56 protein-coding genes and 1 pseudogene (1 of these 57 running past the window's edge) are annotated in these 57,671 nt (G+C 41.4%); 43 read left to right on the forward strand and 14 right to left on the reverse strand.

The genetic code is table 11. The features are described 5' to 3' along the window. Window positions 1–98 precede the first annotated feature (98 nt). Window positions 99–803, reverse strand: a complete 705-nt coding sequence (locus QMA12_RS13045; protein ID WP_290209376.1) for a 2OG-Fe(II) oxygenase — start codon at window positions 801–803, stop codon at window positions 99–101. Window positions 804–826: 23 nt separating this feature from the next. On the opposite strand from QMA12_RS13045, the gene QMA12_RS13050 reads away from it, so the two are divergent. Continuing rightward, the gene (locus QMA12_RS13050; protein WP_087532740.1) at window positions 827–1,228 is read left to right on the forward strand and encodes a thioesterase family protein; all 402 of its coding nucleotides are present in this window, start codon (window positions 827–829) and stop codon (window positions 1,226–1,228) included. A gap of 82 nt (window positions 1,229–1,310) precedes the next feature. Here the strand turns inward: QMA12_RS13050 and QMA12_RS13055 are convergent, their stop codons facing one another. Then, window positions 1,311–1,559, reverse strand: a complete 249-nt coding sequence (locus QMA12_RS13055; RefSeq protein ID WP_087532739.1) for a YdcH family protein — start codon at window positions 1,557–1,559, stop codon at window positions 1,311–1,313. A gap of 429 nt (window positions 1,560–1,988) precedes the next feature. On the opposite strand from QMA12_RS13055, the gene QMA12_RS13060 reads away from it, so the two are divergent. From QMA12_RS13060 to speD, 8 genes are all read left to right on the forward strand, one after another. After that, complete coding sequence (locus QMA12_RS13060; protein ID WP_290209377.1) at window positions 1,989–2,570, forward strand: aminodeoxychorismate/anthranilate synthase component II; 582 nt, start codon at window positions 1,989–1,991, stop codon at window positions 2,568–2,570. Window positions 2,571–2,616: 46 nt separating this feature from the next. Then, complete coding sequence (locus QMA12_RS13065; protein WP_290209378.1) at window positions 2,617–3,777, forward strand: HDOD domain-containing protein; 1,161 nt, start codon at window positions 2,617–2,619, stop codon at window positions 3,775–3,777. Between the two features lie 380 nt (window positions 3,778–4,157). Continuing rightward, window positions 4,158–5,363, forward strand: a complete 1,206-nt coding sequence (locus QMA12_RS13070) for an aspartate aminotransferase family protein (RefSeq protein WP_290209379.1) — start codon at window positions 4,158–4,160, stop codon at window positions 5,361–5,363. Between the two features lie 88 nt (window positions 5,364–5,451). Then, window positions 5,452–6,468, forward strand: a complete 1,017-nt coding sequence (gene astA, locus QMA12_RS13075; protein ID WP_290209381.1) for an arginine N-succinyltransferase — start codon at window positions 5,452–5,454, stop codon at window positions 6,466–6,468. A 15-nt stretch (window positions 6,469–6,483) separates the two neighbouring features. After that, a complete protein-coding gene (gene astD / locus QMA12_RS13080) occupies window positions 6,484–7,953 on the forward strand; it encodes a succinylglutamate-semialdehyde dehydrogenase (RefSeq protein WP_087532734.1) in 1,470 nt (489 codons plus the stop codon). 145 nt (window positions 7,954–8,098) lie between these two features. Next, window positions 8,099–8,446 carry a DUF3802 family protein gene (locus tag QMA12_RS13085; protein WP_087532733.1) on the forward strand — a complete coding sequence of 116 codons (348 nt, stop codon included), beginning with the start codon at window positions 8,099–8,101 and terminating at the stop codon, window positions 8,444–8,446. Between the two features lie 78 nt (window positions 8,447–8,524). Beyond that, window positions 8,525–8,938, forward strand: coding sequence for an OsmC family protein (locus tag QMA12_RS13090; RefSeq protein WP_087532732.1), 414 nt, complete (start codon window positions 8,525–8,527; stop codon window positions 8,936–8,938). A gap of 88 nt (window positions 8,939–9,026) precedes the next feature. Then, a complete protein-coding gene (speD, locus tag QMA12_RS13095) occupies window positions 9,027–9,839 on the forward strand; it encodes an adenosylmethionine decarboxylase (protein WP_087532731.1) in 813 nt (270 codons plus the stop codon). Here speD and QMA12_RS22220 read toward each other — a convergent pair. Genes QMA12_RS22220 through QMA12_RS13105 form a run of 3 tightly spaced genes read right to left on the reverse strand, consistent with a single transcriptional unit; the run spans window position 9,822 to window position 10,772 of the window. Beyond that, window positions 9,822–10,028 (reverse strand): pentapeptide repeat-containing protein, encoded by a 207-nt coding sequence (locus tag QMA12_RS22220; protein WP_356948023.1) that lies wholly within the window; start codon window positions 10,026–10,028, stop codon window positions 9,822–9,824. The genes speD and QMA12_RS22220 overlap by 18 nt on opposite strands. 9 nt (window positions 10,029–10,037) lie before the next feature. Next, on the reverse strand, window positions 10,038–10,478 hold the full coding sequence (locus QMA12_RS13100; RefSeq protein WP_087532730.1) for a hypothetical protein: 441 nt from the start codon (window positions 10,476–10,478) through the stop codon (window positions 10,038–10,040). An 18-nt stretch (window positions 10,479–10,496) separates the two neighbouring features. Continuing rightward, entirely contained in the window at window positions 10,497–10,772 is a 276-nt protein-coding gene (locus QMA12_RS13105; protein ID WP_290209383.1) for a hypothetical protein, read from the reverse strand. Window positions 10,773–10,945: 173 nt separating this feature from the next. On the opposite strand from QMA12_RS13105, the gene QMA12_RS13110 reads away from it, so the two are divergent. After that, window positions 10,946–12,427: an NAD(P)H-hydrate dehydratase gene (locus QMA12_RS13110; protein ID WP_290209384.1), complete on the forward strand. Its 1,482-nt coding sequence runs from the start codon at window positions 10,946–10,948 to the stop codon at window positions 12,425–12,427. Window positions 12,428–13,413: 986 nt separating this feature from the next. Here QMA12_RS13110 and QMA12_RS13115 read toward each other — a convergent pair. From QMA12_RS13115 to QMA12_RS13140, 6 genes are all read right to left on the reverse strand, one after another. Next, window positions 13,414–13,611: a type II toxin-antitoxin system RelE/ParE family toxin gene (locus QMA12_RS13115; protein WP_290209385.1), complete on the reverse strand. Its 198-nt coding sequence runs from the start codon at window positions 13,609–13,611 to the stop codon at window positions 13,414–13,416. Then, complete coding sequence (locus QMA12_RS13120) at window positions 13,598–13,885, reverse strand: type II toxin-antitoxin system ParD family antitoxin (protein WP_290209386.1); 288 nt, start codon at window positions 13,883–13,885, stop codon at window positions 13,598–13,600. Before QMA12_RS13120 ends, QMA12_RS13115 begins: the two co-directional genes overlap by 14 nt. A gap of 349 nt (window positions 13,886–14,234) precedes the next feature. Next, window positions 14,235–14,648, reverse strand: coding sequence for a nucleoside diphosphate kinase regulator (gene rnk, locus QMA12_RS13125; protein WP_290209387.1), 414 nt, complete (start codon window positions 14,646–14,648; stop codon window positions 14,235–14,237). Window positions 14,649–14,821: 173 nt separating this feature from the next. Next, window positions 14,822–16,471: a chaperonin GroEL gene (groL, locus tag QMA12_RS13130; RefSeq protein ID WP_290209388.1), complete on the reverse strand. Its 1,650-nt coding sequence runs from the start codon at window positions 16,469–16,471 to the stop codon at window positions 14,822–14,824. A 47-nt stretch (window positions 16,472–16,518) separates the two neighbouring features. Continuing rightward, window positions 16,519–16,806 carry a co-chaperone GroES gene (locus tag QMA12_RS13135; RefSeq protein ID WP_087532715.1) on the reverse strand — a complete coding sequence of 96 codons (288 nt, stop codon included), beginning with the start codon at window positions 16,804–16,806 and terminating at the stop codon, window positions 16,519–16,521. A 150-nt stretch (window positions 16,807–16,956) separates the two neighbouring features. After that, window positions 16,957–17,433, reverse strand: coding sequence for an FxsA family protein (locus QMA12_RS13140; protein WP_087532794.1), 477 nt, complete (start codon window positions 17,431–17,433; stop codon window positions 16,957–16,959). 160 nt (window positions 17,434–17,593) lie between these two features. Between QMA12_RS13140 and cutA the strand changes: the two genes are divergently transcribed. From cutA to QMA12_RS13255, 23 genes are all read left to right on the forward strand, one after another. Continuing rightward, window positions 17,594–17,914 (forward strand): divalent-cation tolerance protein CutA, encoded by a 321-nt coding sequence (gene cutA, locus QMA12_RS13145; protein ID WP_087532714.1) that lies wholly within the window; start codon window positions 17,594–17,596, stop codon window positions 17,912–17,914. After that, complete coding sequence (locus QMA12_RS13150) at window positions 17,914–19,734, forward strand: protein-disulfide reductase DsbD (protein ID WP_290209389.1); 1,821 nt, start codon at window positions 17,914–17,916, stop codon at window positions 19,732–19,734. Before cutA ends, QMA12_RS13150 begins: the two co-directional genes overlap by 1 nt. A 278-nt stretch (window positions 19,735–20,012) precedes the next feature. Then, entirely contained in the window at window positions 20,013–20,465 is a 453-nt protein-coding gene (gene aroQ, locus QMA12_RS13155) for a type II 3-dehydroquinate dehydratase (protein ID WP_087532712.1), read from the forward strand. 33 nt (window positions 20,466–20,498) lie between these two features. Then, window positions 20,499–20,963, forward strand: a complete 465-nt coding sequence (gene accB / locus QMA12_RS13160; protein ID WP_087532711.1) for an acetyl-CoA carboxylase biotin carboxyl carrier protein — start codon at window positions 20,499–20,501, stop codon at window positions 20,961–20,963. A gap of 26 nt (window positions 20,964–20,989) precedes the next feature. Next, entirely contained in the window at window positions 20,990–22,330 is a 1,341-nt protein-coding gene (gene accC / locus QMA12_RS13165; RefSeq protein ID WP_087532710.1) for an acetyl-CoA carboxylase biotin carboxylase subunit, read from the forward strand. Between the two features lie 144 nt (window positions 22,331–22,474). After that, the gene (gene tsaE / locus QMA12_RS13170; RefSeq protein WP_087532709.1) at window positions 22,475–22,942 is read left to right on the forward strand and encodes a tRNA (adenosine(37)-N6)-threonylcarbamoyltransferase complex ATPase subunit type 1 TsaE; all 468 of its coding nucleotides are present in this window, start codon (window positions 22,475–22,477) and stop codon (window positions 22,940–22,942) included. Window positions 22,943–22,971: 29 nt separating this feature from the next. Next, the gene (locus QMA12_RS13175; protein ID WP_087532708.1) at window positions 22,972–24,315 is read left to right on the forward strand and encodes an N-acetylmuramoyl-L-alanine amidase; all 1,344 of its coding nucleotides are present in this window, start codon (window positions 22,972–22,974) and stop codon (window positions 24,313–24,315) included. Window positions 24,316–24,331: 16 nt separating this feature from the next. Then, window positions 24,332–26,170, forward strand: coding sequence for a DNA mismatch repair endonuclease MutL (gene mutL / locus QMA12_RS13180; RefSeq protein WP_290209390.1), 1,839 nt, complete (start codon window positions 24,332–24,334; stop codon window positions 26,168–26,170). Window positions 26,171–26,180: 10 nt separating this feature from the next. Next, window positions 26,181–27,098 carry a tRNA (adenosine(37)-N6)-dimethylallyltransferase MiaA gene (miaA, locus tag QMA12_RS13185; protein ID WP_087532706.1) on the forward strand — a complete coding sequence of 306 codons (918 nt, stop codon included), beginning with the start codon at window positions 26,181–26,183 and terminating at the stop codon, window positions 27,096–27,098. Between the two features lie 80 nt (window positions 27,099–27,178). After that, complete coding sequence (gene hfq, locus QMA12_RS13190) at window positions 27,179–27,445, forward strand: RNA chaperone Hfq (RefSeq protein ID WP_087532705.1); 267 nt, start codon at window positions 27,179–27,181, stop codon at window positions 27,443–27,445. A 16-nt stretch (window positions 27,446–27,461) separates the two neighbouring features. Beyond that, window positions 27,462–28,745, forward strand: a complete 1,284-nt coding sequence (gene hflX, locus QMA12_RS13195) for a ribosome rescue GTPase HflX (protein WP_290209391.1) — start codon at window positions 27,462–27,464, stop codon at window positions 28,743–28,745. A gap of 106 nt (window positions 28,746–28,851) precedes the next feature. Beyond that, on the forward strand, window positions 28,852–30,018 hold the full coding sequence (gene hflK / locus QMA12_RS13200; RefSeq protein WP_087532703.1) for an FtsH protease activity modulator HflK: 1,167 nt from the start codon (window positions 28,852–28,854) through the stop codon (window positions 30,016–30,018). Window positions 30,019–30,023: 5 nt separating this feature from the next. Beyond that, window positions 30,024–30,902: a protease modulator HflC gene (gene hflC / locus QMA12_RS13205; protein ID WP_087532702.1), complete on the forward strand. Its 879-nt coding sequence runs from the start codon at window positions 30,024–30,026 to the stop codon at window positions 30,900–30,902. Window positions 30,903–31,118: 216 nt separating this feature from the next. Then, on the forward strand, window positions 31,119–32,432 hold the full coding sequence (locus QMA12_RS13210) for an adenylosuccinate synthase (RefSeq protein WP_087532701.1): 1,314 nt from the start codon (window positions 31,119–31,121) through the stop codon (window positions 32,430–32,432). A 115-nt stretch (window positions 32,433–32,547) separates the two neighbouring features. Next, window positions 32,548–33,171, forward strand: a complete 624-nt coding sequence (locus QMA12_RS13215; RefSeq protein ID WP_087532700.1) for a tetratricopeptide repeat protein — start codon at window positions 32,548–32,550, stop codon at window positions 33,169–33,171. 243 nt (window positions 33,172–33,414) lie between these two features. Then, window positions 33,415–35,004, forward strand: a complete 1,590-nt coding sequence (locus tag QMA12_RS13220) for an alkaline phosphatase (RefSeq protein WP_087532699.1) — start codon at window positions 33,415–33,417, stop codon at window positions 35,002–35,004. Window positions 35,005–35,015: 11 nt separating this feature from the next. Next, window positions 35,016–36,812 (forward strand): alkaline phosphatase, encoded by a 1,797-nt coding sequence (locus tag QMA12_RS13225; RefSeq protein WP_290209392.1) that lies wholly within the window; start codon window positions 35,016–35,018, stop codon window positions 36,810–36,812. 111 nt (window positions 36,813–36,923) lie between these two features. Beyond that, on the forward strand, window positions 36,924–37,643 hold the full coding sequence (locus tag QMA12_RS13230) for a hypothetical protein (RefSeq protein ID WP_087532698.1): 720 nt from the start codon (window positions 36,924–36,926) through the stop codon (window positions 37,641–37,643). Between the two features lie 85 nt (window positions 37,644–37,728). Continuing rightward, complete coding sequence (locus QMA12_RS13235) at window positions 37,729–38,535, forward strand: VOC family protein (RefSeq protein ID WP_290209393.1); 807 nt, start codon at window positions 37,729–37,731, stop codon at window positions 38,533–38,535. A 105-nt stretch (window positions 38,536–38,640) separates the two neighbouring features. Further along, window positions 38,641–39,306, forward strand: a complete 666-nt coding sequence (locus QMA12_RS13240; RefSeq protein ID WP_087532696.1) for an SDR family oxidoreductase — start codon at window positions 38,641–38,643, stop codon at window positions 39,304–39,306. Window positions 39,307–39,441: 135 nt separating this feature from the next. Beyond that, complete coding sequence (locus QMA12_RS13245; protein WP_087532695.1) at window positions 39,442–39,807, forward strand: hypothetical protein; 366 nt, start codon at window positions 39,442–39,444, stop codon at window positions 39,805–39,807. A gap of 1 nt (window position 39,808) precedes the next feature. Then, a complete protein-coding gene (locus QMA12_RS13250) occupies window positions 39,809–42,139 on the forward strand; it encodes a fatty acid cis/trans isomerase (protein WP_290209394.1) in 2,331 nt (776 codons plus the stop codon). 113 nt (window positions 42,140–42,252) lie between these two features. Continuing rightward, window positions 42,253–43,974 carry a response regulator gene (locus QMA12_RS13255; protein ID WP_087532693.1) on the forward strand — a complete coding sequence of 574 codons (1,722 nt, stop codon included), beginning with the start codon at window positions 42,253–42,255 and terminating at the stop codon, window positions 43,972–43,974. Between the two features lie 23 nt (window positions 43,975–43,997). Here QMA12_RS13255 and QMA12_RS13260 read toward each other — a convergent pair whose 3' ends face one another. Continuing rightward, window positions 43,998–44,615 (reverse strand): hypothetical protein, encoded by a 618-nt coding sequence (locus QMA12_RS13260; RefSeq protein ID WP_290209395.1) that lies wholly within the window; start codon window positions 44,613–44,615, stop codon window positions 43,998–44,000. Between the two features lie 155 nt (window positions 44,616–44,770). Here QMA12_RS13260 and modF point away from each other — a divergent pair, with 155 nt between their 5' ends. The 3 genes and pseudogenes from modF (at window position 44,771) to QMA12_RS13275 (ending at window position 47,370) form a co-directional block, all read left to right on the forward strand. Continuing rightward, window positions 44,771–46,216: a molybdate ABC transporter ATP-binding protein ModF gene (gene modF, locus QMA12_RS13265; RefSeq protein WP_290209396.1), complete on the forward strand. Its 1,446-nt coding sequence runs from the start codon at window positions 44,771–44,773 to the stop codon at window positions 46,214–46,216. Window positions 46,217–46,503: 287 nt separating this feature from the next. Further along, a pseudogene (locus QMA12_RS13270) lies at window positions 46,504–46,599 on the forward strand (type II toxin-antitoxin system RelE/ParE family toxin); the annotation flags it as partial. A gap of 510 nt (window positions 46,600–47,109) precedes the next feature. After that, on the forward strand, window positions 47,110–47,370 hold the full coding sequence (locus tag QMA12_RS13275; protein WP_290209397.1) for a hypothetical protein: 261 nt from the start codon (window positions 47,110–47,112) through the stop codon (window positions 47,368–47,370). 260 nt (window positions 47,371–47,630) lie between these two features. Here QMA12_RS13275 and QMA12_RS13280 read toward each other — a convergent pair whose 3' ends face one another. Continuing rightward, the gene (locus QMA12_RS13280; protein WP_290209398.1) at window positions 47,631–48,509 is read right to left on the reverse strand and encodes a TraB/GumN family protein; all 879 of its coding nucleotides are present in this window, start codon (window positions 48,507–48,509) and stop codon (window positions 47,631–47,633) included. A gap of 594 nt (window positions 48,510–49,103) precedes the next feature. Between QMA12_RS13280 and ilvG the strand changes: the two genes are divergently transcribed. The 7 genes from ilvG to can all read left to right on the forward strand — a co-directional run bounded on the left by ilvG (window position 49,104) and on the right by can (window position 57,524). Then, entirely contained in the window at window positions 49,104–50,753 is a 1,650-nt protein-coding gene (gene ilvG, locus QMA12_RS13285) for an acetolactate synthase 2 catalytic subunit (RefSeq protein WP_290209400.1), read from the forward strand. Beyond that, window positions 50,750–50,995: an acetolactate synthase 2 small subunit gene (gene ilvM / locus QMA12_RS13290; RefSeq protein ID WP_087532686.1), complete on the forward strand. Its 246-nt coding sequence runs from the start codon at window positions 50,750–50,752 to the stop codon at window positions 50,993–50,995. Before ilvG ends, ilvM begins: the two co-directional genes overlap by 4 nt. A gap of 103 nt (window positions 50,996–51,098) precedes the next feature. Beyond that, a complete protein-coding gene (ilvD, locus tag QMA12_RS13295; protein ID WP_290209401.1) occupies window positions 51,099–52,955 on the forward strand; it encodes a dihydroxy-acid dehydratase in 1,857 nt (618 codons plus the stop codon). 2 nt (window positions 52,956–52,957) lie between these two features. Beyond that, window positions 52,958–54,508 (forward strand): threonine ammonia-lyase, biosynthetic, encoded by a 1,551-nt coding sequence (gene ilvA, locus QMA12_RS13300; protein ID WP_290209402.1) that lies wholly within the window; start codon window positions 52,958–52,960, stop codon window positions 54,506–54,508. Window positions 54,509–54,596: 88 nt separating this feature from the next. Further along, window positions 54,597–55,640 (forward strand): ABC transporter substrate-binding protein, encoded by a 1,044-nt coding sequence (locus QMA12_RS13305; RefSeq protein ID WP_290209403.1) that lies wholly within the window; start codon window positions 54,597–54,599, stop codon window positions 55,638–55,640. Window positions 55,641–55,672: 32 nt separating this feature from the next. Beyond that, window positions 55,673–56,851, forward strand: a complete 1,179-nt coding sequence (locus QMA12_RS13310) for a methyltransferase (protein WP_290209404.1) — start codon at window positions 55,673–55,675, stop codon at window positions 56,849–56,851. Window positions 56,852–56,867: 16 nt separating this feature from the next. Then, window positions 56,868–57,524, forward strand: a complete 657-nt coding sequence (can, locus tag QMA12_RS13315; protein ID WP_087532682.1) for a carbonate dehydratase — start codon at window positions 56,868–56,870, stop codon at window positions 57,522–57,524. Window positions 57,525–57,543: 19 nt separating this feature from the next. On the opposite strand, the gene map is transcribed toward can, so the two are convergent. Further along, window positions 57,544–57,671, reverse strand: the 3' portion of a protein-coding gene (gene map, locus QMA12_RS13320) for a type I methionyl aminopeptidase (RefSeq protein ID WP_290209405.1). The gene runs 646 nt beyond the window's last position; the window shows 128 of its 774 coding nt (coding positions 647–774); the start codon falls outside the window, past its right edge; the stop codon is at window positions 57,544–57,546.

The following is a 57,671-nucleotide window of genomic DNA, read 5'->3' on the forward strand; positions in this document are numbered from 1 at the left end:
TGACCGCTGACCGCTGACCGCTGACCGCTGACCGCTGACCGCTGACCGCTGACCGCTGACCGCTGACCGCTGACCGCTGACCGCTGACCGCTGACCGCTTAGGATTGAGGCTGTCCATATATTTGTTCTGCGCGGTTAAACATGATCCAGGACGTTAAGATATATTTATCATTTGAAACAGGCTTATTGCCGCGATGGGTGTGGGTGAAGTAACCAGGGGCTACAACCATTGTGCCTTTTTTGGGAGATATTTTACGTTGTTGGTAGTAAAACTCAGTCTCGCCACCTTCTTCAACATCATTTAAGTAAAACATAAAGAGTAGCACGCGGTGCAGGGCTTCGTTATGGCCAGCTTGTGGGTAAACTTCGCTATGCCAATAAGGGTAGCCACCTTTATTGGTTTGATATTTCTGCGCTTGAATATTCCCCAGCCTAAAGATTTGCTGCACTAATAAAGGGAGTTGTGGCTTACCTATTTCATCAAAGTTAGCTTGTGTTAGGTCCGTTGGCACCCCCGTTTTTGGATGATACACTTTTAGCCCAAACGCGCCTATCATCATAAAAATATGCTCTTCCAGATATTTAAATATATAACCAGCGGTGGTTTGTTGGATATGTTTTAGTTGCTCAGTGTATTCTGGGTGGTTATTTAAATAAAGATCATGGCTGTCTTTTTTAGCCAAATCAACGCCGCCCGATGTCATACCTTGTTTTAGATGCGGGCTATGTTCAAAGAGCGTGATAAAGTTATCGCAAAATTCATTGCTTAGGGCGTTATCGTAAACGCGGATAAAGTCCGTCATGAGCTGCCTTTATTGGAATTATTATGTTTATAGAAAAAATTACACCGCGCTTTAGCGAAACCGATGTACTAGGACACATTAACAATACCGTACTCCCTGTGTGGTTTGAAGCGGCCAGAGCACCTATTTTTAGATTTTTTACCCCTGACTTAAATCCACATGAGTGGAAGTTGATCATCGCCAAAGTAGAAGTAAACTTTGTGGGTGAGCTTTTTTATGGTCATGATGTTGAAGTGAAAACTGTGGTAGAACATATTGGTTCTAGCTCTTTTGTTATCCGCCAAGAGGCTTATCAGCAAGATAATCTTTGTGCACTAGGTAAAACAGTATTAGTACGTTATGACTTTAAAGCGAAAACAAAGAAGGCGTTATCTAGTGAGGAAAAATCAGCACTGAATGAGCACCTAGTTACTGATCAAAAGTAGCAACTATAAGTTTTTATTTTGGCATTTGAAAAAACAACGTCATAAAAATAGTTTAGAGCCCACATTGGTGGGCTAGAATGGGTTAAGAAGCGTGAGCGTTCATTAACTCTTGATGTAGCCAATCTTTCAATTCAGCACGTTCGACTTTCATTTGGTGCATTGATTGGTCATCAATCGGTGCATCTTGAAGTTCTAATACACGCACTTCCTTATCAATGGCATCATATTGCTTAGCTTTTATTGCAAACTCGGAACTTTCTTTACTTAATGCAGTGATGGTATTTAGATATTCAGGAAACTCTTTAGTTAATGAATGGTCTTCGCCTAACATAGGTTGCTCCTTTAGGTTGAATACAGGTAATGTAGAGAGTATTAACCCTACATAATAGAGCTTGGGTTATTTAATAATAAATCAACAGTGAGCAACTTTTTTCTCTTATCATAGAGCTTAATGTCGGTACCAATATTACATTGCTCAAAATCATTTTCAGAGCTCAGTATGATATCTGTTTGTGTTTAAGCCATTGGTTTATCGTCGGCACCTGCTCGTTTTATAAAGTAAGTATCAACAACCTCCACCAATTGAGTGCTGTTTTGGCAGCGATGGATGGGATAAGGTTTTAAAGGTGGGTTTTAATCTGGTTTTTTGGTTTTTAATGGAGCTTGATTTGATATTTCACCGATTGTTGGTTGTGTTGAGGTGGTTTGGGTATAAAATGCGACCCCATTATTCTGATTAAGCTTTTGGGTTCTGTATTTCATGCTGCTAATGATCGACAACTATGACTCGTTTACCTACAACTTGGTGCAATATTTTCAGCGCCTAGATCAAGAGGTGTTAGTAAAGCGCAACGATGAGTTAACCATTGCACAAATTAAGCAGCTTAACCCTCAGCATATTGTTTTATCGCCAGGGCCTTGTTCGCCTAATGAGGCGGGAGTGTCATTGCAAGTGGTTGAGCAATTAAAAGGAATATACCCTATTTTAGGGATATGCTTAGGACATCAAACTATCGCCCAAGCACTTGGAGGTAATGTAATACATGCCAAACAGGTTATGCATGGAAAAACATCGCCGATTTATCATAATAATAAAGGTGTGTTTAAAGGTTTGGCGAATCCGCTAACGGTTTGTCGTTATCATTCATTGGTTGCGCAGCGACAAAGTTTGCCCAGCGAGCTAGAAGTTACTGCTTGGACGCAAACAGTTGACGGTGAGTTTGACGAAATTATGGGGCTATTACATAAAACCTTAGCATTAGAAGGGGTACAGTTTCACCCCGAAGCAATTTTAACCGAACAAGGGCTTGAATTACTTGCCAACTTTTTAACTCGGTTCTAGGCTTAGAACTTACTCTTTAAATAACACTTATAAAAGATACTAATTAATGACAGACAAACGGCGCCAACAAGTTACTGCTAAAGCACTCGCTCAACGCGCACATGATCTGTTGCTGGGGCATAGCTTTGCTCAGCGCCAAATAGGCTATATTCACACCCTAGAAATCGATTATGGTGAGCCAATAAAACAACGCACCTTACTTGAAGTTGAAGTGGCAGCACACACTAAACGTCAAAAATCCAGTACAGCCCATCATAAGTATCGTGCGCAAGCGAGTGAACAACTTCATCAAGTGATAGAGCATGCAATGCAAAAGCAGCTAGCTGATATTGATACTGTTATTCATGACACAATTGGCATCGAAGATAATATACCTGCAATTTTAGATATTCTGTCAGTTAAATCTGCATCCGTAGGTCGTTTAGAGCCATTAGTTAACGACTTGAGTTGGCTAGGCCGTGAGCTTGTGACCTTTGTGAATCTGCCTTATTACCGAACTCAGCGTAATAAACATACTTCTGTTAAAGTCGATAATCCGTCTTTAGCGCTGCGTTATATCGGTCTTGATAACTTAAAATTTGTAGTGCCAACCTTTGCGGTACGCCATTGGATGCCTCATAGCACTGAGCCATTCCCGCTATTAAAACGTCGCTTGCGCGATAACTCAATGGCTTGTGCTATTGCTGCACAAGAGTTAGCTAAATTAAATGGTGTAAACGAAATTCATGCATTTACCCTAGGTATGCTATTGGATGTAGGTAAGATTGCTTTGGTACGACTTTACTTACGTACCTTTGAGTTGGTATGGCAACGCAAAGTAAGTTTAGCGCGGGATGAACAGCAAAAAGATTTACACACGGCTTTATTAGAGCTCAAGCCTGATCCCCTTTTTTTAAGCACTTTGTTAAGTGAGCACTCTTTAAAGGTAACGCAAAAGGTGATTGATAAAATGGCCTTTCGTTATTTACCTTTTAAGTTTGCCATGCAGCAACTCACAACGCCGTTAGGCAAAGGCGATACATTATTACCTTTAACAGAGGTGATACAAAAGGCTCGCTGTTATTCTCAGCACCTCACCCTGGTTGAGCATCAAATGGTAGAAAGTGATGAAACAGCACGATGGTTTGAGTTTTTCAATTTCACTAAATCGGAACTAAACCAGCTAGAAAAAACCAATTTCCAGCACTTCCATATAAAAATTGACTAATTTCATAAATTTTTTGTTAATTTTTTTTGCGACTATTCATTCATTAGTCAGTTTAAAACTCTGCTTTAGTTTATGAGCTAAAGGTGTGCTCAGTGAGTAACTAGGCAGAGTTATGCAAGAAAGTCTTGGTTATAAAACAGTGTAAATAGTTATTCACTATCTATGAAATAATATCTCAAAGCCTTGAGTAACAAGGCCTGCATGAAAGTTTTCTAAGAGACAACAGCACAAAACTCTGAAATAATGACCTTCTGAAAATTGAACCAGAGAGTATTTTTTGGCAATTTAAGCTATGCTCATTTACGCCAAAAGGAATGGTGCACCAGTCCATCATTCAATTATTCACACTCTCTGTGATATCACAATTAAGAGGATACAAAATGACAGTTAATCGCGAATTATTTGATCAAGTAATGGTACCAAACTACGCACCTTCAAGCGTTATTCCAGTTCGTGGCGAAGGCTCACGTGTATGGGATCAGCAAGACCGCGAATACATCGATTTTGCTGGTGGTATAGCTGTTAACTGTCTAGGCCATTGTCATCCTGCATTAGTTAATGCATTAAAAGAGCAAGGCGAGAAGATTTGGCATTTATCAAATGTAATGACCAATGAACCTGCGCTTCGCCTAGCTAAAAAGCTAGTTGATGCTACATTTGCTGAAAAAGTTTATTTTGCCAACTCAGGTGCAGAAGCAAATGAAGCAGCGCTTAAATTAGCGCGCCGTTTAGCGCTTGAAGAATTTGGTGCAGAAAAGTCACAAATTATTGCATTTAATAAAGGTTTCCACGGCCGTACATTCTTTACTGTAACAGTAGGTGGTCAAGCTGCTTACTCTGACGGTTTTGGCCCTAAGCCAGGTGACATCGTACATTGTGATTACAACGATTTAGCTGCTTTTGAAAAGCTAATTTCAGACAAAACATGTGCTGTAATGATGGAGCCTCTACAAGGTGAGGGCGGTATTGTTTCGCCAACTGACGAATTTGCTAAAGGCGTTCGTGAGCTGTGTACTAAACATAACGCACTACTTATTTTTGATGAAGTACAAACAGGTGTAGGCCGTACAGGTGAACTATACGCTTATCAAGGTTTAGGTGTTACTCCTGATATTTTAACGTCTGCTAAAGCATTAGGCGGTGGTTTTCCAATTGGCGCAATGCTAACGACGACTGAAATTGCTAAGCACTTAAAAGTAGGTACTCATGGTTCTACTTATGGTGGTAACCCATTGGCTTGTGCCGTAGGTGAAGCTGCATTTGATACAGTTAACATGCCAGAGGTACTTGCTGGCGTTAAAGCAAAAGAAGCATTATTCCGTGAATTACTAACGGCTGTTAATGATAAATATAAAGTATTTTCAGAAATCCGTGGTCAAGGTTTATTAATCGGCGCTGTTGTAACTGAGCAATACAAAGGACGTGCAAAAGAGTTTTTAGTTGCAGGTATTAACGAAGGTGTTATGTCGTTAGTAGCTGGCGCTGATGTTGTGCGTTTTACACCGTCTTTAGTTATTCCTGAAGCTGATATTCGTGAAGGTATGGCACGCTTTGAAAAAGCCGTTGCTACAGTCGTGAACGGTTAATCAACCCGTCTCATCTGATCAAGGGCAAGTAGCAAGCTTGCCCTAGTATTCTAATTTTACCGTTATTTATAAGGGAGCAAGCGGACTCATGATGATCCTTCGCCCAATCCAGCAATGTGATTACCCAGCTTTATTGAAGATTGCCCACGAATCGGGGCATGGCTTTACGTCTTTACCTAATAACGAAGCGTTATTACAAAAGAAAATAGACCATTCAGTAAGCTCATTCGCAAAAAGTGCATCTCACCCGGGTGATGAAAGCTACTTGTTTGTTCTTGAAGATAGCGAAACTGGTGAAGTGGTGGGTACTTCTGCCATCGAAGCTGCCGTAGGCCTTGATGACGCGTTTTACCATTATCACCTTAGCAAAGCGATTCATTCATCTCGTACTTTAGATGTTTACAAAGCGGTTGATATACTAACCCTGTGTAATGATTACACCGGTGCAACCGAGCTATGTACACTATTTTTAAGAGACGGCTATCGTAAAAACAATAACGGCAAGCTACTGTCAAAAGCACGTTTTATGTTTATTAAACAACATCAAGAACGTTTTGCTGAGACCGTTATCGCAGAAATGCGCGGTGTATCAAATGAAAATGGTGACAGCCCGTTCTGGCAATGGCTTGAAGAGCATTTTTTCTCGATGGACTTTCCAACCGCAGATTACTTAACAGGTATTGGGCAGAAAGTGTTTATCGCGGAGCTGATGCCTAAGTACCCAATTTATGTCAACTTATTAAGTAAAGATGCGCAAGCAGTAATTGGTAAAGTACATGACAATACACGCCCTGCAATAGAGCTATTAAAGAGTGAAGGTTTCACCTTTAACGGCTACGTTGATATTTTTGATGCAGGCCCTACTGTTGAAGCTAAAGTAGGCAATATTGCAACCATTCGTAATGCAAATAACTTTACTGTAAAAATTGGTGACAATAGTGGCGACACGCCAGTAATGCTAGCGAACGATAAATTAAATGACTTTAGAGCAACCGTCGCACAGTTAAACTTTGATGCGACAAGCGCAGAGCTTACATTGCCTCAAGCAATGGCCGACGCACTTCATTTACAAGCGGGCGATACCGTTACCGCAACAAGCTTATAATTTAGGAGAAAGTATATGACTCATCCTGCACAATTTATTAATGGTCAGTGGTCGCAAGGCCAAGGCGATACATTTAATTCAGTAAACCCTGCAAATAACGATGTTATTTGGCAAGCAAATTCAGCAACCAGCGAACAAGTTGATAGTGCGGTAAATTCAGCACGTAAAGCTTTCTATAGCTGGGCTGATAAATCATTCGATGAGCGTTTAGCCATTGTAAAAACATTTGCTGAAACCTTAAAAGAACACAGCGAAGAGCTTGCTGTAGCTATTGCGCAAGAAACGGGTAAACCATTATGGGAAACCCGCACTGAAGCCGGTGCAATGGTGGGTAAAATAGCGATTTCTGAAAAAGCATTTTTAGAGCGTACGGGTGATGTAGAAAACCCAATGCCACAAGGCCGCGCGATGATCCGCCATAAGCCACATGGTGTAGTTGCCGTGTTTGGGCCTTATAACTTCCCTGGCCACTTACCTAATGGTCATATTGTTCCTGCACTATTAGCAGGTAACACCGTGGTATTTAAACCATCTGAACTAACCCCTATGGTGGCTGAGCTAACCCTTAAGTTATGGGAAAAAGCAGGGCTACCAGCTGGCGTGATTAACCTTGTACAAGGCGAAGTTGAAACAGGTAAAGCGCTTGCAGCGCATAAAGAGATTGATGGCTTGTTCTTCACGGGCTCATCACGCACAGGACATATCTTGCATGAGCAGTTTGCAGGCCAGCCAGGTAAAATTCTCGCATTAGAAATGGGGGGTAATAACCCGCTTATCATTACTGATGTTGCAGATACAAAAGCCGCAATTCACGATATACTGCAATCTGCATTTATCTCAAGTGGTCAACGCTGTACGTGTGCACGTAAGTTATTTTTACCAGCGGGTGAGCAAGGCGATGCGATCTTAGCGGGTCTTATCACAGCGACTAAAGCTATTAAAGTGGGTAACTTTGATGATGCAGACCAGCCGTTCATGGGGGCGATGATTTCATCAGCTGCCGCAGCAGGTATGGTTAAAGCGCAGCAGCAGCTTGTTAAGCTAGGTGCAGAGGTACTTGTGGAGCTTACACACACTGAAAACACAGGCTTTGTTACGCCAGGTATTATCGAGTGTACAAATGTAGCAAACTTCCCAGATGAAGAGCATTTTGGCCCGTTATTAAAAGTGTTCCGCTTTACTGATTTTGATAGTGCTATCGATAAAGCAAACGACACCAGCTTTGGTTTATCAGCAGGCTTATTAAGTGATAACGCTGCGGATTATGACCACTTTTTACGTCGTATTCGTGCTGGTATTGTTAACTGGAACCGCCCAATCACAGGTGCATCAAGTGCTGCGCCATTTGGTGGTATTGGTGCATCCGGTAACCATCGTGCAAGTGCATACTATGCAGCAGACTATTGCGCATACCCAGTAGCTTCTGTTGAACTTGAAAAAGTAGCGATGCCAGCGACATTAAGCCCTGGTTTAAAAATTGATTAGCACCGAGTATTAAATTGGTACTAAATAACTAAAAAAGCAGCCTCGGCTGCTTTTTTTGTATTGCTTAATGCTCAAAGGTAGCAATTAAAAGCGCTTTCTGCTTAAATCATATAGTCGTGATAATTTTATTGTAGGTGTTTTAATTATGGTTTTAGATAGGCAAGGGTATGATGATCTCATCATGTATCTCACTCAAAATTTAGCGTTATTTGAGAAGCCCGGCGAAATAAAACCTGGTGCTCCTACAGTAATGGAATTAATTGAAGACGATATCGCAGAAAATGTAATGCTGTTATGCCAGCAACATACAGAGCTTTCAACTGAGCAGCGCGGCATGATAGTACGTGAAGTAGATGGTATTGTGTATGACTTACAAGAAGTACTTAGCAGTGTTACCAGTAAGCAAGTGACTATTGAGCAACATGCATTTATTGATGAGTTTGCCGGTTTAGTTAAAAATCTATTTGATTGTGCCGTAGCCGAAGGCGCGTAATTACGTTGAATATCGCTTTTAATTGCATCTGAGCGTGACTTGCATACAATAAATAAAACAATTTTTTAGAGTAGAAAAATGCAAGCGAATGTAAAATGGGTTGAAGGCGATACGTTTATTGGTCGTTCTAATTCGGGTCATAATGTAGTATTTGATGCTGGCAGTGATAGCGCAGCGCCAAGTCCTATGGAAATGGTATTAATGTCTGTTGGCTGTTGTTCATCTGTAGATGTGGTGAGCATTCTTAAAAAAGCTAAACAAAACTTCTCTGATGTTCAAGTACAGCTAAGCTCAGAACGTGCTGAATCAGCTCCTCGTGTATTCACCAAGATTAACTTACACTTTGTTGTAACAGGCAATAATGTGTCTGAAAAGCACCTTTCACGTGCGGTGCAACTGTCTGCCGAAAAGTATTGTTCAGTCGCATTAATGCTTGATAAAACAGTAGAAATCACCCACAGCCACGAAGTTGTACAAGAACAGGTAAAATAACGCTTTTTCCTGCGGTGAAATTCGTATAAAATCCGCGAACTTTTAATTCTGCAAGTGCAGATCTCACTCGTTTACAGGTTGGTTTAGTATGAACAAACCCTTCGATAAAATTAAGCTTCATGGCTTTAATAATTTAACCAAAAGCTTAAGCTTTAGTATTTACGATATTTGCTACGCAAAGACCGAACAACAGCGTAAAGAATATATTGAATATATCGACGAGCAGTACAGTGCTGATCGACTTACCGATATTCTAGGTGAAGTGGTTGATATAATAGGCGCAAATATCCTAAATGTATCTCGCCAAGACTACGATCCGCAAGGCGCTAGCGTAACGATCTTAATTGCAGAAGAACCTATTGAGCAACAGCAAACCTACGATGTTGATGAAGCGCCAGGGCCATTACCTGATGCAGTGGTTGCGCATTTAGATAAAAGCCACATTTGTGTGCATACATACCCTGAAGCGCATCCTGATGATGGTATTTGTACATTTCGTGCTGATATCGAAGTATCAACCTGTGGCATTATCTCGCCATTAAAAGCGTTGAACTTCTTAATTCATAGCCTTGAGTCAGACGTTGTAACAATCGACTACCGCGTACGTGGTTTTACCCGTGACGTAGATGGTGTGAAACACTATATCGATCATGCTATTAATTCGATTCAAAATTACATGACTGAAGATACCAAAGAAGCGTACCAAATGATGGACGTGAACGTGTATCAAGAAAACTTATTTCACACTAAGATGATGTTAAAAGAAACCGATTTAAATACTTATTTATTTGGTGTTTCTACAGATGACTTATCTGACGACGAAGAAGAAGAAATTCGTTCTAAGTTAACCCGTGAGATGCAAGAGATTTTCTACGGTCGTAATTTACCAGATACAGAATAAGCTAAGCTTGTTCTGAAAAAACGGCGTATAACGAAAGTTATGCGCCGTTTTTTGTAAGTTAGCGAGATTAAAGTTAGTAAGAGTAAAGTTAGTGAGAGTAAAGTTAGCGAGAGTAAAGTTAGCGAGATTAAAGTTAGCGAAAGTAAAGTTAGCGAAAGTAAAGTTAGCGAAAGTAAAGTTAGTTTGAATAAAGTGCTCTCAGTGTCGGTGGTAAACTTGCCAGTAGGCTTTAGCACCTAATAAAAAGCATATACCAACGTATAGCCAAACCGAGCTGGCTACTAATTGCCAAATATCAAGTTCAGTTGAGCGAATAAGTAATGGTACTGCAATTAAAGCACGGGCTACGCATATCAAAGCGATGGTTGATAAAGCCGCTGTGGTTAAAGGCATTTTTCGTATTGTGCCCGCAGCTGAGAACGCATAGACACTACAGGTAAGCATAAGCCCAGCAACTATAATCGTGGCAGCAGGCGCAAGGTAGGTGCCTTGTTGAGCTGACTCAATTAACACGTGCGGCGCCCTAGCAAAGGTGTACCAGCTTGGCCCACCCCAAATACAGAGTAAATGCCAAACGGCCACAGCAAAAGCGATGACCCCCGCGCTGGTTAATAGTTTCTTGGTGTTAGTTTTTTGCATGATCTAAGTCTACTTTTATCATTCTATGGTTTCATCATCAGGCGGATCGCCAGAATCTTCTTTGCGCTTACGTTGTTCTTGTTTGGCTTTTTGGACATTCTCAAATTGCGGGGGCGGAATAGGAAATAACGAAATCAGTGGGAAGAACGACAAAAATAAAAATGCTCCCCGAGACATGGTTTTACCCGAGGCCAGAACTTTAATCATGGCCCACACTATAATAAGTAACAGTAAGGTGACGACAAGCCAATGTAGTAATAATGTGCCAAGGCCAACCCTATCTAATAAGTCCATTTGTTTTCAATATGGTTACTAATATAAAGTTAATGAGGGTTAATTGAACAATATCAAGTTAAAGTCATTGCTGTGTAAAAATAAAAACACACGATAGCCAGATTGGTTACCAACCATTTGACTGCTCTTGTGAGCACTTATATGCTGGTAAAAAACCACAATTAAGGTTGAAGATGTCAGCTAGCTTACTCCAATATGTATTTAGCGCCGAGCAAGTACGCACACACGAACCTAGTGCAGCAGAGCAAAGCGCTGTGTCTATGTATAGGCTGATGGAGCGTGCGGGCAAGGCGGTGTTTGAGAGTGCGATTAAGGGCTATCCACACGCGCAAGATTATGTCGTTCTAGTTGGCGTAGGTAATAATGCTGGTGATGGTTATATTGTTGCAAGCCTCGCTAAACAGGCAGGGAAGCAAGTAACAGTGATTGCGGCTGCACCAGATAAACCATTAACGGGTGATGCGCTAACAGCGCAAAAAGCATGGTTGGCTATTGATGGCGAAATATCAACTTATGACCCGCTAACAATAAACAGTGCTGACATTATTATTGATGGTCTGCTGGGCACGGGTCTTAATAGTGAGGTGCGAGAGCCATTTATTAAGCTAATAAAAACGGCCAACGATAGCCCAGCGCCAATTATTGCGATTGATTTACCTTCGGGCATTGATGCCGATACGGGCGCTGTACAAGGTATAGCTATTAAAGCCGAGCTTTGCGTTACGTTTGTTGGCATAAAGCAAGGCTTAGTGACGGGCGAGGGTAGAGCATATGCGGGTAAATGTGAATTTGCAGACTTAGGCGTTGGTCAGGCGTTTATCCAATTGGCAGAGGCAAGCGCAGCGCTTATTAATTATGACACCACTCAAGGCTTAACTAAGCGACAAAACAACAGCCACAAAGGCAGCCATGGCAAGTTACTGTGTATTGGTGGAAATGCGGGCACTGCCGGTGCAATAAGGTTAACTAGCGAGGCTGCGCTTCGTACAGGTGCAGGTATGGTTAAGGTATATACTCACCGAGACTCTGTATTGGCTATCAGCATGGGTCGTCCTGAGTTGATGGTGACGACAACCGATCTTAACGCAGCATTAGAGTGGGCTACGTGCATAGCCATTGGCCCAGGGCTTGGTCAAGACTCATGGGCTAAATCCACCTTTGAAACGGTTATTGAGCACTGTGTTGCTTACAATAAAACAATAGTTGTCGACGCCGACGCATTAAACCTTATTGCTCAGCAATCAACGCCTATTTCATTAAAAAACACAATATTCACACCGCACCCAGGCGAAGCCGCACGGCTACTTGATTGCACTATTAGTGATATTGAGTCAGCGCGTTATCAAAGTGCACGCAAATTGGCAGAAACATATTCAGCGACCTGTGTACTCAAAGGAGCGGGTAGTATTATCGCTAATGACACTAAAGCGTGGGTATGCACAGATGGCAACCCTGCACTAGCGGTCGGCGGCAGCGGTGATGTTCTTACTGGCATTATTGCTGGCCTTATCGCACAAGGGTTAACGACTGAGCAAGCTGCGTGTTTTGGTGTGATCTTGCATGCAAAAGCTGGAGATATAGCCGCACAGCGTGACGGCGAACGAGGCATGCTGCCGAGCGATCTGTTCGCTATAGTTAGAGAGTTGGTAAACTAAAGCCGTCAGTTTCTGATAGTTAAAAACTGAAAGCTATAATACGCAAAACCCAGCCGAAGCGGGGTTTTTTATAAGCGAGGTGCTTAGGGGATGATGTCGGGTAGCAGCTACGCGTTACTGCGCCACCGCCTATTAGAACTGTACATGCGAATTTTCCCGCATACGGCCCAAGCCTTTATAAACCAGTACCTACTTACGGAGCGGCGATTAATCACTGAAAAGTTTTATAAATATACCTAAGAGACTAATTAATAGACCAAAAATAACTAACCTTCTATCAATCGTCCAAGTAACGAGCTCTTCACAAGGTTGTGAAATTGTCGCTAACTCTGAAAGCTTCGCGTGCCCATATTCTGTAATTGAAACATTAGTATAAAAGTTGCAAGTACTCGAGGGTGTATACGTCCCCTGAATGTAGCCTCTTTTATCCAGATCTCTTAGAATATCGAAATTGAACTCTAGGCTCTCAGAGGAAATTTGTTCGACTATCGGGCCTTTTGACTTAAGTCTATTTAAAACCTCAATGTAACTTGCTGGTAACATAAATTACTCCGTGGATAGGAAAAATAGCATAGGGACTATTCATCCGTTATAGATAACCTGATTCATATAACGTTATGGAATAAGCTTATAACCATTTTAACTCTATATCAACTGTGTAAAATATGTACTTGCCTATAACTGCTAGTGTGCAGCAACAGTAAGTTACTTGGCTCGTCTGAATCGCCTTTACCCTTTCTACAAGATGATGGATATTTTACCCTGTTTCCTTGGTCATTTTATGGCGCCACATTACGCAGCATCGCTTTTTAACTATCAATTGGAGGCGACTATCTATTTTGGCAGTTTGTTAATATGACTTTTCAGACATGTTTTGACCTTACCAAAATATGATTAGAAGTGTTTTGATGGATCCATGCGCTGATGAAGAATACGGGCTACATTAATACCACTTTCACTAATTTGATAAAAGACAATATGCTTCTCTACTGAAAGCTTTTAGCGCCAGTATAAATATCACCCCTTTCTCTGCCAAAATCAGGATACTGAGCTAATTTCAATAACGCGGCATCGATAGTTTGAGCATACTCCTTTGCTTGTGCGCTTCCCCAAGACTCAATAGTTGTTGAAATTATTTTAAATAAATCTTTTTCAGCTAAAGGAGATAATTTATAGCGAGACATCAGTTTTATTACTTGCTGACTTGTTAGCGACAGAAATAGAAGCTTGTTCAAATATATCCATCACGCTGTGATTTGACGAGTCACCAGCAGCTAGCTGCTCGAAGCCTTTCACCACCTCTTCTCGCAATATTTCAAGTTGCTGGTTTCTAGCAACATCTTTCTCAAATAATAGTCTCAAACCATCACGGATCACTTCACTTGCTGAGGTATATAAACCTTCTGATACCTTCTCAGAGATTCTTTTTTCAAACTCTTTACCTAAAGTAATATTCATAATTATCCCTCCAATAATTTATTAATCATATTATGCGCATGACATGCGCATAATTCAAGTTTGCAAAGTTATTAAAGAAAAATGTGAATACTGGTATTAGGCCTTTAGTTTATTGAAATATTAAAGAAGAAATCCATACCACCTTGTAGTGGTCAATGAAGTTGCTCACTCCAGAGCGTTAGGTAATAATCTTAGTCCTGTGCATTGCGTGTTAATGAATTAAAGCTTCGTGGCGACTTTTTTGGCAGATTTTATTACTTTCAACTCACTAACTTTACTCTCGAAGCTCGCAGACTAAACCCCAACACACAAAACCCAGTTTGCACTGGGTTTTTAATACTGCTAACTGCTAGCGGTGTAACTCGCCAACTCTTTCTGGTTGATAGGTTACTGCTTTTATTTTTACTTTTATCACTCCGCCACTAGGCTTAGGCCACTCAATTTTATCACCTTGTGACAAACCAAGTAGTGCACTTCCTACTGGCGCTAAAATTGATATCTTGTCGCCATTAGCATCAGCATTTTTTGGATACACTAAGGTCTTAGTGAATTCTTCTTGAGTCGATTCAACGATAAAGTTTACCGTCGAATTCATAGTTACCACAGTTGAAGGCATATCTTTTGGCTCGACTATAGTTGCGCGACCCAGTTCAGCTTCAAGTTCTTTTTCGCCAGCGAAACTACCTGCTGGTAATGATTCCATTAATTCATACAATCTATCTGCATCGAGTGACGAGATAATTAGTTCAGGTTTTTTATTCATTTCAATATCCCTAACAAGGTTGTATAAATAAAATTAACTCTGAGTATGGTTTACTACTAAGCTCAAGTACTGCAACAAGCTGGAGTTATTTTATTTGTGAATATTATCTTTGCCCATAATGCTAAAAACCCAGCCGAAGCTGGGTTTTTAATTGAGCTAGGAGGGGGGTGATTTTACATCATGCCGCCCATGCCACCCATTCCGCCCATGCCACCCATATCAGGGGCACCAGCTGGCTCATCTTTTGGGATTTCAGCAACCATGGCTTCAGTGGTGATCATAAGACCCGCAATCGAACCTGCAAATTGTAGTGCAGAGCGCGTTACTTTCGTTGGATCTAGGATACCCATTTCAAGCATGTCGTTGTATTCGCCAGATGCTGCATTGTAACCGTAATTACCTTCGCCGCCTTTAACTGCGTTAATTACTACAGACGCTTCGTCACCTGCGTTAGTCACGATTTGACGAAGAGGTGCTTCCATAGCACGTAGTGCTACTTTGATACCGTGGCTTTGGTCTTCATTGTCGCCTACTAGTGCAGCTAGTTTACTCGCAGCACGAACTAGTGCAACACCACCACCCGGTACTACGCCTTCTTCAACCGCTGCGCGAGTTGCATGAAGTGCATCTTCAACGCGGTCTTTTTTCTCTTTCATTTCGATTTCAGTGGCTGCGCCAACTTTGATTACTGCAACACCGCCGGCAAGTTTTGCCATACGCTCTTGTAGTTTCTCTTTGTCGTAGTCAGACGTTGCTTCTTCGATTTGTGCTTTGATTTGTGAAACACGACCGTTGATGCCATCTTCTTCGCCAGCACCGTCGATGATCGTTGTATCATCTTTAGTGATTACTACGCGTTTAGCTGTACCTAAGTCTTCGATTGTTGCTTTTTCAAGCTCAAGGCCGATTTCTTCAGAGATAACAGTACCGCCAGTTAACACTGCGATATCTTGTAGCATTGCTTTACGACGGTCGCCAAAACCAGGTGCTTTCACAGCTGATACTTTAACGATACCGCGCATGTTGTTTACTACTAGTGTTGCTAGTGCTTCACCTTCAAGGTCTTCAGCAATGATAAGTAGTGGCTTGCTTGCTTTAGCAACGGCTTCTAATGTAGGTAGTAACTCACGGATGTTAGATACTTTTTTATCTACAAGTAGAATGAATGGGTTATCTAGCTCAACCGCGCCTTTTTCAGCGTTGTTGATGAAATACGGAGATAGGTAACCACGGTCAAACTGCATGCCTTCTACAACATCAAGTTCGTTTTCAAGTGATTGACCTTCTTCAACAGTGATAACACCAGTGTTACGGCCTACTTTTTCCATCGCTTCTGCGATGATGTCGCCAATCTCTTTATCAGAGTTAGCTGAAATAGTACCAACTTGAGCAATCGCTTTAGTATCAGCACAAGGAACTGAAAGTTCTTTAAGCTCAGCAACAGCGGCGATAATTGCTTTATCAATACCGCGCTTAAGATCCATTGGGTTCATGCCAGCAGCAACTGCTTTTAGGCCTTCATTTACAATAGATTGTGCTAAAACAGTGGCTGTAGTTGTACCGTCACCGGCTGCATCATTTGCTTTAGATGCAACTTCTTTCACCATTTGTGCGCCCATGTTTTCAAACTTGTCTTCAAGTTCGATCTCTTTTGCCACTGATACACCATCTTTAGTGATCACTGGAGCACCAAATGATTTGTCTAATACTACGTTACGACCTTTAGGGCCTAAAGTTACACGAACTGCGTTTGCTAAGATGTTTACGCCAGCTAGCATTTTAGCGCGTGCTTCACTTGCAAAAAGTACTTCTTTTGCTGCCATGATTTTTTCCTCTAAATTCTTAAATGTTTGTTAAACGAAAAGTAGGTTTAGCCTACAATGCCTAAAATGTTGTCTTCACGCATGATCAGGTATTCTTCACCTTCGATCTTTTCAGCTTTTTCAACATATGAGCCGAATAACACAGTGTCACCGACTTTAACTTCTAATGCTCTCACATCACCGTTATCTAGAGTACGGCCATTACCAACAGCGACAACTTCTCCGCGCGTTGATTTCTCAGCAGCAGAGCCAGTTAATACAATACCGCCAGCAGACTTGGTTTCTTCTTCTAGACGCTTAACGATCACGCGATCATGTAAAGGACGAATGTTCATTTGTTTAGTTCTCCTAACAGTTTCTGAACAGGACAGAAAAAAGTTTTGTGTGTACCAAGGCAATTAAATAGTTTGATTTAATTGCCGTGGATTAGTTGTACTCAGTAATGGGGGTAATGCGGAAAAATCCAAGAGAAAAAAATAAAAATTTTAATCTTTTCTCTCGTATTCACCATCAATCGTAGTTGGCTCGCTCATTTTACGCGGTTCAGGCTCTTGCTGAGTCTGTTGTGTAAATGGTGATGGACCTTGTTGCATACCTGCACTCATACGAACAGTTGCTTGGCTCGCAAGACCTGCGGCTAACTTATTGCGAATCGCTGGAGTGAGTAGTAAAAAGCCAAATACATCAGTCATAATGCCTGGGGTTAGTAATAAGATACCGGCGATAATGACACATAACCCGGTAAATAATTCTTTGGCTGGCATTTGCCCTTGAGCCATCTGGCTTTGCACATTTTGTAGTGCGCCCATACCTTGCTGTCTAACCAGTTTTGCACCAAAAATAGCGGTTAAAATAACCAGTGCAATTGTTGCAAAGCCACCAATAACATCGGCTACTTGAATTAGCAGCGCGATTTCAATGATCGGCACGAGAATAAATAACAAAAATAAAAATCTAAACATAAAGCTCTCTAAATAGTGCTCACGTAACATCGTGATGAAATATAAATATGGGCTATCAGGTCTTTTTTCAATAGTAGTGCAGTCATGCATATGGCTACACTTTAGTTTAGCTATCAGCTACTATGAGTTGGGCAGAACAAACAACTAAAGGTTCAATATGATGACGACTCATTTTCGACTTGTTTTTACCACTTGCGCAAATGCAAGTGAAGCGCGTGCAATGGCTGAACAATTGGTCAGCCAAAAACTGGCTGCATGTGTCAGTATTCTTCCTAATGTAGAGTCGGTTTATATGTGGGAAGGTGAAGTAACGCAGGCCACAGAATGCAAGCTGCTTATTAAAACTAAGTCTGAAAAAATGAACCTAGTTATCCAAACTATTAAGCAATTACATAGTTATGAGGTTCCAGAAATTCAAGTAGTGGATGTATCAACGGGCAATTTAGCCTATTTTAATTGGATGGATGAGGTACTTAATTAATGCGGTTTCTTCTTTTATTGCTATCTGCGCTTTGGCTTTTTCCTGCACAAGCAAATAACAGTTTATTGAATGATTTATTACAGCCAGCAGAGCAAACTTTTTTACCGGTTGATCAAGCCTTTAGTTTTGATTTTGATCAGCAAGGCGGTACTTTATTTATTGGCTGGGATATCGCCCCTGGTTATTATCTTTATAAAAAAAAGCTCGAGATCATTGCTAAAGATGCTGATATCAAAGTCCCAGAGTTAGGTGAAGGGGTAGTGATTGAAGATGAATTCTTTGGTAAAACGGAAGTCTTCTTCGATTCATTTAGCGTGGTAAGTAAATTAAGTAATGTAGCGCAACAAGGAGTCGTTAAAGTTCGTTACCAAGGCTGCGCCGAAGCAGGATTGTGTTATCCGCCAGAAATAATTACCATTCCATTAAGTGTGATTGCAGGCCAAACTCCTGAGCAAAACACCACCACAGATACTGCTAGTGCATTTGCTGCACTCAATAGTGAGGTTATAAAGTCCGCTAACACGGCTCCTAAGCAAAGTGAGCCAGCAGAAACAGAACAAAATTTTACCGAAAAATTGGCATCACAAGGTTTATTGGCTAATTTAGTTATTTTCTTTTTAGTAGGAATAGGCCTTGCCTTTACACCGTGTGTATTTCCTATGTTTCCTATTCTATCGAGTTTAATTGCCGGTCAAAAAAACCTATCAACCAAAAAAGCTTTTGCTTTATCGTTTGTTTATATTCAAGGTATGGCAGTCACCTATGCGGCACTGGGTTTAGTGCTTGCATCGTTAGGTGGGCAAGTGCAGGGCTACTTACAGCACCCATATGTTTTGATCAGCTTTAGTTTATTATTCGTGTTGTTAGCCATGTCGATGTTTGGTTGGTACGAAATAAAACTACCTAGTGGCATGATGAATAAGCTCACTCAAGTGAGTAATAATCAAAAAGGCGGCAATTATATTGGTGTATTTTTGATGGGGGTGTTGTCGGGTTTAATTGCTTCCCCTTGCACCACGGCACCATTATCTGCTGCTTTATTATTTGTTGCGCAAAGCGGCGATTACTTAGTTGGAGGCTTAACTCTTTATGTTTTAAGTCTTGGTATGGGCATACCATTATTACTATTAGGTACTTCTGGCGGAAAGTTACTGCCAAAAGCGGGTGGTTGGATGGAACAAGTTAAAACCTTATTTGGTTTTATTATGCTAGTCGTGCCGCTAATACTGCTAGAGCGTATTGTAGATTTTGACATCATACTATTAATGGCGGGTTTGTTAGCATTAGCAACGGCGCTTTATTTACACCATTGGCAAAGTGGCCAAAGCCAAGGCAAGTTAAAAACGGCACTGTGGTTTGCTGCAACCTTATTGGTACTTACAGGTGCAAGTTTAACTAAAAACTATATTTGGCCAGTGACGAATACAGTTGGGGTGAGTGCTGAGCAGTCGCAAACCCATAAGTTTAAACTAGTAGCTAATTTAGCCGAGCTTAAGCAAGCGATAAATAAAGCAAACGATGAAGGCCGCATGGTAATGGTTGATTTGTATGCCGAGTGGTGTGTTGCCTGTAAAGAGTTTGAAAAATACACCTTTCCAGAGCCAAGCGTACAAAATGAATTTGCCCATTTTGAGTTACTTAAAATAGATCTTACCGAAAGTGATGAAACCACCATTGAAGTTATGGAGGAATACACTGTATTTGGTTTACCAAGTATTCTGTTTTTTAACACTCAAGGTGAAGAATTAGCAGCTCAGCGTGTTACTGGCTTTTTAAATGCTGATGACTTTGCGCAGCACTTAGCTGAAGTTCGCCAATAAGCGACTAAGAAAGTTAGCCACAATTTGATTTAGATATGAATCTAATTGTGGCTAAATCACTTTTTATAATAAGCTATTTTTAGCTCCCGCCTTTATCCTCGCAACTTTGCGCCTCATCATAGTCATTAGACCAGTATTTTGCTGCTATTTACATCGAACTAGCTATAATAGGTGGTTAACGTGAGAAATACTTGCTATTTTAGATTTTATCCCCTACGTTGTGGTGGGATTTCTAATCAAAACGGCTTAACTCATTATTTATAGGATTATCGCGTATTATGGCTGCAAAATTTAAGCTTTTAGTTATAAATGGCCCCAACTTGAATATGCTTGGTAAGCGAGAACCAGAGAAATATGGTTCGCAAACCCTGGCTGAGATTATGAGCGAACTAACCAGTGCAGCCCATGGTCTAGATGTTGAGTTAACGCATTTTCAAAGTAATAGTGAGCAAGCTTTAATTGAGCACATACACAGTGCATGGCAGGCTATTGATTACATCATTATTAACCCAGCTGCATTTACGCATACAAGCGTGGCTTTACGTGATGCATTACTGAGTGTTGATATCCCGTTTTATGAAGTGCATTTAACCAATGTGCATGCACGGGAAGCGTTTCGCCATCATTCGTATTTTTCTGATGTGGCGCAAGGCGTGATATGTGGATTAGGTGCAATGGGTTACCGTGCAGCGTTAGAAGCTGCTGTTAACCGGTTGCAAAACTCAAATTAATTTTAAACACACAAACTAGAAGGCGGGTCGTTCATGGATATTCGCAAGATCAAAAAACTAATTGAACTAGTAGAAGAATCAGGTATTGCTGAATTAGAAATCACTGAAGGTGAAGAGTCAGTACGTATTAACCGTAATAACATGAGCGCTGGCCCTGCTTACGCTCCACAATATGCTCCTCAGTACGCACCAGCTCCAGCAGCGGCGCCAGCACCTGCGGCTCCAGTTGCAGCCGCTGAAGCAGCAGCGCCAGCAGCACCAACAGGTCATCAAGTATTATCGCCAATGGTAGGGTCTTTCTATGCAGCGGCTTCTCCTGAAGCGCCGGCATACGTAGAAGTAGGCACGCAAGTTAAAGTAGGCGACACACTTTGTATCATCGAAGCGATGAAGATGATGAACCAAATTGAAGCAGATAAAGCTGGTACAGTGAAAGCTATTTTAGTTGAAAATGGTGAGCCAGTAGAATTTGATCAACCTTTATTCATCATTGAATAATAGCGCAACCTTAGAGGCCAACTCTCATGTTAGATAAAGTAGTCATTGCAAATCGGGGTGAAATTGCACTTCGTATATTGCGCGCCTGCAAAGAGCTTGGGATCAAAACGGTTGCTGTGCATTCAACGGCGGATCGCGATCTTAAGCACGTATTATTAGCAGATGAAACCATCTGTATCGGTAGACCTTCAGCCACTGAAAGTTACTTAGATATTCCGCGTATTATTGCGGCTGCTGAAGTAACAGACGCAGTTGCGATTCACCCTGGTTACGGCTTCCTTGCTGAAAATGCAGATTTTGCTGACCAAGTTGAGCAAAGCGGTTTTGTATTTATTGGTCCTAAGGGCGATACCATTCGCTTAATGGGCGATAAAGTATCTGCAATCAGCGCTATGCGTAAAGCGGGTGTACCGTGTGTTCCAGGTTCTGACGGTCCAGTATCAGATGACAAAGAACGCAATATGCAAATCGCTAAGCGTATCGGTTACCCGGTAATCATCAAAGCGGCCGGTGGCGGCGGTGGTCGTGGTATGCGTGTTGTACGTAATGAATCAGAGCTTATCGATTCAATCGCACTTACTCAGCAAGAAGCAAAACAGTTCTTCGGTAATAGCATGGTTTACATGGAAAAATTCCTTGAAAACCCACGTCATATCGAAATCCAAGTACTTGCAGATGGCCAAGGTAATGCGGTTCACTTAGGTGAGCGTGACTGTTCAATGCAGCGTCGTCATCAAAAAGTAGTTGAAGAAGCGCCAGCGCCAGGTATCACTGCTGAAGTACGTAAGTTCATTGGTGAACGTTGTACGCGTGCATGTATCGAAATTGGTTATCGCGGTGCAGGTACGTTTGAGTTCTTATATGAAAACGGCGAGTTCTATTTCATCGAGATGAATACCCGTATTCAGGTTGAGCACCCTGTAACTGAAATGGTCAGTGGCGTTGATTTAATTAAAGAGCAGTTAAAAATTGCTGCTGGTCAACCGCTGTCATTCACGCAAGATGATGTAGTAATTCGTGGTCACGCTATTGAATGTCGTATCAATGCAGAAGATCCTGAAACGTTTATTCCTTCACCGGGTAAAATTACCCGTTTCCACCCAGCTGGTGGTTTAGGTATTCGTTGGGATAGCCATATTTATGCTGATTATAGTGTGCCACCACATTATGACTCAATGATTGGCAAACTCATTACTTATGGTGAAAATCGTGATGTTGCGATTGCTCGTGCACGTAATGCATTAAATGAGTTAGTAATTGACGGCATTAAAACCAATACACCACTGCATAAGAAAATCTTGGCAGATGAGAACTTCCAAAATGGTGGGACTAATATCCACTATCTTGAGAAGAAATTAGGTTTATAAGCACTGATAAAGCTAATAATTTAAAAAACCGGCAACTTTGCCGGTTTTTTTAGCTCTAACGAACAGTGGCTCTGTATTCGCGATACAAAAATAATCTGGTATGATTAATACAGTAATGATTTATTTGTTTTTCATGAGGTAATAATGGCCCAGAGTGTTGGTTTTCAACTCGCTGATGAAGCAGCAACGGTCGCAATGGGTAATAAGCTTGCAACTTTAACTGAGCAAGGCGCGGTAATATATTTGCACGGTGATTTAGGTGCCGGAAAAACCACATTAACACGGGGTATAGTACAAGGGTTTGGTCATCAAGGTAAGGTTAAGAGCCCGACCTATACATTAGTCGAACCTTACGAATTAGCAGCAGCCAATGTCTATCATTTTGATTTATATCGGCTAGGTGACCCTGAAGAGCTAGAATATATGGGTATCCGCGATTACTTTTCAGATGATGCTATTTGTGTTGTTGAGTGGCCAGAGAAAGGCGGAGAGTTTATACCTGTTCCTGACTTAGACATTACTATGCGCTATGTTGGTGAGGCCCGTGAAATCGAAATTTGCAGCGTGAGTCAACGTGGCAAGGCAGTTGTAGAGCAGTTAACTCGAGATTAAAAATAATAATTAAAGGTGTAATGGATCAGATGAGTCGAGTAGTTATTAAGTGGGTGTGTGCTTGTTTGTTATTTGCAATAAGCCAAAGCGTTGTTGCACAAAACACGATTAACAGTGTGCGTGTGTGGCCGTCGCCTGATAGCACTCGTGTTGTTTTTGATTTAGCTGACAAACCAGACTTTAGCTACTTTATGCTGAAGAATCCATTACGTCTCGTGGTTGATTTAGAAAATACTAATAAGATTAAAGACCTGCCTAGCATTCCTAAAAAACATCAAATTGTCAGTAAACTGCGCTACTCCAAAGCTAAAAATAGTAAAGGCGTACGGTTTGTATTTGAGTTAACCGGGGCTGTTAAACCTGTATTATTTGCTTTAGCCCCAACTGGGCCATATAAAAACCGTTTAGTGGTCGACCTTTACGACAAAGAACAAGCAAAGCCTGTGGCGCAAAGCAGTAATGCTGCGGTAAAAAAACGTGAACTAAGTAAGCAGCGCGACATTGTGATTGCGATTGATGCCGGCCATGGTGGTGAAGATCCTGGCTCCATTGGGCCATCAGGTACTTATGAAAAAACCATAACCTTACAAATTGCAAAACGTTTAGAACGCATGATAGACGCTGAGCGCGGTATGATTTCGCGAATGATCCGCCGTAGTGATTACTTTGTAAATCTCAATACGCGTACCAGCCGAGCCCGTGAGAAAAAAGCAGACTTTTTTGTTTCTATCCATGCGGATGCCTTTACCAGCCCTGGCCCTAATGGGGCATCAGTGTGGGTGCTCTCGTTACGCCGTGCCAATTCTGAAATTGGTAAATGGATCGAAGATAAAGAAAAGCACTCAGAGTTACTTGGTGGTGCCGCTGGTGTGATAAAAGACACAGCCAGCGAGAAATACCTAGCTCAAGCACTGCTTGATATGTCGATGGATCACTCCATGAAGACCGGTTTTAACGTGGCCGAAGAAATGGTGCAAGAGCTTAAAAAAGTGGCCAAGTTACATAAGAAAGAGCCGCAAGCAGCCAGCCTAGCAGTGTTGAAATCTCCGGATATTCCATCAATCTTAGTTGAAACGGGGTTTATTTCTAACCCACAGGAAGAGCGACTCCTTAAAAGTGCTAATCACCAAGAGAAGCTAGCAAAAGCAATATTTACCTCGATTAAGAGTTATTATTTAAAAAATCCACCGGATGACTCGTTATTTGCATCATTAAAATCACAATACCCTACAAAGCATAAAGTGAGACCCGGTGAGTCATTAAGTTTATTAGCTAGCCGTTATGGGGTGTCTGTAACGCAGTTAAAGCGCGTTAATAAACTCAAATCTAATACTTTATTTATTGGCCAAGAGCTAGATATCCCGCAAAGTTAACATCGTTAGGATGAGTATGAATATTGAAATATTACCCGCGCGATTAGCTAACCAAATTGCTGCGGGTGAAGTGGTTGAACGCCCTGCGTCTGTTGTAAAAGAGTTGGTAGAGAACAGTTTAGATGCGGGGGCTAATCGTATTCAAATAGATATTGAACGCGGTGGTCATAAGCTTATTCGTATTCGTGACAATGGTTCAGGTATTAATAAAGATGAGCTAACACTGGCACTGTCACGCCATGCGACTAGCAAATTAAAATCCCTCGATGACTTAGAGAATATATGTTCACTGGGCTTTCGTGGTGAAGCGTTAGCGTCAATTAGCTCGGTATCGCGGTTAACCCTTAGCTCTAAAACAAAAGAGCAAGAGGCTGCGTGGCAAGCGTTTGCTGAGGGTCGAGATATGGCGGTACAAGTCAAACCTACCGCTCACCCTGATGGCACCACCATTGAAGTGAAAGACTTATTTTTTAATACGCCAGCGCGGCGTAAGTTTTTACGTACCGAAAAAACCGAGTTTAATCACATCGATGAGCTCATTAAGCGGATTGCTTTAAGTCGCTTTGATGTGTCGATTACGCTAACTCACAATGATAAAGTGGTACGCCAATATCGCGCTAAAACCGATCCCGCACAAGCAATTACCCGTGTTGCGCAAGTTGCTGGCAAAGCATTTGCTGAGCAAGGTTTGTATATAGAATCCGGTGATACCGGTTTGCAGTTACATGGCTGGGTATTACCTGTGGGTTCAAGCAATACCACACAATACACCTATGTTAATAATAGGATGATGCGCGATAAACTGATTTTACATGCCATTCGCCAAGCGTTTGAAGAAGTGGCAGGGCAGGAAGAGTTACCTGGTTTTGTGATTTATATTGATATTGATCCGCGCCAAGTGGATGTAAATGTACACCCGGCAAAACATGAAGTACGCTTTCATCAAGGGCGTTTAGTACATGACTTTATTTTACAAGCGATAAAGCAAGTGGTTGTGCCTTTGCAAGATGATTTTGTTGCGCCACACGTATCACAACCAGCTCAGTCAATTGAGCGCTTTGCAAGTGCGCCGCCAGTTGAGCAGGCAGATGTATTTGATTACCCAAAAACACCTTTGCAACCGAGCCAATCTGGCGGTAGCTATTCTAGTGGTGCATCGCGTGCAGGTGGCTCTGCTGCGAGTGGCTTCTCTGGGCAAAGAGAAAGTAAAACCTCGCATCATGATGTGAATGCATTTTACCAAGGCGTGAGTGAACAACATGCCGCACATTTTGATAGTGTTGCTGTCTCACCAGTACAGCACACGCCAGTGTCAGCGCCTGAGTACAGCACTAATACGACCTCACTAATAGTGCAAGAAGATGGTAGCTGTGTTTTCACACAGCAGCAGCAACTTTATTGCTCTCATTTTAAGTATGCTTTAGCTGATTATTGGCAACAGCAAATTACTGAACAAGCAAGCCTTGAAGGCAAGGCTTTATTACTTCCTGTGCGAGTCAATATTAGTAAAGAGGATCAGCAAAGATTAACTGAGCAGCAATCGTGGTTTACTTTACTGGGTTTTGAGCTAAATATAGAAAAGCAATTTGTCATGGTGAAAAAGTTGCCGCATAGCCTGTATTTATTAGATGTAAGCCAGGCCATTGATATCCTACTAGAGGCAAGTAAACAGCAGTTCGATAACATAGAAGAATGGCTTAATTGGCAGCAGTGCAATGTACCCGAGCGCTATTTTGCCAGCCAAGCATTTGCAGGCGAGTTACAACAAATGAAAAATAATCCGCAAACAATTCAACGTTTGCGTGCAAAAGCAGTTAAAATAGACTTACATCACTATTTGTCACAGTTAGATTAGGGTTAACGCGTTGAGTAATTTACCGGTCATATTTTTAATGGGTCCAACGGCTGCAGGAAAAACTGCGCTGGCTATTGAACTTTGTCAGCATTTAAATACCGAAATAATCAGCGTCGATTCAGCCTTAGTGTATAAAGATATGGACATTGGTACGGCTAAGCCAAATGCGCAAGAGCTGGCTTTAGCACCACACCACCTAATTGATATTATTGACCCTGCCCAAAGTTACTCTGTGGCAGATTTTCGTCGTGATGCGATTGAAAAAATTGATCAATTTCATAAACAAGGTAAAGTGCCGGTGCTAGTAGGCGGTACTATGATGTATTTTAAATCGCTAATAGATGGTTTATCGCCGCTTCCTGAAGCTTGCCCTAAGGTACGTGCTGAGCTTGAAGCACAGGCAAATGAACATGGTTGGCCAGCACTGTATAAAGAGCTTGCAGAAGTAGACCCACAAGCGGCAGAAAAAATGAGCGAAAACGATTCTCAGCGCATTAACCGTGCCTTAGAAGTCTATCGTTTAACTGGTAAAACCATGACGGAGCTGCAAAAAAGTAAGCAGCCAAGTTTACCCTATACGTTCCATCAATTTGCTATCGCACCGGATGATCGGGCTGATTTGCATGAACGTATTGCACAAAGATTTAAAATAATGCTTGATGAGGGGTTTGAAAAAGAAGTTTCATCCCTATATCAACGTAAGGATTTACACCCAAACTTACCTTCTATTCGTTGTGTAGGTTATAGACAAATGTGGGATTACATTGCTGGCGAAACTGACTATGATGACATGGTGTTTCGCGGTATTGCAGCAACTCGACAACTTGCAAAGCGTCAATTGACGTGGTTGAGAAGCTGGCCCGATGTAACTTGGTTAACTACGGGTGATGAAGAAAACTTGCAACGTGTTGTAAGTTCGCTAAGCTAGTAGTAGTTGAATATTTTTTAGCTTTGTTAAATGAGTTCAGCCACTTAATTATAATAACACCTAGAACGAAGGATAATAACATGGCAAAAGGCCAATCGTTACAAGACCCATTTTTGAATGCGCTACGTCGTGAGCGTATTCCAGTATCAATCTTTTTGGTAAATGGCATCAAGCTACAAGGTAAGATTCAGTCATTTGACCAATTTGTAATTTTACTAGAAAACACCGTTAATCAAATGGTGTACAAACATGCAATTTCTACAGTAGTTCCTGCTCGTGCAGTAAACTTCCAAGGTGTTCAAGGAAGTGAAGAAGGTGAAGAGCAGGCTGAACCTGGAAATTTTTAAATTAGGAGCGTAATGCTTGTTTGACCGTTATAAAGCCGGCGAACAGGCAGTCTTAGTCCATATTGACTTTCCTCAAGAAGGAGATCGTGAAGATCTTCATGAACTGGAAATGTTAGTATCTTCTGCTGGTGTTAGCAGTTTGGCGGTTGTGCAAGGCAGCCGTCAAGCACCACATCCGAAACTATTCGTCGGTAGCGGTAAAGCAGAAGAAATTGCTGAGATTGTCAAAATCCACAATGCAGATGTCGTCATATTCAACCATCAACTCAGGCCATCACAAGAGCGCAATTTAGAACGCGTTTGCCAATGTCGTGTACTTGATAGAACGACCCTTATTTTAGACATATTTGCCCAACGCGCACGTACCCATGAGGGTAAATTGCAAGTTGAGCTGGCGCAACTGCGTCATATGTCGACCCGATTGATCCGAGGTTGGACTCACCTTGAGCGCCAAAAAGGCGGTATAGGATTACGTGGTCCTGGTGAAACTCAGCTCGAAACCGATAGACGTTTACTGCGAGTGCGTATTCAAAGTATTCGTGCGCGTTTACAAAAAGTGGCAGTGCAACGTGAGCAAGGCCGCCGCGCGCGTAATCGTAACGAAATACCGACCGTATCGTTAGTGGGTTATACCAATGCGGGTAAATCTACGTTATTTAATCGTATTACTAATTCAGATGTTTATGCGGCCGATCAGTTGTTTGCAACACTCGACCCCACTCTTCGTAAGCTCGAAATTGGTGATGTTGGCTCGGTAATATTAGCCGATACGGTTGGCTTTATTCGTCATCTACCCCATGACTTAGTTGCCGCATTCAAAGCGACATTAACGGAAACCCGTGAAGCAGATTTACAGTTGCATGTAGTCGATGTAGCTGATGGGCGTCGCAAAGAGAATATAGAACAGGTACAATCGGTGTTAAAAGAAATTGAAGCCGATGAAGTACCGCAATTACTGGTTTATAATAAAATTGATGCACTTGAAGATGTTTCACCGCGTATAGATCGTGATGACGAAGGTGTGCCAATTAGAGTTTGGCTGTCTGCACATAGTGGGGCAGGCTGTGAGTTATTGTCAGAAGCCATTAGTGAGTTACTGGCGAAGAAAATGTTCGCACACACACTTAAACTTGCACCGCAGTATGGGCGTTTACGCGCCGCGCTATTTAACTTAAATGCAGTGCATGAAGAAGACTTTGATGAACAAGGGCAGTGGATATTAACCACGCGTATGCCAATGGTTGAATGGAACAAATTAAAGAAAGAATTTGGCCCAGAAATCGACTCATTTATTTTATGAAAGTAAAAATCTACTACACATTGTCGTTTTTAGTATGAGAATGGCCTTATATTTGGTAGATTTAACACAATTACCTAAATTATTTAGATAACAATGGAGTATAGCTATGGCCTGGAATGAACCGGGTAATAATGGCAATGATAAAGATCCGTGGAACAAAAAAGGCGGACGTGATCAAGGCCCACCTGATTTAGACGAGGTGCTGCGTAAGTTCAGCAGTAAGTTTGGCGGCTTATTTGGCGGTAATAAATCCGGCAAAGATGGTGGTGGACTTGGTGGAGCAGGGCTTTCGTTCGTGCTTATCATTGCTGTAATTGTATGGGCATTAAGTGGTATCTACACTGTTAAAGAAGCCGAGCGTGGTATTGTTTTACAGTTTGGTAAATATGACCGCATTGCAGATCCAGGTCTACGTTGGAAAATGACCTTTATTGAAACGGTTATTCCAGTTGATATTGAAGCGGTACGTTCACTACCTGCATCAGGCTTTATGCTAACTGAAGACGAAAACGTAGTAAGCGTTGAGTTTGAAGTGCAATATCGTGTTATTGACCCGCACCTTTACAAGTTTAGCGTAACAGATGCAGATCACAGCTTACAACAAGCGCTTGATAGTGCTTTACGTTATGTTGTTGGTCATTCTAAAATGGATCAAGTACTTACGCGTGGTCGTGAAGAAGTTCGTCAAAATACATGGGATGAACTGAATCAAATAATCGAACCTTATAACCTAGGTTTAATTGTAACTGACGTTAACTTTAAAGATTCTCGTCCGCCGGCTGAAGTTAAAGATGCATTTGATGATGCTATTGCTGCACAAGAAGATGAAGAGCGTTTTATTCGTGAAGCAGAAGCGTATGCTCGTGAAATTGAACCGCGTGCTCGTGGTCAAGTAACACGTATGACGCAAGAAGCTGAAGGTTATGGCGAACGTATTATTTTAGAAGCGCAAGGTGAAGTAGCTCGTTTTGAGAAACTATTACCAGAATATCAAGCAGCTAAAAGAGTAACGCGTGAACGTTTATACATAGATACAATGCAAGAAGTGCTAGGTAGCAGTTCTAAGGTGTTAGTAGATGTCAAAGGCGGTAATAACATGATGTATTTACCTCTTGATAAAATCATGGAAAAACAAGGTACTGCTACACGCGTAGCGTTACCAAGTTCAAGTGATATAAATGACTTACGTAACAAAATAAACACATCGCGCAATAGCACTGTGAACTCAAGTTCAGACCGCTTTGCAGCTGATCGCTTTAACGACGGGAGATAAGCGTAATGAAAAACTTTAGTTTAGTTCTATTATTAGCTGCCGTTGTATTGTCATTTTCGTCAGTATTTGTGGTGCCTGAAGGGCAAAAAGCAATCGTAATGCTTTTTAGCAAAGTACAAAAAGACAGTGATGATAAAGCGATTGTGTATAACCCAGGGTTACAGTTTAAAGTACCTTTCTTTAGCCAAGTACGTCGTATTGATGCGCGTATTCAAACTTTAGATGGTGCGCCGGATCGTTTTGTTACTAGCGAGAAAAAAGACTTAATCGTTGATTCGTTCGTGAAGTGGCGTGTAAATGACTTTAGTGCGTTTTACTTACGTGCGCGTGGTGACAAGCAATACGCTGAAACACTGCTTAAGCAAAAAGTAAATAACGGCCTTCGTACTAACTTTGGTTCGCGTACTATTCGTGAAATCGTATCTGGTGAGCGTAGTGAATTAATGGAAGAAGCGTTAGTTCAAGCGTCTGAAAGTGCGCAAGAGCTAGGCATTGAAGTACTAGATGTTCGCGTTAAGCAAATTAACTTACCATCAGAGGTGAGCAACTCAATTTACCAACGTATGCGCGCAGAGCGTACTGCTGTGGCAAAAGAGCACCGTTCTGAGGGTCAAGAAAAAGCCGAAACAATTCGTGCTGAAGTTGACCGTCGTGTCACGGTAATGCTTGCTGATGCAGAGCGTAATGCACGCTCAGTACGTGGTGAAGGTGACGCGCAAGCTGCTGCTATTTATGCCAATGCTTATAATAAAGACGCTGAATTTTTTAGTTTTGTACGTTCATTAGAGGCTTATAAAAAGACCTTTAAAGGCAAGCAAGACGTGATGGTGTTATCGCCAGACAGTGACTTCTTTAAATATATGAAAGGGGCTGCTGCGCAGTAGTCTTTCTTTTCATATAGATCAAATCCAAACCCTGTGTATGCAGGGTTTTTCTTTTAGTAAAACGAATTTTTATGAATAACTTAATGTTATTCAACCAGTTAATTTTTATTCTGGGTGATGTATTTATCGCACGCAGAAAAAATAACCTAAACGGGGTGATCTTTGCCCTCATTTTCTGGTAAAATCTCGTCCTAATTTTTTCTAAGTGAATTTACAATGGGTAAAAACGTTGTTGTACTAGGCACCCAATGGGGTGACGAAGGTAAGGGTAAGGTAGTTGACCTCCTTACAGACAAAGCATCTTTAGTAGTTCGATACCAAGGTGGCCACAATGCTGGACACACTTTAGTGATCGGCGGTGAAAAGACAGTTTTACACCTTATTCCATCGGGTGTATTACGTGACAATGTTAAGTGTGTGATTGGTAATGGTGTAGTTGTATCACCAGAAGCGCTTATGAAAGAGATTGGCATGCTTGAAGAACGTGGCGTACCAGTACGCGATCGTTTACTAATAAGCGAAGCATGTCCGCTAATTTTGCCTTTCCACATCGCATTAGATGTAGCCCGTGAAAAAGCACGTGGTAATAAAGCTATCGGTACTACTGGTCGTGGTATTGGTCCAGCTTATGAAGATAAAGTAGCCCGTCGTGGTTTACGTATTGGTGATTTATTCAACCCTGAATTATTCGCTGCAAAACTTAAAGAAGTATTGGAATACCATAACTTCACATTAGTTAACTACTACAAAGTAGATGCAGTTGATTTCCAACAGACTTTTGATGATGCAATGGCTGTTGCTGATATTCTTAAAGCGATGGTTGTTGATGTTACTGAATTACTTGATCAAACTCGTCTTGCTGGCGATAACATCTTGTTTGAAGGTGCACAAGGTACATTACTTGATATCGATCACGGTACTTACCCGTATGTAACCTCATCTAATACTACCGCTGGTGGTGTTGCTACAGGTGCAGGCTTTGGTCCATTAAACCTTGATTACGTACTAGGTATTATTAAAGCATACACGACTCGTGTAGGCTCGGGTCCTTTCCCAACAGAGCTTTACGACGGTGTTGAAAAGCAAGATGAAGTGGGTAAGCACTTAGGCACAGTGGGTCATGAATTTGGTGCAACGACTGGTCGCTTACGTCGTACTGGTTGGTTAGATGCAGTGGCTATGCGCCGTGCGGTTCAAATCAACTCAATCACTGGTTTTTGCTTAACTAAACTAGACGTACTTGATGGCTTAGAAACACTTAAGATTTGTACTGGTTATAAGCTTGAAGATGGCACTGTTACTAACGTAACACCGCTTGCAGCTGAAGGTTACGAGAAAGTAACACCAGTATACGAAGAAATGCCAGGTTGGTCTGAAAACACAGTCGGCGCAACGTCTGTTGATCAGTTACCACAAGCAGCGCTTGATTACATCAAACGTATCGAAGAAATCACAGGTGTACCTGTTGATATTATTTCTACCGGCCCAGATCGTGTAGAAACTATGGTATTACGCAGCCCGTTTGCATAAATACTGTTAGAACTAAAAAAGCTGCCTAGTGCAGCTTTTTTTGTGTCTTTATTTCAATATGGAACGATCTTTGTATAAACTTTATTAAGATGGTTTTAAATTTAAAGTGACCTAAATGCGTTTGTTGTCTTGTTTTTCATTAGTGGTGTTATCAATGCTGCCTGTAAGTTATGTCAAAGCTGATGAGCCCTTAGCGGCTGTGCCTTTGTATACTGAAACAGAGCTGTTGGCATTGATCAATAAAAACGCTCACTTAGCGCGCGTGAAGGCAGATGATTGCCAGTTGGTACAAGATATTGAAGCCAGAGCCAATAAAATGGCACTGCCGTCTTATCAGTTTTTATATGGCGATATGTTGGCATATGCTGTGTGTGTTGATCGTAATGTGGAGCTCGGTGTTTATTATATGCGCCAAGCTGCAAACCAAGGTTTGGCTGCGGCATTAGAGCAACTTGGTCGCTATTATGATATTGGCCGTTTAGTACAAAAAGATAAAGCAATGGCGATTACTTACCTACGAGAAGCCTCTGCACAAGGTAATTTAAAAGCTCAATTAAGGTTAGTGAAACTATTTAACGATGGCTTTGGTAGCCCTCGAGATTATGAAGACGCCTACCGATGGCTGTTTCATGCCATGGTTGCTGACAAAGCAACTCATAAAAAAATAGAGCGTGCACTGAGTCAGCTAGCACAAAAAATGCCTGGCAGCGTGGTTGAGCGTGCTCGCTTACCTATGTAACTAGATTATTATAATTAAAATAAACTTAATCGGTATCCGTTTGACAAGATTAGCGCCTACCTATATTGTGATGGTATATCATATCCAAGTTATTGATTTTCATAAATTTTAAATCATTTCTTAACCTCTTTGTAATTCAAAATAACCGTTACAGTCATAAACCCTCTTTATTATTTACTCGCACATTAACTCACACCCTATCGGGTTTACGATTCTATTAATAACATAGAGACGGAATTTATAATGAAAATCAATAAAATTGCGACTGCAATTGGTTTTACATTGGCAATATCTGCAACAGTGAATGCAGGTGTTTTACCGCAAAGCCAAGTACAAAGCCAATGGTACGAAAGTGCTCAAGCTACTCTTGCGCAAAAGCAAAGTCAGGCTCAAGAAGAACAACTAACTAAAGCTAAAAATGTGATCTTGTTTGTGGGTGACGGTATGGGGGTATCTACTCTTACTGCTGCCCGAATCTTAGCTGGACAACGTGACGGCCAATTGGGTGAAGAAGGTTTACTGAGTTTTGAGGAGTTCCCTTATTCTGCTCAAGTCAAAACTTACAATGTTGATGCGCAAACACCGGATTCAGCAGGCACCATGACGGCAATGGCATCAGGTGTTAAAACAGATGTAGGCGTGATTGGGGTAAATGAGAATATTGAACGAGGTGACTGCACTACTGTGTTTGGTAATGAGCTAATTACTACAACTGAGCTTGCTGAAATTAAAGGTTTAGCGACTGGTGTGGTATCAACCGCGCGCATTACTCATGCAACGCCTGCTGCTACTTATGCAAAATCTGCAGATCGTAATTGGGAAGATGTATCAGATATGCCTGAAGGTGCTGTTACAGCAGGCTGTGAAGATATTGCATCACAGCTAGTTAATTTTGAAAAAAATGTTGAAGCTCGCTTTTTAGGCACTGATATTGATGGGATTGACGTCATTATGGGCGGTGGCCGTCGCCACTTCTTGCCAAAAGATGCGGCATTCAACTCTACTGATGCTGTCAGTTCTGTTGAAGGTGACCGTACTGATGAACGTGATTTAACGGCTGAATGGCAAGCTAACTACCCTGATGGCCAGTATGTGATGGATAAAGCAGGGTTTGAAGGGATATCAGCTGATACTAAACAAGTTTTAGCCTTGTTTAACGAATCCCATATGCAATACGAAGCAGACCGTGAAAACGATATCGCTGGCGAGCCCTCGCTTTCTGAAATGACAGCAAAAGCTATCGATATTCTAGATAATAACGAAAAAGGCTTCTTCTTAACCGTTGAATCTGGACGTATCGACCATGCGCATCACGCAGGTAATGCTTATAACGCATTAAACGATACCATTGAATTTGCTAAAGCCGTTCAAGCTGCGGTTGATAGTACTAACCCAGAAGAAACGCTTATTTTAGTTACCGCCGATCACAGCCATGTATTCACTATCGCAGGCTATCCTAAACGTGGTAATCCAATCTTAGGCAAAGTCGTTGCAGTCGGTAGTGAAGAGCCAAGCCTTGCGTCAGATGGTATGCCATATACCACTTTAGGCTACGCAAATGGTTTAGGATATCGAGATTTAGGTGACGAAACAGATGCGGATGCAGCTTATAGCGAAGCGCCTGTCGTTGGCCGAGTAGACTTATCGGCTATCGATACTAACTCAGCGGGTTTCCACCAAGAAGTGACAGTACCACTTGGTTCTGAAACTCATGCCGGAGAAGACATTTCACTTCATGCAAAAGGACCGGGCGCACAACTTGCTCAAGGTGTTGTTGAGCAAAATGTGATTTTCCACTTGGTTAATCAAGCACTCGAATTAATTGAACAATAATGGCGGCTAACATGAACAAATTAAACCTATTATCTTTAGCTGTTGTAGTCGCGCTTGCGGGCTGCTCGGATGATGACGATAACGATTATAAAACTCTGGTTGTGAATAACACTTTACCTGTTGGTTCACAGCAATGTGTTAATGGTGGTACAGAGACGCTTGAAGGTGAAGATACTAACCGTAATGGTGAGCTTGATGCTGATGAAGTATTAGAGACTAACCTAAACTGTAACGATCCAGCATCGTCATTGACACCACAGCAGCTAGTTAATTTATCAACTAACCAATGGTTTAAAGATGCAAAAGTAAAAATGGCCACGAGCCAAGAGAACATTGCAGGGATAGTCAAAGAGTCAGGTAAAGCAAAAAATATAATTTTGTTTGTTGGCGACGGCATGGGTGTATCAACGGTAACCGCAGCACGTATTCTTGCTGGTCAACAGGAAGGAAAAATGGGTGAAGAGCACCTATTAAGCTTCGATACTATGCCGTTCTCTGGTTTTGCTAAAACGTATAATGTAGATGCACAAACTCCGGATTCAGCAGGTACCATGACAGCAATGGCGTCGGGTGTTAAAACAGACGTAGGCGTTATCGGTGTTGATGAAGACATCGAACGCGGCGACTGTTCAACGGTTGCTGGTAATGAGCTTATCACCGCGACTGAACTTGCTGAAATTAATGGTTTAGCAACAGGCATAGTATCGACTGCTCGCATCACCCATGCAACGCCTGCAGCGACATATGCAAAATCTGCAGACCGTAACTGGGAAGATGTATCCGATATGCCTGAAGATGCCGTAACAGGTGGATGTGAAGACATCGCTTCGCAGCTTGTTAACTTTGAAGCAAACTTAGAAGCACGTTTTGCAGGTGTTGATGTAGACGGCCTTGAGGTTGTAATGGGTGGTGGTCGTCGTCATTTTTTACCTAAAGATGCAGCGTTTAACTCAGCAGATGCTGTAAGTGCCGTCGAAGGCGACCGCACCGATGAGCGTAATCTAATCACAGAATGGCAAGCTAAATATCCAACCGGTCAATACGTAATGGACCAAGCTGGATTTAATAACCTAGACACAGAAACCGCGACACAAGTATTTGGTTTATTCAATGAATCTCACATGCAATATGAAGCTGACCGCGGTAATGACATTGCAGGTGAACCATCATTATCAGAAATGACTGCTAAGGCTATTGACGTGTTAGACAATAACGACAAAGGCTTTTTCTTAACTGTGGAGTCGGGTCGTATTGACCACGCGCACCATGCAGGGAATGCTTACAATGCGTTAAATGACACCATTGAATTGTCAAAAGCTGTTCAGGTAGCTATGGATAAAACCAGTATCGAAGATACCTTAATCATTGTTACTGCAGATCACAGCCATGTATTTACTATTGCTGGATACCCTAAACGCGGTAATCCAATTTTAGGTAAAGTGGTTGCAGTTGGCAGTGAAGAGCCAAGCCTGGCAGCAGATGGCATGCCATATACTACAGTTGGTTATGCTAATGGCCTAGGTTTTAGAAATTTAGGTGACGAAACCAACGCTGATGCTGCTTATCTTGAAGCCCCTGCTGTGGGTCGTTACGACCTAACCGCAGTAGATACAACAAGTGCTGGCTTCCATCAAGAAGCCGCTGTACCACTGGGTTCTGAAACTCACGCTGGTGAAGATGTGGGTGTGTATGCAATTGGTCCTGGTGCTCACCTTGTTACCGGTACTAACGAGCAAAGCTACTTGTTCCATGTTATGGACTACGCGGCTGACCTTGTTAAAAATGCCGATGCAAAGCTAGCAAACTAAACGACACTAATAATAACTTTAAGAGCAACTCGCCCGAGTTGCTCTTTGTCATAAATCTGCCAAATCAACGCTATACAGTATTAGCATTATCTAATTGAAAAAGAGAACCCCGTGAAATTAGTAATTTTGTCTTTGGCGCTATTAAGCCCATTAGCCAGTGCTGCACAATGCACAATCGATAGCCAATATATGCAAGCGAGTTATAAAGTAAGCCAACAACATGAGGTTGACACAGCTGTCCACACGCAGCAATTTACTTTGTGGCGAACACTCTCTCAAGCGGCTCAACAAGATGAGCAACTAGTTGAAGTTTGGCAGCAGTTGAGTAACCAACAACTTAGACCTATTCGCTACTTTGTACAAGATAAGCGTGGTATTGAATACCAACCCTCAGAAGTAAAAGCAAAGCAGAACTTTAGTAGCAAGCAGCAATTAGTCAGTGATGAGTTACTGGCTAAAATGACACTGCAAAGTGAGCGCGGAGAAGGGTGCGATAAAGTACAAAAATACAGCTTAAAACAAGCCGATACGACAATAGAAGTGTCATGGGTTGTAAACAAAAAGTTACTTGAATCAATGCACATTACTAAGCCGACAGGAAGCCAAACAATAATTTTGCAATCGGTTAGTTTTGATAAGCAAACCGTGCAACAGCAGTTTGCCGTTTGGGATAACTATCAAACCACAGACTATGCTGATATTGGTGATAACGAAAGCGATCCGTTTTTAGCTAAAATGATCAACCTAGGTTTTATCGAACATAGTGCTCCAGGTTTTTATGATACCAACGGAAAAACACTCAAAGGTGGGCATCACCATAGCCACCATTAAGCCAACCAATTAGGAGGATTAAAACTGGCAAAAAATGTGTTCATCCATTAACTTTAAAGTATCAACATCAAACTATGAGTGAACCATGAGCACACACAACAAAAATCACCCTCACGGCGTGTTTTGCTGGTCAGAGTTATGCACGCACAATTGGGCGGAAGGTAAGCGTTTTTACACTGAGTTATTTAACTGGGATAGCGACGATCAGCCAATTGGTGATGATTTATATTACACCATGTTGCAAAAGCAAGGCGATGATATTGCAGCAATGTACCAAATGCCTGATGATCAAAAAAGTTCTGGTATCCCCAGTCATTGGTTAGCTTATATTGCGGTTGAAGATATTGATAGTGTAGCTGAAAAAGCCAAGCAACTTGGCGCTGAAGTTATTGCAGGCCCACATGATATAATGGATGCTGGGCGAATGGTTTTACTCAATGAGCCCGGCGGCGCTCTATTTGCATTGTGGCAAGGTAAGCAACATAAAGGGTGTCAGCGCTTAGGTGAGCTAAACACACCTTATTGGCATGAGTTAGCAAGTCGAGATAGTGCAAAAAGCGGTGACTTTTACTGTCAGTTATTAGGTTGGGAAAGTGAAATTAAGCCAATGGAAGGTATGGACTACACTTTGTTTAAAGTAGCCGGCGAGCCGGTTGCAGGTATGATTCAAATGACCCAAGAGTGGCCTGAAGACATCCCTGCACATTGGATGATTTATTTAGCCGTTGCAGATTGCGATGAGTCTGCTAGCAAAGCACAGCAACTCGGTGGCGAAGTGTGTGTGCCACCTACAGATGTTCCTGAAGTTGGTCGTTTCAGTGTAATCACTGATCCGCAAGGTGCGGTATTTTCAATCATGACTTCAGCAATGGGTGACGTTAAATGCGGCTAATTTGAGCATGATTTTTTATAAATTTATCCAAATAAGCGCTGCGGCGCTTTTTTTATTTTTGTTTGCCCCAAGTTCATCATTATCATTATTTTCTGGGACTAATTTATGACTAAGCACGTGGTTATTACAGGCGCAAATAGAGGGATAGGCTTAAATTTATGTCAACAATACCAAGCAGCAGGCTATCATGTTACAGCTGTTGTTCGCCAAGTAAGTGAAGAACTAAAGGCACTTGGTGTAACTATTATCAGCAATATTGACGTTGCTAATGAAGGTGATATTGTCGCCCTACAAAGTCAATTACATGGTTATAAAATTGACCTACTTATCAATAATGCGGGCGTATTTAGTTACGAAAGTATGGCTGATATGGATTTTGCTGCAATAAACCAACAGCTCGCCGTGAACGCCGTGGCACCAATCCGTGTTACCCATGCATTGATCCATAGTTTAGGTATAGACGCTAAAGTGGCGATGATCACCAGCCGTATGGGCTCTATTGCAGATAATGGTTCTGGTGGCTACATTGGCTACCGTATGTCTAAAGCGGCGTTAAATGCAGCATCGGTGAGTTTAGCGCATGAACTTAAAGGTAAAAAAATTGCAGTGGGATTATTTCATCCAGGCTTTGTACAAACTCAAATGGTTAATTTTGCTGGCGATATTTCACCAGAGCAAGCGGCAGAGCGCTTAACTAAACGCATAGATGAACTTAACCTTCAAAACAGTGGTGGCTTTTGGCATTCAAATGGCGAAACACTTCCTTGGTAGTCATTTGCTAATTGCCTTACTTATTGATTCAACAGTTAGTCGCTTAAAGTCACTAACTGTTGAAATCTTTCACTAATTTTGATCTTATTCTTTGCTATAATCGTTCTATTAACAGCCGTACTTTGAGAACCGCACATGGAATTAGAGCAAGATAGTAATTTAACCCTTCCATTATTTTTGTTTGATGAAACATTAAGTGAACGTGATTTAGAAACCCCTGACTTATTACTGACGATCGTATTGGATGATGAGCTGTTAACTCAACTGTGTCAAAATCCAAGCGCAGATAGCAGCGTTGCTATCACTGTGAATAGCTATCAGCTAGAAGCCGTTAATCAAACGTTTGCTGACATTATTGATACAGAGCATGATGCGCAATTAACCCTCACTCATGGACCATTGCTAAGCGCAGTACTGAACACGCAAAAAGAGACAACATTTGTTTCGCCACAAATGGACATGATGCCTACGTTTGATTTAGGCGATGAGGACGAAGAATAATATGAAAAAATCGCTTATTTTAAGCATTATCATAATTTTAAGTGGTTGTGCTTACTTAGGCGCAGCGCATTATGATGAATTATTTGGCCCCGAACAAATACAGCAACGAATAGTCGAGCACGACACCGGAGCTGGCGCTGAATTTTTACAGCACGTACAGCCAGTACTCGACACTCGCTGTGTTGTATGTCACGGCTGTTATGATGCCCCTTGCCAATTAAAGCTTTCATCTCCAGAGGGAATTGACCGCGGCCTAAGTAAAGAATTAGTTTATGATGGTACACGTTTACTCGCATCTAACCCTAGCCGTTTACTTTATGATGCAGCAGATACTGCAGGTTGGCGTGAAAAAAACTTTTCGCCGGTACTTAATGAACGTGCTCAAAGTGAAGAAGCCAACCTTGCTGGTAGTGTTTTATACAATAGCTTAGTGTTAAAAATGAGCTCACCTTTACCTGAAGATGAAGTGCTTGGTGATGAATTTGACTTTGCCCTTGATCGGTCTCAAACGTGTGCCAGTATGGGGGAGTTTGACCGTTTAGCGGACAGTCAGCCACATGCAGGTATGCCGTATGGATTACCGGGGATTTCTCGTAGTGAATTTAAACATTTAGAAAAATGGCTTAAAAATGGCGGCAAGATGGCGCATATTGAAGCACCCAGTAAAAATGTTATAGCGCAGGCACAGCGCTGGGAAAGCTTTTTAAATCAAGATAGCTTAAAGCATCAATTAACTGCTCGCTATGTTTATGAGCATTGGTATTTAGCACATATTTATTTTGTTCAAGATGGTGAAAAGAGTTTCTTTAAACTCGTTCGTTCAAGTACACCTCCCGGTGAAGATATAAAACTAATCAATACGCGTCGTCCATATGACGACCCTAAAGTTGAACGTGTTTATTATCGCTTAATGCATGAGCGCTCAACTATTCTTGCTAAAACACATTTACCACTGGCATTAAACGACACCAAATTAGCTCGGTTATATACGCAATTTATCCAGCCTGAGTATCAGGTTAGTAAAATGCCAAGTTATAAGCCAGAGGTAGCATCTAATCCATTTAAAGTTTTTGCCGCAATGCCGGTCAAGTCAAAATACCAATTTATGCTGGATGAAGCTGAATTGATTATTATGGGCTTTATTAAAGGGCCTGTATGTCGTGGTCAGATTGCATTAAATGTTATAAACGATCATTTTTGGGTGGCGTTTGCAGATCCAGATAAAGCAGCCACACCACAAGTGGAGCAAATGTTATTGCAGCACGAAGATGCACTAGCACTACCAGCGGCAGAAGAAAGCAATGCGTTGCCTATTTCAAGCTGGGTTAAGTATTCAAAGCGCCAAAGTACTTACCTAGAAGCAAAAGTTAAGCTAGCCAATGAAATGTTTGAAAATGGTGAGCATTTAACTACCGACGCTTTATGGCGTGGTGAAGACGTTAACGATAATGCTGCATTAACTATTTTCCGCCATTTTGATAGTGCAACAGTTGTAAAAGGCTTAATAGGGCAAGAACCAAAAACAATGTGGATACTGGATTACGCATTGTTTGAGCGTATTCACTATTTACTGGTTGCAGGGTTTGATGTGTACGGCAATATTGGCCACCAACTCGTTACTCGTTTATATATGGATTTTTTAAGGCTCGAAGGCGAACAAAACTTTTTAGCCCTACTGCCTAAGCTGCAGCGCCAGGAGTTAAAAGCCAATTGGTATCGTAAATCACCAACGAGCTTAACTAACTTTTTCAAAAGTGGTGAAAGCTTTGGCCAAACAACCGGTATTGAATACCAAACTCAAGATCAACAACATGAGTTATATGGCTTAATTAAACAGACATTGAAACCTGTGCTTAGCCCTCGCTATGACTACACTAAGGTGCCTGAGCCGTTGCATAAATTTAACAACATGCCGGCAAAAGCGATTAACTTATTACCACAAATTTCATATGTGTTAGTTAAAGACGGTGACTCTGAGCATGAGGCTTACACCCTTATTCATCACAATGCTCATTATAATATTTCAAGTTTGTTAAATGAAGAAGGTCAGCGCGCCTATGATGAAGACACGCTCACTATCGTGCCTGGTTTTATTGGTGATTACCCAGAGGCTATTTGGTATTTAAATAATCAACAGCAAGTTGAAGCCTTTGCAGAGCAGCTACCGCTAATGCAAGTTGAGGCTGATTACAGAGCCTTGAAGAGCAAATTTGCCATACGCCGAACTCACCCGCAGTTTTGGCAATACAGCGATATACTACATAATGTTGCAAAGCAATATCGTGGTATAGAGTACGGCTTATTTGATTATAACCGTTTAGAAAACCGTTAATTGTAACTGTTCTAAATAAACCCCGTAAAACACGGGGTTTATTTTTTCCTGATAGAAAATGTCACTTTTTTATAGCTAAGCTACAATTAAGTAAATTAATTTATGGGTGCGCTATGTTGCAAGTCATTGCTAATATTCGATCGCGATACCGCTTGGCTTTATTGGTTATTGCCATTCTTAGCTGTGCGACAGCGCTACTTCTGCAATCTTTAATTTCAATTCAAAAAGATGATGCTCAAGTAATTAATGTGGCGGGTAAGCAACGAATGCTCTCACAAAAGATTGCGTGGTATGCAAACACAATGCACCAGCACAATACTTTGCAGCATAAAAAGTCACTGCAGCAAGCCGCAAGAGATTTCAAATATGGTCATCATTTTTTAATAAAAAAAGCAGAGTCAGGTGAATACTTATATTTAGATGATGCGCTTATTAGTCATTATTATTCACCTGAGAGTAAGCTTGCTGAGCAAAGTGAACAATTTTATGCCGCAGTAGCATTATTTTTGCAATCAAATGATCTATCTTTAATTCCTGAGGAGTTTGAGGTTGATGAGGTTGAGATATTTCTCAAGCAGTTAGACAAGGCCGTTAGTTTATTCGAGCAACAAGCAAAAGATAAAGTTACCTTAATTTCATATATTGAACTTGGGTTCTGGCTGGTAACGTTATGTTTATTATTCATTGAGTTGAAACTTATTTTTCAACCAATGGAAAAGCACATCATGACAACTTTAGATAAGTATCAGCAACAAAAACAACATGCAGAATTAGTTAGTCAAACTAAAGAGCGTTTTATTGCAAGAGCAAGCCATGAATTTAGAACCCCATTACAAGGGCTTATAAATGCAATTAATGAATTAGAAACTAGTACGAGCCAGCAAACACTAAAGCAGCAAGCACAATATTGCTCAAGCCGTTTATTAAATATTTTAGATGAACTACATGAAGCTCAATTGCTCAGTTCTGGGCAGTGGCAACTGACTCCTGTTAAAAGTAATTTATTAGAAACCCTTGAAGCGGTTATTCATTCCTACCAGTTTAGCTATCAGCAAAATAGCATTGAGCTAGTTAAGGACTTATCGGCAGAGCTTAATTGCACTGTTGAATTAGATCATCGCCGTTTACAACAAGTATTGGGTGAATTACTTAACAATGCGCTTAAATTTACCAAAGTCGGTCAAGTGGTTGTTTCAGCATCGCTGCCTAATCATCAGCAACTGTTACTCACAGTCAGTGATACCGGTATTGGTTTTTCTAAGCAGTACCCTTACTTATCAACACTGCTAGAAATACAAGATACTCATTTCCAAGGAATGCAAATGGGGTTAGCGCGAGTGCAGCATATATTACGTGCGCAAAATGCAAATATTGAGTTTATAGATAAAGAGCCTACGGGCGCTTTGGTGAGTATTGTGTTGCCTGTTTGTATCACTCAGGAGCAGGGGGAGACTAGCCAATTACCGCATAAATTGCATTGCCTAATAGTTGAAGACAATCCATTAAATGCGATGATTTTAAATGGCATTTTAAAAGCCATTAATTATACCTCGGATCTGGCCGAGAATGGTCTAATTGCAACGGGTAAAGTTGCAGATAGTAATTATGATGTAATTTTTATGGACTTGAATATGCCTGTTATGGACGGCTTTCGAGCGATAGATATTATTCGTCAGGAGCTAAGTTTAGCAACCCCCATTATTGTTGTTACGGCGAATACCTCACAAGCTGATTTGGAAAAGGCTTATCAGCTGGGAGCCGATGGGCATGTTTATAAACCAATCAACAATGACACCATTAAAAAAGCCCTTATAGATGTACTAAATAAGGGCTAACCAAGGATTGGGTATTACAAAAGTTAGTGTTTTACTTTTATATCGCCGACACCGACTTCAATTTTAATAGTGTGAGTACCATTACCAGAGTATTCACTTTCAGAACTGACCATTTTACGGCTGGTTTTAGCATCACCTGTTAAGCCAGAAATACGAGTATCACCAACACCACTATCAAGGTTAATGTATTTGTAATCGTCACTTTGGCTATCAATACGAACGGCGCCCACGCCCACTTTAATGTCTGCACTGTTAGTAAAATCATTAATTTCAATATCACCAACACCTAAGTCTACATTAACCGCTAAACTACGTGGAACACTCACTAACCAGTTTTGTTGCACGTCGTCGTTATCCAAGCTTAATGTGAGTTCACTTGCTGTTTGTTTGCTATCAAGGGTTAGCTCATCAAGGTTATCTGTATTATCAAACCAACCGTTGTTTTTATCTTCGAGCTCAATAGATATTTTTATTTCATTGCCATCATGGGTATTAATTTCAAGGCTGCCTACCGGAAAGCTAATATCAAGTGTTTGCTGAGTATCGACTGTAAAGTTGCGTTTAATTTCGTGCTCAACCTTAGCGTTTACAGTAGCACTCATAAATACTGTAAATGCAGTTAACAATAAAATCTTTTTCATAACGTGGCCTGTTGTTTGAATGTATTTATTAATTAGTCGCAAGGGGGGTCATAAAAGGTTTAAAACAAAACAAATAATTTTATCAGTGGTAAAAGCTAGCCAAGTAATAATTTGTCGGGTATTTTCAGTTTATACAAAGATAAAGAGGGCTGCTGGTGGCATTTATACAACTACAAACAGTAACTGCTAAACTACAAGGTGCAGGGCAAAATAGTTACCAACTTAATAATTTAAACTGGCAAGTACAAAGCGGTCAGCATTGGTTGTTAATTGGTGGTAACGGCGCGGGGAAGTCTGCCATTACAGCTGCTTTACTCGGTTATGCGCAACTGATAACGGGTGATAGACAGTGTACATTTGAGCGTATGGAGTTGGTTTCATCAGATATGCAAAAGCAGCTAATTAACGCTGAGTTACAGCAAAATCAAGATGACATAACCGATGGCTTAATTGCAGCTAGGCTTGTAAAAGATATCATTTATGAAAATGCAGATAGCGTCTTTTTTGATAATGAATTATGTCGGCAGTTAATCGATATCTTTTCATTTTCTTCATTACTAACCCAGCGCTTGCGAGCTTTATCAACCGGTGAAACACGCAAACTTATGTTGATCAAAGCATTGAGTAATCGCCCAGAGTTTATAGTGCTTGATGAACCCTTTGATGGCTTAGATACTGCCAGTACTGCGGCGCTTAATGATATTTTAGCGCAACTTAGTCGCAGTATAACCATGGTATTTGTACTCAACCGCTTGGACGAAACCCCAGATTTTATCAGCCATTATGGCTACGTGGTTGATGGTCAATTACAGCAACAATTAGCTCAGCCAAACGATACGCAGCGAGATGACTTATTTAAACTGCTGCATTTACAGCATACAGACTTAACCATCCCTGAAAAAGACCCTGCAAACAGTCCGCCGATTTTCACAGGTGACGTACTCGTAAAGCTGTGCCAAGCAAAAGTAAGCTATGCGAATAAAACTGTGTTTAGTAACTTGGATTGGACAATCGAAGCCAAGCAACATTGGCAGCTAAGTGGTCAAAATGGCTCAGGAAAAACCTGTTTACTTAACTTGATCACTGGCGATAACCCGCAGTGCTACAGCAATGATATTGAAGTATTTGGTTTTAAGCGTGGTAGTGGCGAAAGTATTTGGCAGATCAAACAGCATATCGGCTATATTTCAAATGCGTTACATATGGACTACCGAGTTGGAGTGTCTGCTTTAAACACTATCGTATCGGGCTTTTATGACAGTATCGGGCTTTACCAAAAAGCTAGCGACAGCGAAATTAACACCGCACAACGGTGGCTGGAGTTACTGGGCTTAACTGATTACAAAAACACTGCGTTCACACAACTATCGTTTGGTGACCAGCGCATGTTGCTGATTGCCAGAGCTATGGTTAAGCACCCAACTTTACTTATTCTTGACGAACCCTGTTTAGGGCTGGATGAAGCAAATCGGCAGCGCGTACTACTGCTGATTGAAAAAATATGCGCCGCACAAAGCAGTACGGTTATTTATGTAAATCACCACGCCAACGACAAAATAGCGGGTATAGAGCATTATTTAAAAATGGAAGATTTTAGGTAAAGAAAAGGTTCTAGGGGCTAGGTGCTAGGAAAAGCCAGAGCAACTCGGCGTTAAATTTACCACCGTGGGTTGTGGTTGAGAGCAACGAAACCCAACAGTGAATATTTAAAACCAAAGCTGTGTTGACTGCTACCCCCAAGTTACGAAATGGGGGGGCAACCTATTAAATCCACTCTTTTTAGATTACATAAATGCTTGAGTTTAGTTACCCAAGCTTTTAAACCGTTCATTGGTATTTTGCAAATCAATGATGTGTCTGCTCCGCTTATATTTCATTGATGAGTGATGGGATTTGGTCTATTACTGTACATGGTAACTGGCGCATTACTTTTGAATTTATTGATGGTAGTACATATATTCTCAACTATGAGGACTATCACTAATGACTATGTATAATCCGCCGCATCTTGGAGAGTTTATCATTGACGTATATCTAGAGCCTTCCGGCTTAAGTTGTCGTTATTTGGCTAAACAACAAATTAACATTGAGTAATGTTCACGCAGTAAACTTTGCGATGGCATAAAAATATAATCAGGTAGCCGGAGGTATGTAGCCTCTCCAGCTCTACACGCTCACCTTGCAATTTATTTTATGTATACGAAACAAGTGCTGCATGGTTTTACCCTCTAAAGCGCAGCGCCTCTTAATCTCTTTGTGAATAATTTACTTAAATTTTTTGGTACCAAGAGTAATGAATGAGCAAGAGCTGGCATGCTTAAATAACCTCTCAGCCCATAGAAGTGCTAAAAATTGGCTAGATCAACTAAATTTTGGTTAATATCCTATTGCTTGGTTTGGTTAGTGCTCCATAGGCCTTATTTTATAAGGTGAAGAGAAGTGGTTCAATTTTTGCTACTTTAAAATCAATCAAATCATTTAACAGGATAAAAAAATGAATAAATCACTTACTGCTACACTTTTAATTGCTTTATCACTCTTGCTCTATACACAATTTTCAGAATTAGCATATAAATTTGGATTTGCGGAACTGAAGTTAGTTGCTGTGCTAGAAAATCCAGATAAAATGAAAGTTAAGTGTGACGCTTACTCACTTGGTTTTTTTGATGAAATCAAACTTCAAAATAAGTATCAAAAATGTATTAATGAGTATGAAGCCCAAGGTTATGAACTAATCAGTAGAAGTGATAGGTAATAGTATTAGCACCGGGCTGTCAGTTAAAAAGATGGCCCTTTTATCACCTTCTGAGGCCACAAGTTTTAGACATCATGTTATTGACTGACTGTTTCCGCTTTACAGTTATCTGGCAAACCACTATTGGAAATTACATAAACGCTTTAGTTAATAAGCTACCTAAGTGTTTATTTTGCTCATTAGTGTTGCATATAAGTAGGTCGTGCTTTAGCGCGTTAATCTCAAAAAGCCAAACTGACGACCTACACTAGAGGGAGGATTTATAAGCGGGTAACGGTTATACCTTGCTCTTTAAACTGTTTTAACAAACCGTGTTGCTCAGGTAAGTGCAGGGCACCTACGGCAATAAATAACTGCTCTTTAGCTAGGCGTGGAGTGAGTTCTTCTACCCAGTTGTTGTTACGTTCTATCAGCATAACTTGTTCGCTGATTTCGCCGTAGTTACTGTCATCAAAGCTTTCGTTGTAATACTTGGTTAAAGTGTCCATATCACCATTTTTCCATGCATCTACAAGCGTAATAAAATAGGTTTCAACATCGGCGAGTTGCTCAAAGGTTTCTTCGATCATTTCATTGCTTAGCAGTGACATATGGTTAAACATTTCCATTTGATACTCTAATGTTTCAAGCTCACCAATTTGCTTGTTTTTAGTTTTAGCGTAAGCAAGTACTTGCTTATCAATGCCTGTTTGATCTGAAAAACCTGCATTTTGAAACTCCATTTGCATCATGGTGACCATCACAGCCCACGGTGCAAGGTTGTCAAACATCGCTATATCGATTGATTTGTTACTAAAGTACTTTTTTAGCTTGCTGTAGTTTTGTTCGGATAACTCGCTTTTTAAGGTTTTACCATTTTTTAGCATCATAAATGGCATTGAGCGGCGCTGCATTTCCATTGGACTAATTGCGCTGATATCGACCTCGACAATCACTTTATCTGTTGCATCAATCGCTTTGGTTACTTTACTCGGTAAACCTTTCATACTGCTATCGCCAACATGTACAGTGCCAAATAAATACGATTTCACACCGTTTTTTTCAAGTTGCCAAAGGCCGGGTTCCGCATGGCTGGCAAAGCTAAGTGTGAGTAAAATAGCTAAAATAAAGTAGCTACTGATACGCTGTGTGAAGTTCATAATTATCCTTATTGCTGAGTTGCTACTGCAATCATATACCTAAGTACCTTAATTAAGCGAGTAGTTGTTATTTTATTGCAAACTGCTTTTTGTTTCTGATATAGCTTATTTCAAATTTTGTCATTTAAATATATCAAAAGTTTATGCAAGTTATGCTAAAAATGAATCAAACCGTGAAATGGTTATTACTAGGTATGAATTATCAATAAATGGTTATATCTGAAAATTCAATTCATAATTAGCTGAATTTTGAATTTTTAAACCAGTAAATTCAATTGTTATAAGCTTTTTTAGATTGTTTTTAGGGTTGACTTAAGGCGGGCATCGCGGTACTAATAGATAAAGACAGCGAGGATGAAAACGCTCCTGCGCTAATTAAACAAATTTACGGTATTTATTACATGCTTACAAACGCACTAAACCTAGTCCTTATTAACGTCGTGGTGATTATTATTACCGCGGGGGCTACTTAGTGCTTTAAATATTGTAAAGCATTATAAAAGCCCTCCGCACTTAACCAGTCGGGGGGTTTTTTAGTTTCAGGTTTAGAGAAAGTAATAGCACATAATGTCACTGAGGAATGAGGATTTATTAATGACAGGCGCAGAACTAACAATCGACTTATTAGCCAAGCATGGCGTAAATGAAGTATTTGGTTATCCAGGTGGTGCCATAATGCCAATTTACGACGCCCTGTATGGCGCGCCAGTGAAGCATTATTTGACTCGTCATGAGCAAGGAGCAGGTTTTGCAGCGGTAGGATTTGCGCGTAGTACGGGTAAGTTAGGCGTGTGTTTTGCTACATCGGGCCCTGGGGCAACTAACTTAATTACAGCTCTTGCCGATGCGATGATGGACTCAGTGCCGCTTTTAGCTATCACTGGGCAAGTACCCACCGCGGCAATTGGCTCTGATGCTTTTCAAGAAATCGATGTGTTAGGTATGTCGTTATCATGCACCAAGCATAGTTATATGGTTGAGCGGGCAGAGGATTTAGCTGAAATTTTACAAGAAGCTATGCATCTTGCGCAAAGCGGCCGTCCAGGGCCCGTGCTTGTGGATATTCCAAAAGACATTCAGTTAGCGCAAGTGCCTTTTCATCCTTGGCTGGCTGCTGACGATTATTTACCGCAGTTAGACCTAAACCAAGTGGCAATTGCAAACCAGTTATTGAGCGAAGCTAAGCGACCTGTAGCGTATGTTGGTGGTGGCGTACAAAGTGCCGGTGCACAAAATGAGTTAATGCAATTTTTAGAAAAAACGCAAATGCCAGCTGTTTCAACATTAAAAGCATTGGGCAGCGTATTACCCGATTATGAATATGACTTAGGCATGCTAGGTATGCATGGTGGTCAAGCTGCAAATTTAGCGGTACAAGAGTGTGATGTACTAGTATGTATAGGTGCTCGCTTCGATGACCGTGTAACTGGTAATTTAAGTAAGTTTGCAGCCAAAGCAAAGGTGATTCATTTAGATATTGATGTGGCCGAAGTAGGTAAGCGAAAGCCTGCTAAAGCATCTTTAATTGCAGATTTAAAAACATCGTTGCCGCAACTTGAGTGTTTTGTAACGCAACAAGCATGGTTAGTGCACACTAAAGAGATGATGGTTAAACATGCGTGGCGTTATGATTACCCCGGTGAAAAAGTATTTGCACCGTATTTACTAAACCAACTTAGTCAGCGCATGCCTAAAACTGGCGTAGTATGTTGTGATGTAGGCCAGCACCAAATGTGGGTTGCACAACATATGAAGTTTAGCCATCCGAGTAATCATTTAAGCAGTGGTGGTGCGGGCACTATGGGCTTTGGTTTACCAGCGGCAATCGGTGCGCAAGTCGCGCGCCCAGATGATTTTGTGATCACCGTTTCTGGTGATGGTTCAATCATGATGAATATTCAAGAGCTTGCGACTATTCGTCGTAATAATTTACCGGTAAAAATATTAATACTTGATAACCAACGTTTAGGTATGGTGCGCCAATGGCAAGAGCTATTTTTTGATGGCCGCTATAGTGAAACGAACCTATCAGATAACCCAGACTTTGTGCAGTTAGCTGCGGTATTTGGCATTCCAGGACAAACAATTACCCATGCAAATCAAGTGGATGATGCAATTACCGCATTAGTGAATAGCACAGGTCCGTACATAGTACACGCCTGTATAGATGATAAAGAAAATGTATGGCCATTAGTACCACCAGGTGCTGCTAACGATGAAATGATGACGGAGAGTGCAAAATGAAACACAGTTTAACAGTGACTTTAAAAAACCAGAGTGTGGCCGTTGAGCGTTTTTTGCGTGTTGTGCGTCATCGTGGTTTTGATTTAACCCATTTACAGATCAACTTAGACGACGGCCACTATCAAGTAGAAATGACAGTCGATAGCGATAAACCAGTCTACTTACTAACAACACAACTGGCTAAATTAGTTGACGTAAAGCAGGTGATGCTACAAAGCGTACAGCAACAGCAAGCAATGTAGTTTGCATTAAAAAATCAACAGGGTTAGAGGGTATTTACCCTCTAACAGTAAAAAAAATTAAAGAATGAGGAACAGCCTTGCGGCTGCAAATACTGAGGTAACTATGGCTAAATTAAGAAGTGCAACAACAACAGAAGGTCGAAAACGCGCAGGTGCCCGTGCATTATGGCGCGCAACCGGTATGATAGATACCGATTTTGGTAAACCAATTATTGCTGTTGTGAACTCATTTACGCAATTTGTACCAGGGCATGTGCATCTTAATCAACTCAGCGAACTTATGGCCGAAACCATCACTCAAGCCGGTGGTGTACCAAAAGAATTCAATACTATCGCCATTGATGATGGCATAGCTATGGGACACGGCGGCATGCTTTATTCATTGCCTTCGCGTGATTTAATAGCCGATTCAGTAGAGTATATGGTTAATGGTCATTGTGCCGATGCGATGATCTGTATTTCAAACTGCGACAAAATCACCCCTGGTATGATGCTTGCGGCATTACGTTTAAATATTCCGGTTATTTTTGTATCAGGTGGCCCAATGGAAGCAGGTAAAACTAAGCTTGCTAATATTGATATTAAACTCGATCTCGTTGATGCCATGGTTAAAGGTGCTGATACTTCTGTAAGCGATGCTGACTCAGAACAAGTTGAACGTTCAGCGTGCCCAACCTGTGGTTCGTGCTCGGGCATGTTTACAGCGAATTCAATGAACTGCTTATTAGAGGCCATTGGCCTTGCACTGCCTGGTAACGGCACTACGCTTGCGACACATAAAGATCGTAAACAACTGTATGCTGAAGCTGGTGCACGTATTGTTGATTTATGCCGTGAGTACTATCAAAAAGATAACCACGATGTATTACCGCGCGCCATTGCTAATAAAACTGCTTTTATGAACTCAATGGTCGTTGATATCGCAATGGGTGGGTCGTCAAATACCGTACTGCATTTATTAGCCGCAGCCCAAGAAGCGGGTGTTGATTTTGATATGTCACATATTGATGAGCTATCTCGCAAAACGCCTTTCTTATGTAAAGTAGCACCAGCAACACCTGAGTATCATATTGAAGATGTACACCGTGCTGGTGGCATGATGGCAATTGTACGTGAGTTAGGTAAAGCAGGCTTATTTGATTTGTCAGTAAATCACGTTGCCGGTATGACCATGGGTGAACTGGTTAAAAAATGGGATGCCACTGATCCAGATAACGAAGCCGCTCAAAAATTCTATCGTGCAGGGCCTGCAGGTATCCGCACGACTAAAGCAATGAGTCAATCGTGTCGCTGGGATGAAGGCGATAACGACCGCGAAAATGGTTGTATCCGCAGTGTTGAACATGCGTTTCGCCAAGATGGCGGGCTAGCCGTACTTTCAGGTAACTTAGCTGTTGATGGTTGTATTGTTAAAAGTGCTGGCGTAGTTGATGAAATGCTGCACTTTGAAGGTACAGCCGTGGTGTATGAGTCACAAGATGATTCAGTAGAAGGCATCTTAAATGACGAAGTAAAAGCCGGTGATATTGTGGTTATTCGCTACGAAGGCCCTAAAGGTGGCCCAGGCATGCAAGAAATGCTTTACCCAACCAGTTACTTAAAATCTAAAGGCCTTGCTGAAAAGTGTGCCTTGATCACAGATGGTCGTTTTTCTGGTGGCACTTCAGGTTTATCAATTGGTCACGTATCACCAGAAGCAGCAAGTGGTGGTGCAATTGCCTATGTTGAGAACGGCGATAAAATTATCATTGATATTGCCACTCGTGAGATCACTCTAGCATTAACCGATGAAGAGCTTGAAGCACGTAAACAAAAACAATTGGCTCGTGGTAAACAAGCCTATAAGCCGCTTGACCGCGACCGTTATGTATCATCAGCGTTAAAAGCGTATGCGCTACTAGCAACCAGTGCTGATAAAGGTGCGGTGCGTGATTTAGCCAAACTGGAGGAGCTTAGCTAATTATGGTTTCTCAAGAGCTCGATTATTTTCGCGCTATTATTCAAGCAAATATGGAGCCGCTGGCAAAAGTCACTGAGGTAAGCGAAATGCCTACCTTGAGTGAGCGTCTCGGCAATCATGTTTGGCTAAAGCGCGAAGATCAGCAGCCTGTTTATTCGTTTAAACTGCGCGGCGCGTATAATAAATTAGCAAAATTACCTAAAGGGTCTGTGGTGATCACAGCCTCTGCGGGTAATCATGCGCAAGGAGTGGCACTGAGTGCTTCGCATTTGGGGCATCAGGCCACGATTGTCATGCCTGTCACTACGCCTGAAATCAAAGTAAATGCAGTGCGTGCTTTAGGTGGTGAAGTGGTGTTACATGGTCACCACTTTGATGCCGCTAAAGCTTACGCCCTTGAGTTGACCGAAAAGCGTAATGGGGTATTTGTTCCGCCATTTGATGACCCCGATGTAATTGTGGGTCAAGGCACTGTCGCGCGTGAACTAATGCAGCAGCTTAATCAACTTGATGCAGTGTTTATTCCTGTGGGGGGCGGTGGATTACTTGCAGGAATGGCGGTGTATATCAAATCGTTGCGTCCAGATATTAAAGTAATTGGTGTTGAGGCTGACGAAAGCGCTTGTTTACAGGCTGCTCTTGAAGCAGGAAAGCCTGTAGAGCTTGATCGCGTTGGTAGTTTTGCTGATGGTGTTGCGGTTAAAATTATCGGCAGTGAAACCTTTCGTTTAGCACAAAAGTTTTGTGATGAAGTGGTTACGGTATCTGGCGATGAAATATGCGCAGCAATGCAGGATATCTTTGTTTCAACCCGTGCTATTGCAGAGCCTTCTGGCGCTCTTGCTACTGCCGGGCTTAAAAAGTGGAGCCAGCAAAGTGGCCTTAAAGGGTTGCATTTAGCCGCTATTTTGTCTGGCGCTAACTTAAACTTTGACCGCCTGCGCTATGTTGCTGAGCGCACCGCATTGGGTGAGAAAAACGAAGCTTTATTTGCGGTAACCATTAATGAAGAAAAAGGCAGCTTTAAGCAGTTTTGTTCATCTTTAGGTGGCAGAGCAATTACTGAGTTTAACTACCGTTATGCAGGTCCTGGCGAAGCACAAATTTTTGTTGGCATTGCCCTGCGTCAAGGTCAACAAGAGCTTGATGAACTGAAAAGCGATTTAACCTCGAACGGTTATCAATTTTGTGATTTATCAGATAATGAGCTGGCTAAATTACACGTACGTTATATGGTGGGCGGTAAAGCGCCAGAGCAAATGCAAGAGCGGTTATTACGCTTTGAGTTTCCAGAGTATCCCGGCGCGCTAGCACGCTTTTTAGATACCTTGGGCAGCAACTGGAATATTACTTTATTTCATTACCGCAACCATGGTGGCTCAATGGGCAATGTACTTGCAGGCTTTGCGATAGAGCCGAGTCAGTTTGAGGTGTTTAATGAGCATCTAAATCGCTTAGGGTATAGCGTTCAAGATGAAACAAACAACCCATGCTTTACTCAGTTTTTGACAACGCAACCGCCGATAAATGCGCCTCAGGCTGCTAATAACTAATATTATTAGCATATATAGGTAAAATTGCCTTATTAACAATTTTACCTATAGTTAGTAGTAATGACTTATTTGCCCATAGGTGTATCTATTGCTACTTAAAGGATTTATCGCAGCAATCGTTTTATCGTATTGTATTGGTGCTTTAGCTGAGACGAAAAACGTGACTTTACAGCTAAAATGGTCGCATCAGTTTCAGTTTGCTGGCTATTATATGGCCCAACAAAAAGGCTTTTATAAAGATGTTGGGCTCAATGTAACGATAACAGCCGCTGATGTAAGTGAGCCAGACACCTTTAGTAAAGTACTCGCGGGCCAAGCAAACTTTGGCGTGGGCCACTCGGGTATTTTACAACATCGTATTGATGGTCAGCCCTTGGTGGCAATGGCTGCTATTTTGCAATTCTCTCCTTATTGTTGGATGGTAAAAAAAAGCTCCGATATTTTTCATCCTCGAGACTTTTTCAATAAACGTATTAGTTCTATTAGCCGTAAAGAAAATGCAGAGTTATTGGTCATGCTTGAACGTAGTGGCGTTGATCCCCTGTTATTGCCAGCTTATTTAAGCAATGGAAAAGCAGATCAATGGCTGAATGGTCAATTAGATGCGATGCAGGTTTATATTACTAATGAGCCTTTTATTATGAGGCAACAAGGGGTTGAGCATCGTTTAATTTGCCCGCAAAGGTACGGCATTAACGTTTATAGCGATATTCTCTACACCACACAAAGCATGCTAGTGCAGAACCCTAAAACGGTTGAAAACTTTTATCAAGCAAGCTTAAAAGGCTGGCGTTACGCAATGATGAACTTAGATGAATCAATTGCGGTTACCGCACAGTATTATGCGAACGATAAAAGCTATCAAGAGCTCAGCTACGAAGCCGAAGTGTTAATTGATTATATCTCTCCGCCCGGTTCTAAATTAGGGGCTATGTCGATGGCTAAATGGCGATTAATAGCTGATTTATACAATATAGAGCAGGATCGTTTTGATGAAGTGAAAAATGGCTTTATTTACCAATATGAGAAACCTAAAAAACTACGGCTCTCGTGGATGTTGATAGCGGCCATTATTATTAGTGTGTTATCTATCCCGCTATACCTACGCTTGATGCTGAAAAAAAGCGTATAATAAGGCAAATACTTTTCATCGTTAAAAATTTTATGACCCTTGCTGAGCAGTTTACAGCCCTAGATACTCTCTTATTATCGACTCGCCAATTTTGGCAATGCACCGCATTTGATTACGATGAACTTCCTTGGCCAGAGCTTGCGCCGATTCTTGAAGCATTAACCGATCAACAAGTTGCTGAGCTGGATAGTGATCAAGATGCACTTTATACCTTTTTTAGTCCATCAATTAATGAATTAGAAAAGCTTGCTGATTTGTGTGCGATATCAACAGCGCAAATTATGCGCACAGATTATCCTTTTTGGATCAGCAATGGTATTAAAGGGCGCAAGTTTGAGCAGCTCCAAGATTTTGTTGCGGCTTTGGGTGTGCAAACCAAGCCTGTACTTGAATGGTGCGCAGGTAAAGGTCACTTAGGGCGGATGCTGGCATTTAATCAAGCGCCGAATGTACACAGTATCGAGCTACAACAACATTTATGTGATCAAGGTCAGCATAGTGCGCAGCAGCAGGGGCTTGCGATGCACTTTAGCCAGGCTGATGTGTTAAAAGATGACGTATCAAACCACTTTAGAGAGCAACAACATGCGGTTGCTTTACATGCCTGTGGCGCACTGCATCAAAGCTTTATACGTGAAGCATGCTTTGCGAAAACTCAACAGATCAGCTTGTCCCCGTGTTGTTATCACCTTTTTACGGAAGATGCTTATCTAGCGATGAGTGAGCCTGCAAAGCAAAGTGAATTAATGTTGCGTCATCGAGACTTAAAACTAGCTTTACAAGAAACCGTCACCGCACCTTCAAGAGTGGCAAAAGTGCGTAAAACTGAAGTTGAGTGGCGGCTTGGTTTTGATGCGATGCGCAAAGCAATTACCGGCTCTACTAACTATGTCAGTGTACCGTCTGTAAACAAGGCTATGTTCTCAGGTTCATTTAAAGATTTTTGTGCATGGGCAGCTGAAAAAAAGTCATTAGAAATACCGCAAGATGTTGATTATGATTATTTTTTATTAAAGGGGAAAATGCGCAAAAAGGTCACAGAGCGTATTGAACTGGTTCGACATGTGTTCAGAAGAGCAATAGAAGTTTGGCTTGTGCTCGATCGTGCTTTATATTTGCAACAACAAGGTTATCAAGTCACTGTGAAAACATTTTGTGAAAAGCAATTAACGCCTCGCAATATCTTGATCCAAGCAAATTTACCTTTATAAATAGATAAGAGATGCAATGAGAAAGTTAAAGAATTTATTCGAAAATAATAAACGCTGGGCAGAACGCACTTGCAAAGATGATCCTGAATTTTTTAAAATTTTATCAATGCAGCAAAACCCAGAATACTTATGGATCGGTTGCTCAGATTCACGCGTTCCAGCGAACGAAATTGTAGATTTAATGCCAGGAGAGTTATTTGTCCACCGTAATGTAGCTAATGTTGTTGTACATACCGATCATAACTGCCTTTCAGTAATGCAGTACGCCGTTGAAGTGTTAAAAGTGAAGCACATTATGGTGGTAGGTCACTATGGTTGTGGTGGCGTTCAGGCGGTGCTTAATGATGCTAAGTTTGGTTTGATTGATAATTGGCTACGTCATGTTGGCGATGTAAAAGAAAAATACATTACCAATATAAGCGAAATGCCAGAGCAAGAGCACTTAAACTGTTTAATTGAGCTCAATGTTATTGAACAAGTACGTAATGTTTGTCGCACCAACATAGTTCAAGAAGCATGGCAGCGTGGCCAAGAACTCACCATTCATGGTTGGGTATATGGTTTAGCAAACGGCCACTTAACCGATCTTGAATCAGTAGTGACCTGTGCCGATGAAGTGGCTGATACTTATAAAAGCGCAGCGAAAAGAGTGTTTGAGCGCAATATTAAATAAGGCTATTTTAGCTATGACTTTACGCGCTTTCTTCTGCGCGTAAAGTGAGTACTTCATAACCATCAGCAGTCACAGCAATAGTGTGCTCCCACTGTGCCGATAGTTTTTTGTCACGCGTAACTACCGTCCATCCATCAGGCTTGGTTT

The sequence above is a fragment of the Pseudoalteromonas sp. APC 3893 genome (assembly GCF_030408095.1).
Classification (GTDB): domain Bacteria; phylum Pseudomonadota; class Gammaproteobacteria; order Enterobacterales; family Alteromonadaceae; genus Pseudoalteromonas.

What these genes read in the sequence shown, in the direction of transcription:
- QMA12_RS13110 (WP_290209384.1), top strand. Translation starts at nt 10,946, where the DNA reads ATGTCAGCTAGCTTACTCCAATATGTATTTAGCGCCGAGCAAGTACGC.
- QMA12_RS13260 (WP_290209395.1), bottom strand. Translation starts at nt 44,615, where the DNA reads ATGAAAAAGATTTTATTGTTAACTGCATTTACAGTATTTATGAGTGCT.
- hfq (WP_087532705.1), top strand. Translation starts at nt 27,179, where the DNA reads ATGGCAAAAGGCCAATCGTTACAAGACCCATTTTTGAATGCGCTACGT.
- QMA12_RS13250 (WP_290209394.1), top strand. Translation starts at nt 39,809, where the DNA reads ATGAAAAAATCGCTTATTTTAAGCATTATCATAATTTTAAGTGGTTGT.
- aroQ (WP_087532712.1), top strand. Translation starts at nt 20,013, where the DNA reads ATGGCTGCAAAATTTAAGCTTTTAGTTATAAATGGCCCCAACTTGAAT.
- accC (WP_087532710.1), top strand. Translation starts at nt 20,990, where the DNA reads ATGTTAGATAAAGTAGTCATTGCAAATCGGGGTGAAATTGCACTTCGT.
- hflC (WP_087532702.1), top strand. Translation starts at nt 30,024, where the DNA reads ATGAAAAACTTTAGTTTAGTTCTATTATTAGCTGCCGTTGTATTGTCA.
- QMA12_RS13105 (WP_290209383.1), bottom strand. Translation starts at nt 10,772, where the DNA reads ATGGACTTATTAGATAGGGTTGGCCTTGGCACATTATTACTACATTGG.
- QMA12_RS13115 (WP_290209385.1), bottom strand. Translation starts at nt 13,611, where the DNA reads ATGTCTCGCTATAAATTATCTCCTTTAGCTGAAAAAGATTTATTTAAA.
- QMA12_RS13275 (WP_290209397.1), top strand. Translation starts at nt 47,110, where the DNA reads ATGAATAAATCACTTACTGCTACACTTTTAATTGCTTTATCACTCTTG.
- QMA12_RS13135 (WP_087532715.1), bottom strand. Translation starts at nt 16,806, where the DNA reads ATGAACATTCGTCCTTTACATGATCGCGTGATCGTTAAGCGTCTAGAA.
- QMA12_RS13150 (WP_290209389.1), top strand. Translation starts at nt 17,914, where the DNA reads ATGCGGTTTCTTCTTTTATTGCTATCTGCGCTTTGGCTTTTTCCTGCA.
- QMA12_RS13140 (WP_087532794.1), bottom strand. Translation starts at nt 17,433, where the DNA reads ATGTTTAGATTTTTATTTTTGTTATTTATTCTCGTGCCGATCATTGAA.
- QMA12_RS13065 (WP_290209378.1), top strand. Translation starts at nt 2,617, where the DNA reads ATGACAGACAAACGGCGCCAACAAGTTACTGCTAAAGCACTCGCTCAA.
- speD (WP_087532731.1), top strand. Translation starts at nt 9,027, where the DNA reads ATGAACAAACCCTTCGATAAAATTAAGCTTCATGGCTTTAATAATTTA.
- mutL (WP_290209390.1), top strand. Translation starts at nt 24,332, where the DNA reads ATGAATATTGAAATATTACCCGCGCGATTAGCTAACCAAATTGCTGCG.
- astA (WP_290209381.1), top strand. Translation starts at nt 5,452, where the DNA reads ATGATGATCCTTCGCCCAATCCAGCAATGTGATTACCCAGCTTTATTG.
- astD (WP_087532734.1), top strand. Translation starts at nt 6,484, where the DNA reads ATGACTCATCCTGCACAATTTATTAATGGTCAGTGGTCGCAAGGCCAA.
- ilvD (WP_290209401.1), top strand. Translation starts at nt 51,099, where the DNA reads ATGGCTAAATTAAGAAGTGCAACAACAACAGAAGGTCGAAAACGCGCA.
- hflK (WP_087532703.1), top strand. Translation starts at nt 28,852, where the DNA reads ATGGCCTGGAATGAACCGGGTAATAATGGCAATGATAAAGATCCGTGG.
- ilvM (WP_087532686.1), top strand. Translation starts at nt 50,750, where the DNA reads ATGAAACACAGTTTAACAGTGACTTTAAAAAACCAGAGTGTGGCCGTT.
- QMA12_RS13050 (WP_087532740.1), top strand. Translation starts at nt 827, where the DNA reads ATGTTTATAGAAAAAATTACACCGCGCTTTAGCGAAACCGATGTACTA.
- can (WP_087532682.1), top strand. Translation starts at nt 56,868, where the DNA reads ATGAGAAAGTTAAAGAATTTATTCGAAAATAATAAACGCTGGGCAGAA.
- QMA12_RS13235 (WP_290209393.1), top strand. Translation starts at nt 37,729, where the DNA reads ATGAGCACACACAACAAAAATCACCCTCACGGCGTGTTTTGCTGGTCA.
- QMA12_RS13175 (WP_087532708.1), top strand. Translation starts at nt 22,972, where the DNA reads ATGAGTCGAGTAGTTATTAAGTGGGTGTGTGCTTGTTTGTTATTTGCA.
- QMA12_RS13240 (WP_087532696.1), top strand. Translation starts at nt 38,641, where the DNA reads ATGACTAAGCACGTGGTTATTACAGGCGCAAATAGAGGGATAGGCTTA.
- QMA12_RS13120 (WP_290209386.1), bottom strand. Translation starts at nt 13,885, where the DNA reads ATGAATATTACTTTAGGTAAAGAGTTTGAAAAAAGAATCTCTGAGAAG.
- ilvG (WP_290209400.1), top strand. Translation starts at nt 49,104, where the DNA reads ATGACAGGCGCAGAACTAACAATCGACTTATTAGCCAAGCATGGCGTA.
- rnk (WP_290209387.1), bottom strand. Translation starts at nt 14,648, where the DNA reads ATGAATAAAAAACCTGAACTAATTATCTCGTCACTCGATGCAGATAGA.
- QMA12_RS13085 (WP_087532733.1), top strand. Translation starts at nt 8,099, where the DNA reads ATGGTTTTAGATAGGCAAGGGTATGATGATCTCATCATGTATCTCACT.
- QMA12_RS13060 (WP_290209377.1), top strand. Translation starts at nt 1,989, where the DNA reads ATGCTGCTAATGATCGACAACTATGACTCGTTTACCTACAACTTGGTG.
- QMA12_RS13045 (WP_290209376.1), bottom strand. Translation starts at nt 803, where the DNA reads ATGACGGACTTTATCCGCGTTTACGATAACGCCCTAAGCAATGAATTT.
- cutA (WP_087532714.1), top strand. Translation starts at nt 17,594, where the DNA reads ATGACGACTCATTTTCGACTTGTTTTTACCACTTGCGCAAATGCAAGT.
- QMA12_RS13070 (WP_290209379.1), top strand. Translation starts at nt 4,158, where the DNA reads ATGACAGTTAATCGCGAATTATTTGATCAAGTAATGGTACCAAACTAC.
- QMA12_RS13255 (WP_087532693.1), top strand. Translation starts at nt 42,253, where the DNA reads ATGTTGCAAGTCATTGCTAATATTCGATCGCGATACCGCTTGGCTTTA.
- QMA12_RS13245 (WP_087532695.1), top strand. Translation starts at nt 39,442, where the DNA reads ATGGAATTAGAGCAAGATAGTAATTTAACCCTTCCATTATTTTTGTTT.
- QMA12_RS13310 (WP_290209404.1), top strand. Translation starts at nt 55,673, where the DNA reads ATGACCCTTGCTGAGCAGTTTACAGCCCTAGATACTCTCTTATTATCG.
- QMA12_RS13090 (WP_087532732.1), top strand. Translation starts at nt 8,525, where the DNA reads ATGCAAGCGAATGTAAAATGGGTTGAAGGCGATACGTTTATTGGTCGT.
- QMA12_RS13055 (WP_087532739.1), bottom strand. Translation starts at nt 1,559, where the DNA reads ATGTTAGGCGAAGACCATTCATTAACTAAAGAGTTTCCTGAATATCTA.
- groL (WP_290209388.1), bottom strand. Translation starts at nt 16,471, where the DNA reads ATGGCAGCAAAAGAAGTACTTTTTGCAAGTGAAGCACGCGCTAAAATG.
- QMA12_RS13225 (WP_290209392.1), top strand. Translation starts at nt 35,016, where the DNA reads ATGAACAAATTAAACCTATTATCTTTAGCTGTTGTAGTCGCGCTTGCG.
- QMA12_RS13210 (WP_087532701.1), top strand. Translation starts at nt 31,119, where the DNA reads ATGGGTAAAAACGTTGTTGTACTAGGCACCCAATGGGGTGACGAAGGT.
- ilvA (WP_290209402.1), top strand. Translation starts at nt 52,958, where the DNA reads ATGGTTTCTCAAGAGCTCGATTATTTTCGCGCTATTATTCAAGCAAAT.
- tsaE (WP_087532709.1), top strand. Translation starts at nt 22,475, where the DNA reads ATGGCCCAGAGTGTTGGTTTTCAACTCGCTGATGAAGCAGCAACGGTC.
- QMA12_RS13220 (WP_087532699.1), top strand. Translation starts at nt 33,415, where the DNA reads ATGAAAATCAATAAAATTGCGACTGCAATTGGTTTTACATTGGCAATA.
- QMA12_RS13215 (WP_087532700.1), top strand. Translation starts at nt 32,548, where the DNA reads ATGCGTTTGTTGTCTTGTTTTTCATTAGTGGTGTTATCAATGCTGCCT.
- QMA12_RS13280 (WP_290209398.1), bottom strand. Translation starts at nt 48,509, where the DNA reads ATGAACTTCACACAGCGTATCAGTAGCTACTTTATTTTAGCTATTTTA.
- QMA12_RS13100 (WP_087532730.1), bottom strand. Translation starts at nt 10,478, where the DNA reads ATGCAAAAAACTAACACCAAGAAACTATTAACCAGCGCGGGGGTCATC.
- accB (WP_087532711.1), top strand. Translation starts at nt 20,499, where the DNA reads ATGGATATTCGCAAGATCAAAAAACTAATTGAACTAGTAGAAGAATCA.